The 43,860-nt window shown below is 42.5% G+C and carries 40 protein-coding genes and 1 tRNA gene (1 of these 41 cut by a window edge); 12 read left to right on the forward strand and 29 right to left on the reverse strand.

The window, feature by feature from the left end:
* From ACYVBM_RS13295 to ACYVBM_RS13305, 3 genes are all read right to left on the reverse strand, one after another.
* A protein-coding gene (locus ACYVBM_RS13295; protein WP_460686159.1) for a Fic family protein crosses the window boundary here: on the reverse strand, positions 1-220 show its beginning. 569 nt of this gene lie to the left of the window's left edge; 220 of the gene's 789 nt are visible here — the first part of the coding sequence; it begins with the start codon at positions 218-220; the stop codon falls past the left edge of the window.
* Between the two features lie 73 nt (positions 221-293).
* Positions 294-860, reverse strand: coding sequence for a hypothetical protein (locus tag ACYVBM_RS13300; protein WP_460686160.1), 567 nt, complete (start codon positions 858-860; stop codon positions 294-296).
* 20 nt (positions 861-880) lie between these two features.
* Complete coding sequence (locus tag ACYVBM_RS13305; RefSeq protein ID WP_460686161.1) at positions 881-1,201, reverse strand: helix-turn-helix transcriptional regulator; 321 nt, start codon at positions 1,199-1,201, stop codon at positions 881-883.
* Positions 1,202-1,602: 401 nt separating this feature from the next.
* Between ACYVBM_RS13305 and ACYVBM_RS13310 the strand changes: the two genes are divergently transcribed.
* Together ACYVBM_RS13310 and ACYVBM_RS13315 are read left to right on the forward strand one after the other, a co-directional pair.
* Positions 1,603-2,046, forward strand: coding sequence for a hypothetical protein (locus ACYVBM_RS13310; protein WP_460686162.1), 444 nt, complete (start codon positions 1,603-1,605; stop codon positions 2,044-2,046).
* 24 nt (positions 2,047-2,070) lie between these two features.
* The gene (locus tag ACYVBM_RS13315) at positions 2,071-2,988 is read left to right on the forward strand and encodes a HEPN domain-containing protein (RefSeq protein WP_460686163.1); all 918 of its coding nucleotides are present in this window, start codon (positions 2,071-2,073) and stop codon (positions 2,986-2,988) included.
* 23 nt (positions 2,989-3,011) lie between these two features.
* Here the strand turns inward: ACYVBM_RS13315 and ACYVBM_RS13320 are convergent.
* A tRNA-Asn gene (locus tag ACYVBM_RS13320) sits at positions 3,012-3,085 on the reverse strand.
* Between the two features lie 72 nt (positions 3,086-3,157).
* On the reverse strand, positions 3,158-4,045 hold the full coding sequence (locus tag ACYVBM_RS13325) for an aldo/keto reductase (RefSeq protein ID WP_460686164.1): 888 nt from the start codon (positions 4,043-4,045) through the stop codon (positions 3,158-3,160).
* A gap of 146 nt (positions 4,046-4,191) precedes the next feature.
* On the opposite strand from ACYVBM_RS13325, the gene ACYVBM_RS13330 reads away from it, so the two are divergent.
* Both ACYVBM_RS13330 and ACYVBM_RS13335 read left to right on the forward strand, forming a co-directional pair.
* Positions 4,192-4,647 carry a MarR family winged helix-turn-helix transcriptional regulator gene (locus ACYVBM_RS13330; protein WP_460686165.1) on the forward strand — a complete coding sequence of 152 codons (456 nt, stop codon included), beginning with the start codon at positions 4,192-4,194 and terminating at the stop codon, positions 4,645-4,647.
* A gap of 32 nt (positions 4,648-4,679) precedes the next feature.
* Entirely contained in the window at positions 4,680-5,906 is a 1,227-nt protein-coding gene (locus ACYVBM_RS13335) for a glycoside hydrolase family 10 protein (protein ID WP_460686166.1), read from the forward strand.
* A gap of 401 nt (positions 5,907-6,307) precedes the next feature.
* On the opposite strand, the gene bshA is transcribed toward ACYVBM_RS13335, so the two are convergent.
* Entirely contained in the window at positions 6,308-7,438 is a 1,131-nt protein-coding gene (gene bshA / locus ACYVBM_RS13340; RefSeq protein WP_460686167.1) for an N-acetyl-alpha-D-glucosaminyl L-malate synthase BshA, read from the reverse strand.
* A 284-nt stretch (positions 7,439-7,722) separates the two neighbouring features.
* Here bshA and ACYVBM_RS13345 point away from each other — a divergent pair, with 284 nt between their 5' ends.
* Positions 7,723-9,090 (forward strand): M20/M25/M40 family metallo-hydrolase, encoded by a 1,368-nt coding sequence (locus tag ACYVBM_RS13345; protein WP_460686168.1) that lies wholly within the window; start codon positions 7,723-7,725, stop codon positions 9,088-9,090.
* Between the two features lie 392 nt (positions 9,091-9,482).
* Here the strand turns inward: ACYVBM_RS13345 and ACYVBM_RS13350 are convergent, their stop codons facing one another.
* From ACYVBM_RS13350 to ACYVBM_RS13375, 6 genes are all read right to left on the reverse strand, one after another.
* Positions 9,483-10,808: a DUF58 domain-containing protein gene (locus tag ACYVBM_RS13350; RefSeq protein WP_460686169.1), complete on the reverse strand. Its 1,326-nt coding sequence runs from the start codon at positions 10,806-10,808 to the stop codon at positions 9,483-9,485.
* Between the two features lie 98 nt (positions 10,809-10,906).
* The gene (locus ACYVBM_RS13355) at positions 10,907-11,884 is read right to left on the reverse strand and encodes an AAA family ATPase (RefSeq protein WP_460686170.1); all 978 of its coding nucleotides are present in this window, start codon (positions 11,882-11,884) and stop codon (positions 10,907-10,909) included.
* Positions 11,885-11,894: 10 nt separating this feature from the next.
* The gene (locus ACYVBM_RS13360; protein ID WP_460686171.1) at positions 11,895-13,112 is read right to left on the reverse strand and encodes a DUF4350 domain-containing protein; all 1,218 of its coding nucleotides are present in this window, start codon (positions 13,110-13,112) and stop codon (positions 11,895-11,897) included.
* A complete protein-coding gene (locus ACYVBM_RS13365; protein WP_460686172.1) occupies positions 13,113-13,940 on the reverse strand; it encodes a DUF4129 domain-containing protein in 828 nt (275 codons plus the stop codon).
* Positions 13,937-14,899 (reverse strand): stage II sporulation protein M, encoded by a 963-nt coding sequence (locus tag ACYVBM_RS13370; RefSeq protein WP_460686173.1) that lies wholly within the window; start codon positions 14,897-14,899, stop codon positions 13,937-13,939. The genes ACYVBM_RS13365 and ACYVBM_RS13370 overlap by 4 nt, the downstream gene beginning before the upstream one ends.
* Before the next feature lie 152 nt (positions 14,900-15,051).
* Positions 15,052-15,927 (reverse strand): DMT family transporter, encoded by an 876-nt coding sequence (locus tag ACYVBM_RS13375; RefSeq protein WP_460686174.1) that lies wholly within the window; start codon positions 15,925-15,927, stop codon positions 15,052-15,054.
* Between the two features lie 263 nt (positions 15,928-16,190).
* On the opposite strand from ACYVBM_RS13375, the gene ACYVBM_RS13380 reads away from it, so the two are divergent.
* From ACYVBM_RS13380 to ACYVBM_RS13395, 4 genes are all read left to right on the forward strand, one after another.
* A complete protein-coding gene (locus ACYVBM_RS13380) occupies positions 16,191-16,337 on the forward strand; it encodes a hypothetical protein (protein ID WP_460686175.1) in 147 nt (48 codons plus the stop codon).
* A gap of 90 nt (positions 16,338-16,427) precedes the next feature.
* The gene (locus ACYVBM_RS13385) at positions 16,428-16,985 is read left to right on the forward strand and encodes an AAA family ATPase (RefSeq protein ID WP_460686176.1); all 558 of its coding nucleotides are present in this window, start codon (positions 16,428-16,430) and stop codon (positions 16,983-16,985) included.
* A gap of 285 nt (positions 16,986-17,270) precedes the next feature.
* Complete coding sequence (locus tag ACYVBM_RS13390) at positions 17,271-18,686, forward strand: aminotransferase-like domain-containing protein (protein WP_460686177.1); 1,416 nt, start codon at positions 17,271-17,273, stop codon at positions 18,684-18,686.
* A 157-nt stretch (positions 18,687-18,843) separates the two neighbouring features.
* Positions 18,844-19,680: a sugar phosphate isomerase/epimerase family protein gene (locus tag ACYVBM_RS13395; protein WP_460686178.1), complete on the forward strand. Its 837-nt coding sequence runs from the start codon at positions 18,844-18,846 to the stop codon at positions 19,678-19,680.
* A 55-nt stretch (positions 19,681-19,735) separates the two neighbouring features.
* Here ACYVBM_RS13395 and ACYVBM_RS13400 read toward each other — a convergent pair whose 3' ends face one another.
* From ACYVBM_RS13400 to ACYVBM_RS13430, 7 genes are all read right to left on the reverse strand, one after another.
* On the reverse strand, positions 19,736-20,701 hold the full coding sequence (locus tag ACYVBM_RS13400) for an NAD-dependent epimerase/dehydratase family protein (RefSeq protein WP_460686179.1): 966 nt from the start codon (positions 20,699-20,701) through the stop codon (positions 19,736-19,738).
* Entirely contained in the window at positions 20,698-21,489 is a 792-nt protein-coding gene (locus ACYVBM_RS13405) for an SDR family NAD(P)-dependent oxidoreductase (RefSeq protein ID WP_460686180.1), read from the reverse strand. Before ACYVBM_RS13405 ends, ACYVBM_RS13400 begins: the two co-directional genes overlap by 4 nt.
* Positions 21,490-21,647: 158 nt before the next feature.
* Positions 21,648-22,358, reverse strand: coding sequence for a head GIN domain-containing protein (locus ACYVBM_RS13410; RefSeq protein ID WP_460686181.1), 711 nt, complete (start codon positions 22,356-22,358; stop codon positions 21,648-21,650).
* Positions 22,359-22,389: 31 nt separating this feature from the next.
* Positions 22,390-23,403 (reverse strand): hypothetical protein, encoded by a 1,014-nt coding sequence (locus ACYVBM_RS13415; protein WP_460686182.1) that lies wholly within the window; start codon positions 23,401-23,403, stop codon positions 22,390-22,392.
* A gap of 54 nt (positions 23,404-23,457) precedes the next feature.
* Positions 23,458-25,194 (reverse strand): STN and carboxypeptidase regulatory-like domain-containing protein, encoded by a 1,737-nt coding sequence (locus ACYVBM_RS13420; protein ID WP_460686183.1) that lies wholly within the window; start codon positions 25,192-25,194, stop codon positions 23,458-23,460.
* A gap of 7 nt (positions 25,195-25,201) precedes the next feature.
* The gene (locus tag ACYVBM_RS13425) at positions 25,202-26,158 is read right to left on the reverse strand and encodes a FecR domain-containing protein (protein WP_460686184.1); all 957 of its coding nucleotides are present in this window, start codon (positions 26,156-26,158) and stop codon (positions 25,202-25,204) included.
* A 3-nt stretch (positions 26,159-26,161) separates the two neighbouring features.
* The gene (locus ACYVBM_RS13430; RefSeq protein WP_460686185.1) at positions 26,162-26,707 is read right to left on the reverse strand and encodes an RNA polymerase sigma-70 factor; all 546 of its coding nucleotides are present in this window, start codon (positions 26,705-26,707) and stop codon (positions 26,162-26,164) included.
* 128 nt (positions 26,708-26,835) lie between these two features.
* On the opposite strand from ACYVBM_RS13430, the gene ACYVBM_RS13435 reads away from it, so the two are divergent.
* Entirely contained in the window at positions 26,836-27,627 is a 792-nt protein-coding gene (locus ACYVBM_RS13435) for an RDD family protein (protein WP_460686186.1), read from the forward strand.
* Positions 27,628-27,631: 4 nt separating this feature from the next.
* On the opposite strand, the gene ACYVBM_RS13440 is transcribed toward ACYVBM_RS13435, so the two are convergent.
* The 5 genes from ACYVBM_RS13440 to ACYVBM_RS13460 all read right to left on the reverse strand — a co-directional run bounded on the left by ACYVBM_RS13440 (position 27,632) and on the right by ACYVBM_RS13460 (position 30,799).
* Positions 27,632-28,087, reverse strand: coding sequence for a hypothetical protein (locus tag ACYVBM_RS13440; protein WP_460686187.1), 456 nt, complete (start codon positions 28,085-28,087; stop codon positions 27,632-27,634).
* Positions 28,087-28,521, reverse strand: a complete 435-nt coding sequence (locus ACYVBM_RS13445) for a hypothetical protein (protein WP_460686188.1) — start codon at positions 28,519-28,521, stop codon at positions 28,087-28,089. Before ACYVBM_RS13445 ends, ACYVBM_RS13440 begins: the two co-directional genes overlap by 1 nt.
* A gap of 40 nt (positions 28,522-28,561) precedes the next feature.
* Complete coding sequence (miaA, locus tag ACYVBM_RS13450; protein WP_460686199.1) at positions 28,562-29,461, reverse strand: tRNA (adenosine(37)-N6)-dimethylallyltransferase MiaA; 900 nt, start codon at positions 29,459-29,461, stop codon at positions 28,562-28,564.
* 40 nt (positions 29,462-29,501) lie between these two features.
* A complete protein-coding gene (locus ACYVBM_RS13455; RefSeq protein WP_460686189.1) occupies positions 29,502-30,062 on the reverse strand; it encodes an IS1096 element passenger TnpR family protein in 561 nt (186 codons plus the stop codon).
* A 383-nt stretch (positions 30,063-30,445) separates the two neighbouring features.
* Complete coding sequence (locus ACYVBM_RS13460; RefSeq protein WP_460686190.1) at positions 30,446-30,799, reverse strand: single-stranded DNA-binding protein; 354 nt, start codon at positions 30,797-30,799, stop codon at positions 30,446-30,448.
* A gap of 246 nt (positions 30,800-31,045) precedes the next feature.
* Between ACYVBM_RS13460 and ACYVBM_RS13465 the strand changes: the two genes are divergently transcribed.
* Positions 31,046-31,435, forward strand: a complete 390-nt coding sequence (locus tag ACYVBM_RS13465) for a hypothetical protein (RefSeq protein WP_460686191.1) — start codon at positions 31,046-31,048, stop codon at positions 31,433-31,435.
* A 117-nt stretch (positions 31,436-31,552) separates the two neighbouring features.
* On the opposite strand, the gene ACYVBM_RS13470 is transcribed toward ACYVBM_RS13465, so the two are convergent.
* Positions 31,553-33,013, reverse strand: a complete 1,461-nt coding sequence (locus ACYVBM_RS13470; RefSeq protein ID WP_460686192.1) for an NHL repeat-containing protein — start codon at positions 33,011-33,013, stop codon at positions 31,553-31,555.
* A gap of 120 nt (positions 33,014-33,133) precedes the next feature.
* Positions 33,134-34,618 carry a PAS domain S-box protein gene (locus tag ACYVBM_RS13475; RefSeq protein ID WP_460686193.1) on the reverse strand — a complete coding sequence of 495 codons (1,485 nt, stop codon included), beginning with the start codon at positions 34,616-34,618 and terminating at the stop codon, positions 33,134-33,136.
* 373 nt (positions 34,619-34,991) lie between these two features.
* On the opposite strand from ACYVBM_RS13475, the gene ACYVBM_RS13480 reads away from it, so the two are divergent.
* Positions 34,992-35,921, forward strand: a complete 930-nt coding sequence (locus tag ACYVBM_RS13480; protein ID WP_460686194.1) for a M20/M25/M40 family metallo-hydrolase — start codon at positions 34,992-34,994, stop codon at positions 35,919-35,921.
* A 77-nt stretch (positions 35,922-35,998) separates the two neighbouring features.
* Here ACYVBM_RS13480 and ACYVBM_RS13485 read toward each other — a convergent pair whose 3' ends face one another.
* The 3 genes from ACYVBM_RS13485 to ACYVBM_RS13495 all read right to left on the reverse strand — a co-directional run bounded on the left by ACYVBM_RS13485 (position 35,999) and on the right by ACYVBM_RS13495 (position 43,600).
* Positions 35,999-39,151, reverse strand: coding sequence for a glycoside hydrolase family 2 TIM barrel-domain containing protein (locus ACYVBM_RS13485; protein ID WP_460686195.1), 3,153 nt, complete (start codon positions 39,149-39,151; stop codon positions 35,999-36,001).
* Positions 39,152-39,626: 475 nt separating this feature from the next.
* Positions 39,627-41,630: a DUF2264 domain-containing protein gene (locus tag ACYVBM_RS13490; RefSeq protein WP_460686196.1), complete on the reverse strand. Its 2,004-nt coding sequence runs from the start codon at positions 41,628-41,630 to the stop codon at positions 39,627-39,629.
* A 26-nt stretch (positions 41,631-41,656) separates the two neighbouring features.
* Positions 41,657-43,600 (reverse strand): glycoside hydrolase family 127 protein, encoded by a 1,944-nt coding sequence (locus tag ACYVBM_RS13495; protein ID WP_460686197.1) that lies wholly within the window; start codon positions 43,598-43,600, stop codon positions 41,657-41,659.
* Positions 43,601-43,860: the final 260 nt, after the last annotated feature.

The following is a 43,860-nucleotide window of genomic DNA, read 5'->3' on the forward strand; positions in this document are numbered from 1 at the left end:
TGCTGTTTTTGTTATTAGCCTTGCTTACAAAGAAGCTATTTAAGTCCAGTGTGCTGCCCTCTATTTGTGAAGATGCCACTGCGCCGGCCAGCATATAATGTTTAAAATCCTGTATAGTAAAATCGCTTTCTTCCAAATCTTTAAAACATTTGCTAACAGATGCTTTCACCTGTTTTTCAAACGGTTTTAATAAGTTGGGTTGAAGTAGTTGTAATTCCATTTTTAATTTCAATTGAAGCAGTAGCTTATGTTAGATTCAAAAATGTTAAAAAGCAAAAGAATGAATTTAAAAGTTATTTTTTATTCCCTGATTCAGATTGTAATATTCGCTGCATTGTATTATAATGATTTTCTATTTTCGAATATTCGATTTTTATATCTTGAATAATTATAGAATGTTGGTTACCGTCATATATTTCAGATAAGAAGTGCAAATTTTTATTTGCCCGAGACAGGCAATGTTTTAAATCATGCAATTCATTAAATAGTATGTCCGGCAAAATGAATTTGTTCTCGAAAAGCAAGTTTTCCAATGTTGTATAATATTTGTTGAACTTTGTGCGTAAAGATTTGGAGACATTTAAATGAGTTTCATTTTCCAACTGCCAGGCAAGATCTTTATAACTATTTCTAACTTTGTAGATTAAAGAGTTCAATATTTTGTATAGCGTATAACGATCGTCAAATAATTGTCTTTCTCTTCGTTTAACCTCCTCCAAATCTATTTTATGCTGATTTTCAGCTTTCTTAAACTTCGTTTCAATACTCTTTTCAAGAATTTTTTTTGTTAGAAAAATGATCACAGATGCAATCACGCCAGAAGATATAATTGATGTAATCACTGTTCCCCAATTCGACATTTCAAAAAATTTAAAAGCAATTATGGTTTACCCTTCCCCGTCCTCTTTCCCTTTTCAGCAATTACCGCCAGTTCCTTCAGCAGCTTTTTCTTCTCTTCCCCATCAATGTCTTTAGACGAAATAAAAAAATCCTTCAGGTCACGGTTGATGGTGAGTGCGATGCGGAAGAAGGTAGCAAGTGGGGGTTGTATGGTATTCGTTGCCCATTTAGAAATAGTCGTTTCTTCATACCCTAACTCCGCCGCCAGTGCTTTATTGCTTACACCTTCTTCTTTCAGCACTGCCGCCAGCCTGTTAATAATAATTTTATCCGTCTTCCGTTTTAACTTTAATTTGCTCATTAATAATAACAATTTGCTCTTGTAGACAAATTTATTGTTTACCTAAAACATTAATTTTGACCTAAACCTGCTTTACATGAAATAAAATTTGGTTCACAAGAAAGATTTATATATCTTTAGGAGCAGTTTTAAATTAAATAAAAAAATATTGCAATGACATAATTCAATTTTATTTTGCAGTCGCTTTCCTAAAATATTAAGCGTTTGCTTTAATTCCTGTCTTGAAACTACGACAATTCAAACTCCGGGAAATAAGGTAAATCGCTCACGTTATGGCGTGGGCGTTCTTATTGGAGTAAGGGTGTCGTAGCCCTCAAGACGGTAAGGACCAACCCACGTCTTTTTTTATGCGCCGCTGATTGGTCTGTTTGCACATTCTTCACCTTTAAAAGCTTTCCGCCATGCAAAAGAAACCCACCCACAAACACCCCCAACGCAAGCCCAAGCCGGAGCTAAAGTGGCAAACCGGGGCCTACGAGCGCTTTGCTGATTTTAATTTCATTCTTCCGTATCAATTCCTGCTGCTCTGCCGTCTTATGGATGTAACGCCTCAGGAGGCACTAACCGATTTTATGGATAACCTGTCCTGCTCCAGTTGGAACCGTAACGGCCGGGACGCTGCCAAAGAACACCTCATCAACTATTTTATTGCTCATGGTTACGGGCAGGAGCATTATACAGAAGCCGACATCAGGCAAATTTTTAAGGAAATGGATGCTGTTGGTCTACTGTTTCCGCGCGAAGGCAACGACAAAATGGTAGACCGGTACGTCAAATGGCGGGATAAACACCAAACCTGGTGGTTTAAAAAATGGTTCCGCAAAACCAGGCGTCAACATTTATAACAACCAATCTGAAAAATGCTAATCATGAACATAGCACCAACCGTTGCTAACCCTAAAGCGCTTTATCTTACAGCAGAAGATAAAGCCATTGCCACAAAGGTGGTGGCCACCATCAACAAAATTGTACAGGCGGACACCATCTTTGTTTTAGGCAAAAAAGTAACTACAGCTCAAAATATATTTACAACAGCATGCGCCGCCAGCGGGCATACCACGGCCTTTTGGTTGCTGATATTGATTACTGGCGATGATAAGCGGCACAAAATGTACCAGGACGAGATGGAGCAAAAGTGCAGCCTTTACCATACTGTTTGCTGTATTGTAATGCAGACCCATACTTTTGTACGTTGGTTCAATGAAGCAAATCCGTTTGCTTTAACTGTTATCTATAACGCCCCGTTTATCTATAATACCAATCCGGAATTGGAACAATGGGGTAGGAGTGTTGTGGTTAAAAGCGTTCCGGAAACAAATAAAAACTCGTTCCAAAAATGCTTTGATCTGTTTAATGAATACATTGCCGGAGCAGAACTTTTTACCGTAAGAAAACAATACCAGCTGGCCCTTTTTATGTATCACCAGGCTACGGAGTTATTGCTAACCGCCTATATAAAATCCCAAACAGGGCTGGAGCTGCACATTCATAATATCAATTACCTCAATCATTATTTGAGTTTTTTAATTCCGGGTGTCGCGGAAAATTTTGGGGGTACAACACTGGTGGAACAGGAAGCATTTAGGCTACTTCAAAAGTCGTATTGCGCGGCAAGGTATGATGATTGCTTTGCGGTTAAGCATCAACAGTTGGAAATTGTACGGCAAAAGATCTTAGAATTAATGCAAACACTTCGACGAACTTTTGAGTCTCATCTTTTTACAAAATCCTCAAAAGGCTTTGCATCTGAATTAGCGCCTGAAATGAAAAAAGCAGCTACATTTTAATATGTAACTGCTTACTTTTCTCGCTCCCCCTGCTGGACTTGAACCAGCGACCCTCTGATTAACAGTCAGATGCTCTAACCAACTGAGCTAAGGAGGAATATTGCCTTCCCTTTCGGGGCAGCAAAAATAAGGGATTTTGCTTTACTAAAACATTCTTTAGAAAAAATTTTTACCGGTGATCTGTGTATTCCTTTGGTACTATTGACTGCTTAAGACCTTCTAATACTTCAACATCTGGCCTGGTGCTGTATGCCGCTAAAACCTCTTCCAGTTGCTGTACGGTTCTGAAACCTGTAACTACGCTGGCAACGGCAGGGTTCCTTAGTACATAATGGATGGCGAGGGCTGCGGCACTGCTGTTTTCACGCGACAAAGCCTGCTGTAACTGTAAAACCTCACCGGAGCTGTAACCCTGGTAATCTTTTGCCGGCTTATTGATCAATAGTCCTTGCGTAAGCGCTCCTCTTGCCAATACACTGATGCCGTGCTGTTGCAGGTACCCGAGCATTTCTTCCTCGGGGCGGCGGTCTAAAAGACTGTATTGCATCATTACACTCTGAATATTGGAAAGCTCAACGTATTTGCGGATCACATTGGGCCTTATGCTGGATATACCGTAGTATCTTATTTTTCCCTGCCGTACCAGTTGTTCAAAAGCTTCAATGGTTTCTTCAATAGGGTCTTCAAAAGTACCCCCATGCAGCTGGTACAGGTCTATATAGTCTGTTTGTAACCTTTTAAGGCTTTTATCCACAGCTTCCAGGATGTAGGCTTTTCGCGGGTTCCAGTCCCAGCCGCTGCCATCTGCACGCCATTGATTGCCCACTTTGGTAGCTAATAGCATTTTCTGTCTGACTGGTTTCAGCAGCTTACCTACCAGTATTTCGTTTTCGCCTTTGTCATAAAGGTCGGCCGTGTCAAAATAATTGATGCCCGCTTCTACAGCCCGTTGTATTAACGCCTCGGCCTCTTGTTCCGGCCCTTTTAATAAAGACATGCTCCCTAATCCGATCTCCGATGCCTTCAGGTTTGATTGGCCTATAATATTATATTCCATCAGGTAAATTTATGGCATCTGCTTTTGCTTTGCGATAATGCTTTTTAAAATATGGGTATCTGCATGAATAAGGTATGAAATTGTACTATATTTATTTCGGCTTTATTGATTTTTGTACCTGTAAAATTTTTTGAAACGTAGTGCCTATGACCATTGAAGAAGAAATGCAGCAAAGCAGATTTACCAGCGCTTATGAAAAATTAGCTTTTAACCTCATTTACAGCAACCGTTGGCTGGAAAATTTTTTAAAAAAACATTTTGGCGAACAGGGGCTTACCATGCAGCAGTATAATATTCTGCGTATACTCAGAGGCAGCCGGCCGGCCCCTCTTTCCACCCTCCAGATACGGGAACGCATGATTGATAAGATGAGCGATACCAGCCGTATTGTAGACCGGCTGCTTATTAAGGAGCTGGTTACCAAACAAACCAGTAAGATCGACAGTCGCCTGGTGGAAGTACGTATTACACGGAAGGGCCTGGGCCTGCTGACAAAACTGGATGAAATAGACCGCCAGATAGCCGATCATCTTGGCAATATTACAGAAGAGGAAGCCGCGCTGGTAAGCACCCTTTTGGATAAAATGCACTCAAAATCCTGACCTATTAGTGCAACTTGGCTATTTTTGCGGCTATGCAAAAAATAAAAGCCCTATTGTCTGTTTTCTGCTTTTTAAGTATTGCCGGTTTTGCCTATGCACAGCCTCATTACGAGTTTCGCGGTGTTTGGATCGCTACGGTGATGAATATTGACTGGCCTCCGCAGAACGCCAGTGTGGAAGCCCAAAAAGCTGACTATATCCGCCAGCTTGATCTGCACCAGCGTAATGGTATGAATGCTGTAATAGTACAGGTTCGCCCCAGTGGCGATGCTTTTTATCCATCGCCCTACGAGCCCTGGAGCCAGTGGCTGACAGGTGTGCAGGGCAAGGCGCCCGTTCCCTTTTACGACCCCCTGGCTTTTATGATACAGGAAGCGCATAAGCGCGGCATGGAATTTCATGCCTGGCTCAATCCCTACAGGGCAGAGTTCACGGTAGGAAAGTCTTCCATTTCTCCGGATAATAATCTGAGGAAAAACCCGGACTGGTACGTTACCTATGGAACGCAGCGCTATTTTAATCCCTCTAATGTACAGGGGCAGCAGTTTGTGATTGATGTCATAAAGGATATTGTAAGGCGCTATGATGTAGATGCCATACATATGGACGATTATTTTTATCCTTACCCGGTAGGCGGAAAGGCTTTCCCCGACGATTATGCCTATCAGCGTTCGGGCACTACATTGAGTAAGGGAGACTGGCGCCGCAGCAATGTAGATTCTATTATTAAGAATATCAATATTGCCATCAAGCAAATCAAGCCTTATGTTAAGTTGGGGATCAGCCCCTTTAGCGTATGGCGCAATTTAAAAGATGATAGCCAGGGAAGCGATACCCGTGCAGGAATTACCAACTATGATGATTTATATGCCGATATTTTGCTCTGGATGCGCAAAGGCTGGATAGATTATGTAACGCCGCAGCTATACAGGGAGATAAACGATCCGCTGATTGCCTACGAAAAAATGGTGAACTGGTGGGCTGCTCACAGCTTTGGAAGGCATGTTTACATTGGTCACGGCATTTACAGGGCATTAGAAAACAACGCGAACTGGAAAAAGGCCTCCCAGCTTCCAGACCAGATAAAGATTGCCAGGCTTACACCGGGTATAGAAGGTAGTGTATATTACAGCAGTAAAATATTTAAAAGCAATCCCAATGGCTGGAACGATTCTTTAAGAAATAACTATTATCGCATTCCGGCCAAAGTTCCGGTAATGCCCTGGCTGCCTGCACGCCCGCAATGGAATGTTGAATAGTCAATGGTCATAGACCATGGTCTGTAGTCGGGGATGTCAACAGCAGAACGGCATAAGGCTTAAAGCTGGTTACAGGTTACTAGATACTTGTCTTACATCATACATTATGCGGGTTGCTGTTTAATGTCTTAAACCTGATCAAATACATGATATAGAAATTCTATACTCCTGGTTACTGGATGCTTCGTACACCGTATACCGTACATCGTGCGTTTTTGAACTGGATACTGGATGTTGAATATTATTGAAGGTGGTTGAGCTGTAGTTGAAAGGTAGTACACTGTATATCCTACATTATATTGAATACTGGTTCATAGTTCATTGCCATCATCCCTGTAAACTTTTAAACCTTTCAACGACCCTCCTCTCATCCGTCAACGGCCCTCTGTCCACTGCTCTTCCTACCAGCAATCGCTGCAAAACCTCCTGTATATGGCTTCGTATTGGGGAATGATCGCATCCATATTGTATTGCTGGGCATGTTCAAAAGCCCGTTGCCTGAAGCCTTGCAGTGTGGCATCATCGCGCAAAATTTCCAGCGCCTTTTCGCTCATCGTTTTTATATCGCCTACGTCAGCGGTATATCCTGTAACACCGTCTATATTTACTTCTTTCAATCCGCCTGCGTTAGATGATATTACCGGCACTTTGGAAGCCATCGCTTCCAGGGCAGCCAAACCGAAGCTTTCATATTCAGAAGGCAACAGGAACAGATCGCCGATGGCAAAAACATCCTCTATCTGCTCCTGCTTACCTACAAAAAGCATTTTATCAAAAATCCCCAGGCTCTGGCCCTGTGCCTCAGCAGTCTGCCTTTCGGGGCCGTCACCTATAAATAATAATTTGGAAGGAATTTGCTTATTCACTTCGTAAAAAATCTGTACCACATCCTGTACCCGCTTTACCTGCCTGAAGTTGGAAGCATGCAGTAATATCCTTTCACCGTTAGGGGCCAGTACTTTTTTAAAAGCATCGATAGGCCTGCGGTTAAAACGTGTAACATCAATAAAATTATACACTACTTCAATATCCTTCCTGATGTCGAAAGTAGCGTAGGTTTCTTCCTTCAGGTTTTGGGAAACCGCGGTGATCACATCGCTTTTATTGATAGAAAAAGATACTACGGGAGCATACATTTTATCTTTTCCCACCAACGTAATGTCTGTACCATGCAGCGTGGTAATAACGGGTATTTCATACCCCTGGTCATACAGGATCTGCTTGGCCATATAGGCTGCCGAAGCATGCGGGATAGCGTAGTGCACATGCAGCAGGTCGAGATGATAGTTCTTTATTACATTTACCATCGTGCTGGCCAATGCTGTCTCATAAGGCGGAAAATCAAATAACGGGTAAGTAGGTACCTGCACCTCGTGGTAATAAATATTCGGGATAAAAGCGCTCAGCCTAACGGGTTGCTGGTAAGTTATAAAATGCACTTCGTGCCCTTTCTGCGCCAGGGCCTTGCCCAGCTCTGTAGCTAATACACCACTACCGCCAAATGTTGGATAGCAAACAATTCCAATACGCATTCCTAAGTTATTTTTGAGGATTTACAGGCAAAGTAGCACAAATTGGCGTATTTCCTGCATCCCCTTTGTTTTAATAATGGCGTGCCCCTTACTTTACTACACGTCAAAGGCAAATGCGCTTAAAGCAAGGGTCAGGCTGCTGCGGGGTTCCGTACGCCACGGCGTACCGGCGCTTTCATCGCCGCCCTGCGCATCCTTCACGCGTTCCCGCGCTTCACAGGCCGTTCTATTTACTTTTTACCTTTACCGGCCTTGCGCTATCTTTACCGGAAACTGATAACAAGATGAAAAAGAAATTGTTTTTTGCGTGTATATTATTTTTTCATCACTTTTCCTTTGCCCAAACAGCCGATGAAGCTTTTATCAGGCGCATTGCAGATGAAATACTCACCAACAGCCAGGCTTACGATAACCTGCGCACCTTAACCAAAAGCATTGGCGCCAGGCTTGCAGGCTCCCCGCAAATGTATAAGGCCGAAGCCTGGGGTTACCAGCTGTTACAGCGCTCGGGGAGCAGCCATACTTTTAAACAACCGGTAATGGTACCTCATTGGGTGCGCGGTGGTAAAGATGAAGCTATAGCAGTCCTGCCCGATAATAAGAAAAGGCAACTGAGCATTATTGCGCTTGGTAATTCTATTGGTACAAAAGGAGCGCCTGTTTCGGCACCGGTAATACTGATAAAAGATTTTGATGAGCTCGAGCAAAAGAAAAATGAGCTGCGGGGTAAGATCGTTTTTTATAACTATGCATTCAATCCCCGGTTCATCAGGACTTTTGAGGCTTATGGCGATGCGGTAAAATACCGCAGCCAGGGGCCTTCACGCGCTGCAAAATATGGCGCGGTTGGTGTAATAGTCCGCAGTATGAGCCACAGTACAGATAATACGCCTCACACAGGAGGATTGCATTACGACACCCTGTATGCAAAAATACCAGCTGCTGCCATCGGATTAAAAGATGCTGACTGGCTGGCCGCTGAATTAGCAAAGGGCGCGCCTGTAAAAGTGCAGCTCACAACCAACGGGTATTTTTTACCCGATGCAGAAGGACATAATCTTATCGGGGAATTAAAAGGTGAACATGCTGATGAGTATATTACCATAGGCGGCCACCTCGATAGCTGGGACAATTGCGAAGGAGCGCATGACGATGGAGCAGGTATTGTACAAACCATTGAAGTGCTGAGGGCCCTGGCGGCCCTGGGCTACCGGCCCAAACACACCATCCGTTTTGTGCTGTTTGCGAATGAAGAGAACGGGCTGAGAGGGGGAGTGAAATATGCTGAACTTGCCAAAGAAAAAAATGAAAAGCACCTGTTTGCTTTAGAAAGTGATGCGGGAGGCTTTACACCAAGGGCTTTCAGCTTTGATTGCAGCGATGCGCAGTTTGAAAAAGTAAAAGCCTGGCTGCCGCTTATTGCTCCTTATGGCTGCAATGAATTCATAAGAGGCAGGGAAGGCGTTGATATCGGGCCTTTAAAAGAAACATCCGGCACGCCGTTGTGTGGCTTCCTGCCCGATTCGCAGCGCTATTTCGATATTCATCATGCAAGCACCGACACCTTTGAATCGGTAAATAAAAGGGAGCTGGAGCTGGGCGCCGTGAATATGGCAGCGCTGATATACCTGGTGGACCAGTATGGATTGTAATACTATTTGTACATTAAAAATGTTTTCATCTTGTTCAGGTCTTTCCAAGGGAGTCCTCTGAACCTTCGGACCAGATCTGGACATGCCCGTTACTTGATTGTTTTAGCAACCAACTCTTTTTACGGGCCAATGAAATTTGTGCTAAGTAACCTCAACGCACGGGCCCTGAGCCCAGCGCGAGATGATTAAAAATGCTTTCTGGACATCCCCATTACTTTTCCGGTAGAATTAATAAGTACAACAAAGCACAGGTCGGCCCAACATATTGCTATGCTACAGACCTGCGCAAGAAAGTCAGTATCTAAATCTTAGAATACGATAAAATATAAATGTGAAGCGTGGACGCTTCACATAGCGTATTTACTACCAGTTTCATTTACCGGGTTTGCAAACTATATATAATTCCTGTTCTTCAGCTCCAGGTATTTATTAATAGTATTTACGGTTAGCTGCTCCGGTGCTGTAAGAATACTGAGGATGCCGTTCTGCTGTAATTCTTTTATCATTTGTTTTTTCTCGAACGCAAACTTTTCGGCAATAGTTTTAATGTATACCTGCTCCAGGTCTTCTGCCTCCGAATGTATCAGCTCTTTAATAGCTGTGTTTTCGAAAAACACAATCAGCAGCAGATGATAGTGAGCGATTTTTTTAAAAGCGGGCATTTCTCTTTTTAAACCTTCCAGCGACTCGAAGTTGGTAAATAATACTACCAGGCCCCGGTTGGTGATCCTGCTGCGGATAACGGCATACAGCTTTTCGTAATCGGCCTCTAAAAAGTCGGTTTGCTGTTTGTATAAAGATTCTAGTATCAGGTTCATCTGGCCGGGTTTTTTATCAGCAGGTATAAAACTGTCCAGCTTTTCTGCAAAGGTTATCAGGCCGGCTTTATCCTGCTTTATCATTGCAACATTCGATAATACCAGAGCTGCATTGATGGCGTGATCCATCAGTGTCATGCCTCCGAAAGGCATTTTCATTACCCGGCCTTTATGGATCACGCAATAGATCTGCTGACTTTTTTCGTCAGAGTAGTTATTGATCATCAGGCCTCCGCCGCGGCGGGCAGTGGCTTTCCAGTTGATGGTTCTGTAATCATCCCCCCGTACATATTCTTTGATCTGTTCAAACTCGGTACTGTGGCCCAGCCTGCGCATACGCTTGATCCCCGCTTCCTGCAGGCGGTTGGTAACGGCCAGCAATTGGAAACGCCGCATCTGTATAAATGACGGGTACACTTTCACCGTATGCCTGGCATTAATGGAATACCTCCTCCTGGTAAGCCGAAGCGGCCCTTTTATGATTACATTGATGTTGTCAAAAATATATTCGCCTCTGGTAAACGGCTTTACCTGGTAGGCAATGGTAGCTGATGAAGTGGCAGGTATGGTAAGCTCCCGCTTCCAATCCCGTATTTGCAGCTGAACAGGCAGTTCATCAATGACCTGTATCACTGCGGGAAACCGGTACCTGTTGGAAATGAAAAGTGATACAGGATTTTCGTCGCTGATGCTCAACCTCTCGGGCAACTGACGCATAGCGACAATACCGCCTTTTTTGGAATATAATAACAGCAAATCTGCCATTACTGTAAGCAGCAGCAATACTAGCACCAGCGATGCTATATTATATAACGGAGGAAAAAAATACCCCGCCATGTAGAGCACCGCACAGCCACCGCCAACGTAGTAAACGATCTTATTTAGATAGAAAGATTTCAAATCATTGAGTGATGAGTAATGGGTTATGAATAAACATTTAAAATTCTACATTTAATACCTGCCCGTCCGGCAGGCGGTTTTGCATTCTACATTTTACATTACCTCGGTATCTCCAGGCCGTTGATGATCTGCTTAATGACTTCATTTTCGTTCACGCCTTCCATCTCCTTTTCAGGGGAAAGAATAATGCGGTGCCGTAGTACCGGTGCTGCCACGGCAATGATATCATCAGGTGTAACAAAGTCCCTGCCCTGTATGGCAGCAGTTGCTTTGGAGGCATTCATGATGGCTAACGAAGCCCGTGGCGAAGCTCCCAGGTAAATAGATTTATGGTTGCGGGTGTGGTGCACCAGCTTTGCAATAAAAGCCAGCAGTTCCTCCTCTATCAGAATTTCTTTTACCTGCTGCCTTAGCTGGTTTACCTGCACGGCGGTTAAAGCCGGGCCGATACTTTCAAGAGCACTGTTATTGCCCATGTTGTGAAACAGCGACAGGATCTGCAGCTCTTCCGCTTCAGTGGGATAGGGCACTTCTATTTTAAAGAGAAAGCGGTCCAGCTGCGCTTCGGGCAGGCGGTAAGTACCTTCCTGCTCTACCGGGTTTTGCGTGGCCAGTACCATAAAAGGAGGTTCCATTTTATAAGTAACACCATCAATAGAAATCTGCCTTTCTTCCATTACCTCCAGCAAGGCGGCCTGTGTTTTTGCCGGCGCACGGTTGATCTCATCCACCAATATGATATTACCAAATACCGGTCCCTTTTTAAATTCAAACTGCGCATCGCCTGGATTGAACACCGGGGTGCCGATTACATCAGAGGGCATCAGGTCGGGTGTGAACTGAACCCTCATAAATGATGCCGCTACCGCCCTTGCAACCAGTTTTGCGGTAAGCGTTTTAGCTACGCCGGGCACGCCTTCTATCAGCACATGGCCATCGGCAAGCAATGCTGTAATGATCAGCTTTATCATTTCGTCCTGGCCTACAATTACTTTCTTTATTGCTCCGCTGATGCTTAGTATCGCTTCATTCAGCCGGCTAAGGTCAGTGCGGTTTTCAAAAACAGGGTCCTGCATATAGTTGTTTTTATTCTTTATTATAAAATGCTTCTATGTTATTTTGAAAGGCGATTAATTCCGTGTCGGTAAATACGCCCTCGCTATTGATACGGCTGATCTGGGTTACAATATCTTTAACCAGGCTTACACTAACGCCACTCTTATAGCTAAGCGCTTCTATAAAATTTTTATCGAGGTCTTTGGCAAATATTTTATAGCGGTTGCGCACATGTTCCATAAAGTAGGTGCTTAGTTTATGAGCCAGGTTGGTATGATCGCCCCGTTCATAATAAAGCAGCCCGATGGTTTTTACAAACTCAAGAGAATCATTCTTTGGTTTTTCTATAACAGGTATCACCCGCTGACGACGGCGCATTTCCGTAAGCACATACATCAGTATCAACAATAAAGCCGTTAAAATACCTGCCCTGAAATAAGGGTTTTGCATAATGGCATTAAACCAGCTCCTGTTCCGGCGCTGCGATTGGTGCGAATTAAAGTATTCGTCCCATATTACCAGCGGGGTACGGGCCGGGAACAGTGAGGCTATTTTTTCAAAGTACTGTATATTGTTGCCGTATAGTAAAAAGTAATTGGTAAGAGCCATGGGAGAAAGGTGAATGTACAAGTTCCCGTTACCTTTTTTAAGGTGAATAAAGTTGGGCGCGTCATTATCAGCGCTTCCTATCACTTTTGAGATAGTGCTGTCTGTTTTATTAAAAGAACCTTCTATCAACGTACCCGGGTAGGTATAGATAGAAGTACCTGTAAAAGGAGGTGTTGCCAAACGGGCCTGCATAGTGTTGCTATCATAATTGCCAAACGGGTATAACGTGTAATTTTTTGTCTGCGATGATGCTTTTACAAAGCGGGATAGCTGCTGGTTAATATTAAAAGTGCTGATAAAGACATTATTTCCCCTGTCAATAAAAGTAATGAGATCGTCTACCTCATCGCTACTGGGATTGAATGCTGGCTGCAGGATAATGTATAGCTGGTCAGAAGCATAATCGCCAAAAATTCTACTGTCGCCGGGGTGGCTATAATTGATCTTAAATGTTGCTTTAGGGAAAAACTGTTTCAGGCTTTCGTGGAATACATAAGCGCCGTACGGATTCCTGTCTCTTTTATCAAGAGAGATATAGGTGCTTATAGATTTTTTTTTATGCATACGCATACCGGAGAGATAAATAGCGACAACTACTACCAGCAACATGCCCAAAATATATGGTAAAGCCTTTTTCAATCAGGCTTTTATCTTTTGATGAAAATGACTGAATGCGCCTTCTATCTCCCGGTACCGGGCCTCATCAATGGGGAACAATCCATACCAGCTATATTCGTAATTACGCGTAGCGCTGAAAAAATCATGGTAATGTGCTGTTGATCTTACCTGCAGCAAATAGTCAAAATTTGTTTTGTCCGGCTGATAGCTGATGATCCCTTTTTCTGATAAGGTTTTTAACAGCTGCAGGTAATGCAGCCTAACCGCCAGCCTGTAGTTTTTGCTTTGCGCCGCCTCTTTTATTGCTTCGGGAAAAGGAACCGATAAAGGATCTTCTTCCCTGTCAGCTACTATGGCAGTGGCACCGGAGGCCGCTTTCTTCCTGAAAAGGAACAGGTCATTCTCTATAACATACCAGGCAAGTATGATAACAAAAACCGCAATGGCTATATACAGCCATACCTTATTCATATCAAAGCTTTGCTCCTTTGGTATTTCAGTTTTAGGTTTGGGTATGCCGGTTTTAACATAATTGAAGTCGGGACTGTTTTTTAAACGCTGCACATAACCGTTGTTTAATTTTCGCCAGGACAGGGCATCTCCGGAATGATTGCCAATCGTGTCAAAAGCATTGGCCCTGGCCTTCCTCTCCGAATCTTCATAGCTCTGCCCATTGTCATAATATTCCTCATCATCGTACTTTTCATCATACACACTGTCAATCACTGGAGGTGGCCCGGCAGACAGGGTATCCGTATATTCAGTCTGTGCGATTGCTGTAACGCAAGCTGCAGATACAGCCAAAGCCAGGTGTACAAAGTATAGTAAAAAGTCTCGTTTCCTAATCATATTTTATTAAGCACCTCTTTTGCCTGCTTCCTGAGCTTTAAAGGATATAAAATAAAGTACCCAACCACAAAAATGGCTGACGCTGCTGTAACCAGTGTGGTGAACCAGGGAGCATCGTTATACAGCCGGGTAATAAGCCCTTCAAAAAAAGCAGCAACAATAAATACAGGCACAATTCCGATCATAATCTTCACACCGTCTTTAGCTCCATCCCTGAATGCTTCCATCCTATTTTTCGTACCGGGGAACAAATAGCTTTTGCCTAAAACAAAACCCGCTGCCCCCGCTACAATAACAGCCGTGATTTCTAAAGTACCATGTACAAATACGACCAGCCAGAACTGCAACCCGTATCCGTGAGAGGCGAACAGCTCATCGAATATACCTACCATAGCCCCGGTTTCGGCCAGCTTATACATAGTGGGAATGCCTGCAAAAATACCTGATATAAAAAACAGGAAAGCTACCTTAATATTATTCACCATAATACCCAACCACATCAGGAGAGGGTTGCCTCCCTCATAAATACCAAAGGGGTTTTCTTTTTCTATGTTCTCAATAGTTTGGTTTACATATCTGTCTCCAAAGAAATCCCGCGCTACATTTACATCCTGTTGCGACACAAAAAAGCCCAGCAAAAAGAAAACGGCAAAGAGCACAAAAGAGAAGAGCAATGTTTTATGGTGCCTTTGAATGGTCAGTGGCAGCTCATATTTCCAGAAGGTTTTCAGACGGCTGGTTTCTTCCTTGCGGTTGCGGTATATATCAAGGTATATTTTGGCAGCCTGTTTATTAAGATACTGAACCGTTTTACTGTTGCCGTAAAAGGTTTTGGCATAAGCCAGGTCATCAACTATTTGCGTGAAGCTGCCTGCCATTTCATCGGGCGATGTAGGCGGCTCAGTCTCGTTCTTCAGCCATCTTTCCTTATTCTTCTTAATAAAAAGCGCTTCTCTCAATTAAAATTTGTTTAAAATCTAAAATACAAAATTTTAATGGGGTAGTATGCCCCGAAGTCAATTTTTATTATCTTATAAATACCTCACGTCACCAGCTTAAGAAAAGTATAAAGCCCCAAAAAGGTATTAAGACAACCGGTGAATCCACTGTATCAGCCGGCAAATCTTTTCGTGCCGGCTACACACAGTATTACGCCTGCCGTAACGGCTAACATACCAATGTATACTTTCTCGTGAAGTAAGTAAGCAGCCAATGCCAAACCTAAAAATGGCTGCAACAACTGTAACTGGCCTACAGTTGCAGTACCGCCCTGCGCCAGGCCTCTGTACCAGAAAATAAAACCGATAAACATGCTGAACAATGACACGTAAGCCAGGCCAGCCCAGGCTCCTGTACTAACGTCTCCAAAAGATGAAGGGATGTAAACAAAAGCAAGGGGCAGCATTACAGGCAGCGAAAGTATTAGCGCCCAGGAGATAACCTGCCAGCCGCCTAATGTTTTTGTTAATTTTGCCCCCTCTGCATAACCCAATCCGCAAAGAATGACTGCTCCAAGCATTAAAATATCACCTAAAGGCGAAGCGGTAAGACCTTGCGCTGCAGCATAACCTGCTACTAAAAGACTACCTGCAACAGAGAAGGCCCAAAATACAGGCCGTGGGCGTTCACCTCCACGAATAATACCGAATATAGCAGTTGCTATAGGTAATATACCTATAAAAATAATGGAATGAGCCGAGGTAATGTATTGCAATGCCAATGCACTTAATAAGGGGAAGCCCACCACTACACCAATAGCCACAATAGCCAATGGAAAAACTTGATTTCGGGCCGGACGCTTTTCTTTAAAGACGAACAAAGTCATAAGGGCCAGTATTCCTGCAATAGAAGCCCGGACTGCTGTAAGAAACAGGGGGTTAAATTCTAAAACTGCTATTCTTGTTGCTGGTAATGAGCCGCTAAAAAGTATCACACCAATAAGGCCGTTTAACCAGCCTTGTGCCGCATTTTCTTTTACTTTATTCATATTCAATTCTAATAATACCTTGATGCAAAATTCGGCAACACCTATCAATAAACACAGCCACAGTTTTTGATATTTTAATGGACACAGTTGAAAGCAGCATTAAGAATGTAAAGAATATTTTTAAAAAAGCTGAAATAAAGAGAAAACAACAATAAATGAAAGCGCTTTTACTTTGATTGAAAACAAACCCTAAAAATCACGAACTTTATCCCCCGGCCGGCCATCTCAATCCTCGTCACATCGAACAGTAAAAATTTTAAATAATGAAAGAATTTGCGTTAACGGGCGGACCATATGCCGAAATCAAAGAATTTGTCAGCGGTTACATGGTGGTAAATTCGGATACCATGATGAAGCGAGTAGCAATGACAAAAGCCCACCTGTTTTTGACCAGGTGGTGGAAGTATTGAAATGCAGGAAGTTTTAAAACCAGGTTAACAGGTACCTTTTAAAAATATGCCTGCTGAAAGATTTATATAATTTTATATTACTAATAAAGAGTGAAAACGAATAAAAAAGCCTTTTGTGTAATAACAGGTGGGCCCGGTGTAGGAAAAACATCGTTGATTAATGAACTAAATAGTTACGGTTTTCAAACTATACCGGAAGATGCAAGAAGAATAATAAAGGAGCAGATCGAGATCAACAGCGAAGGGTTGCCCTGGAAAAATAAAGAACTTTATGCAAGGCTGATGTTGGAAGCATCTTTAAGACGCTATGATGAAGTAAATACCAGAGCCTTTTCAAATTTCATTTTTTTTGACAGAGGAATTTTAGATACTATTTGCTATATGAAAATGGAGCATATCCCGGTGTCAAATGAAATAATAGAAGTAGCGGCACGCCGTCCATATAATAGCAATGTTTTTATACTCCCGCCCTGGCAGGAAATCTACGAAACAGACAATGAAAGAAAACAAAGTTGGGGAGAAGCCGTATTTACATTTAAGAAAATGAAAGAAACATATCTTGACTTTGGTTATAACTTTATTGAAGTTCCAAAGACAACTGTAAAACAAAGGGCAGAATTTATCATTCAAAACGCAGATAAATTATAGACTAAGCTTATAATAACATTGCCCTAAATTATCATAGCTTGTTAGGTGATCTGTATTCATGACCAGGCATCGACCAAGCAATCAATCATTACGAAAGCTGTTCACATCACTAAAGTCCAGGACAGAAAATCAAACAGATGAAAGAGCAAATACCAGGTGGCAGATAGGTATATTCTCTTGCAATAAGACAAAAAAATTCCCTTCTCTAAACTGGTGTAAACTTTAGCAACCGACACCAACAAATACCGTTATAATTTTAGCTTCAACGATCGCCGTTAAATTTGCATGGTGAAGAAAGATTTTTTATATAACGAGATAGCCGGTAACATTGCCAATAAAATCAAAACAGGCGTATTGAAAGCCGGTGAGCGGTTGCCTTCCGTAAGAATGCTGAGCAAAGAACAGGGCATAAGTGCAAATACTGTAAAGAGGGTATTTCTTGAATTAGAAGCCCAATCACTTATACAGGCAAAACCCCGATCAGGTTATTTTGTAAGCCCGTTAAATTATTTAAAACTGCCTTTGCCTGAAGTAAGTCAACCCTTACCTGTTGCCAGTAATACCGAACCCGATCAATTAATCAGTAGTGTTTATTCCACTATGGGGCGTAATGACCTAACACTTTTTTCTATCGGTATACCCTCTGGTAACCTGTTACCATTGGCAAAACTGAAAAAAGAAATTGTATTAGCTACAAGGCAACTGGAAGATGGAGGAACAGAATATGAACCTTTGCAGGGTAATGTAAAACTGCGAAGAATGATAGCGGCCCGTTCATTAGCCTGGAAAGGGCACTTAAACGAAAGCGACGTGATCACAACTAACGGATGTATGAACGCTTTGGCCCTATGCCTGATGGCGTTAACCAAACCCGGTGATACTTTGGCATTAGAAAGCCCCTGCTATCCGGGTATTTTGCAGCTTACCGTTAGTTTGGGGTTAAAAGTGCTGGAAGTGGCTACACACCCGGTAACCGGGATAGATATTCATGCATTTAAAAAATTATTACCTAAGATAAAGGTTTGTCTGTTAGTGCCTAATTTCAATACGCCTTTGGGTTATTGCATGCCTGATGACAACAAAAAAGAGATCATATCTCTTTTGGCAAAATATAATATTCCGCTTATTGAAGATGATACTTATGGGGATATTCATTTTGGTGCTGAACGTCCGAAATGCTGTAAGTCTTTTGACAAGGAGGGTAATGTTTTATGGTGTGGCTCTGTATCTAAAACACTTGCTCCCGGTTATCGGGTAGGGTGGGTTGCTCCCGGGAAGTACAAAGAACAGGTATTAAAATTGAAACTCGTGCATTCTATATCTGCGACTTCTGTAATTCACGAGGCTGTTGGCAATTTCCTGATGACAGGCCGGTATGAAAATCATCTCCGCTATCTTCGAAAAACGCTACAGGAAAACTATCAGCGTTATGCTTTGGCCATTGCAGAACATTTCCCCTGCGGAACTAAAATAAGCCGGCCACAGGGTGGGCTTGCCCTATGGGTAGAACTTCCAAAAGAAATTAATACCACAGAGCTATACAACCATGCCCTGAAAAAGCGTATAAGTATTGCGCCGGGCAGGATGTTTACTTTACAAAATCAATTTAAAAACTGTATGCGCCTGTGTATCGGTTTACCCTGGTCTGATAATTTAGGTCTGAAATTAAAGCAGCTTGGAAACCTTGCGAAGATGATGTAATGAAGAGATGGGCATGCATTGGCAGAGGTAAGCGCAAGCTACAGACCTGCACGAATTAATAGAAGATCAGCCCGAGTTCGTCTTTTATTAGCAATAACAATAGTTTAGCATTACAGGTAGCTTTTTATTACATTCGTAGCCTTAATAGCTCATAATTATGAAACGATTATTTTTTGCATTACCGCCTGTGCTTTTTGTTTCCCTTTTTTTAAATGCGCAGCCAGCTGTAAAACCAGATCCGCAGCCACCTGCAGATACCTACGAAAAATTTAAAGTAGGTATGGCTGGGTATACATTTGCAAAATTTGACCTGGATAAAACACTGGAGACCCTGCAAAGAGCAGATGTACATTATCTATGTATTAAGGATTTTCATTTACCGCTCAACAGCAATCCAGCGCAAATTGCAGCCTTTCACGAAAAACTGAAATCGAAGGGGGTAACCGGCTATGCCGTGGGCCCTATTTATATGAGAACTAAAGGCGCTGTGGATACCGCTTTCGAGTATGCAAAAAGAGTAGGAGTAAAACTGATCGTTGGCGTACCCAATTATGAGCTGCTTCCTTACGTAAATGAAAAAGTGAAAGCATACGATATGAAATATGCTATACATCTGCACGGCCCTGATATGCCTTTATATCCCGATGCCGATGATGTGTGGAAGAATGTAAAAGACCTTGATCCCCGTATGGGTATGTGCCTCGATATAGGCCATGATACGCGCAACGGGAAAGACCCGGTAAAGGATCTGAAGAAATATCATAGCCGGGTATTTGATATGCACTTAAAAGATGTAACAGGAAGTACAAAGCTTGGCTACTCTGTAGAAGTGGGCCGCGGCATCATCGACTTTCCCGCGTTAGTAAAAATGCTTCGTAAAACAGGCTATTCAGGTGTTGTAAGTCTTGAGCACGAACGAAACATGGATAATCCTTTTATGGGTATTGCGGAATCTATCGGCTATTTTCGCGGGGTAATCAGAGCTACGAAATAATTTGTTATAATAGCTTTCCTGTATAATATTCCTTTGATTTTAAAACCCTGGCAAATTAATGATGCCCCTTAAAATAGCGGATGGTTTCCGTAATGGCTTCATTAATGTTTTGGCATTGGCCCTGTAACTCTTTAACAGAACTGCTGTTGCTGTAAAAATTATTGATGCAAAGTATGCCCATATTATTACTGCTAAGGCTGGTCTGTATGTTACAATAACGAAGCCCATCGCCCATATAGCCCATTACGTTTAGTATAATACGGGGAAGTGGGATGATCCATTGCATTTTATGTGTCTGCTGCCTGATCTTTTTAAAAAAATCAGCGTAGCTTATGTTTTCTCCAGTAACCAGGTAACGTTTTCCGTTTTGGCCTGCATGTATACATTGCTCAATAACCATAGCCACATCAGATACGGCTACAAAATTTTTACCTCCCGGCGGACAGAAAAGTAGCCGGCGCTTCATCCCCATTAAAATGATCTTTCCACTGCTGGGTTTGCTGTCGTATGCACCGATCATAAAAGTAGGGTTTATAATAATTACATCTATTTTATTACACTGCTGAAGCACATATTGCTCTGCTGCGGCTTTGCTTCTAGCATAGAATGACCGTGTAAATGGTTCTTTCATTGGCTTATGTTCCGGGGCGATTATCGTATCGGCTGATCCGTAACCTATGGTATTAGCGGAACTGACATAAATAAATTTTTTAACGTTCATCTTAATGGCGGTCTGCATCAGCTGCACAGTTGCCGTATGGTTTATTTTGTAGTAGTCGGAATAGCGGGTAAGGTTTTGCCGGGTAACAGCAGCGGCATGTATAACGACATCCACATCTTTCAAATGGGGGGAAAGATCGTCCTGTAATTCACCCTGCACCAGGTGCAGGTGTTCATTCCGGATCTGCCTGAATGTTTTTTTGTTCCTTACCAATCCCTTAACCGTATGGCCTTTCTTTAATAAAAGTAACGTGAGATTGGTACCCAATAAACCACTGATGCCTGTAACAAATATGGTCATCGTATTTCCTTTTTTATATTATAGGTAAGCAATGGCAGTTTTATCCAGATAGGAAGCAATGCCATAATCAGCCAGCTCCAGGGGTTTACCATGATTACCTTATCTTTTTTGAATAGCTGCCTGATACAGCGCCCGGCTACTTTTTCGGGCTGTAGCAAAGTAAGCCGCCCTATATAGCCCAGTTTTTTAATGCGCCTACACACCTCCTCGTTGGTTGCCATTGCACCCGGATTCACAACGCTGACCACTACTCCCGTATTTTTTAATTCTTCGCTCAGCCCTCTCGAAAAGGAATGAATAAATGTTTTAGATGCAGGATATACGGTTTTATAACCAATAGGAGAAAAGGCTGCCATACTGGAAACATTTAGAATATAAGCCTGCGGCTGCCTTAGCAGGTTGGGCAGTAGCTGGTGTGTCAGCAGGGAGGTAGCCAGCACATTTACCTGTATAATGCTGTTGATATATTGTACAGAGGCGTCAGTGAATTTTTGGGTACCGCCCAACCCAGCATTATTAATGAGCACATAAATATTGAAATTTCTATTCAGCCATTCGCAAAGACTTATTACATTTTCCTTTACAGAAAGATCGGTTTCGTAGTAACTTACCTTTATATTATATGCGCCGGAAAGATGCAAAGCCAGCCTGCAAAGATTCTGGCCTGGCAGGCTTATTAGCACCAGGTTGAGCTTTTGGGCCGCCAGCTCTTTAGCAAAGGCACAGCCAAGACCCTGGCTGGCTCCGGTAATTACCGCATATTTTTCTTTCATAACAATCATACTCATACTTTAAAAGGGTTTCAGGTTGTTTTAGTACTTAAAGAAATTTTAGCCACCCGCGACGATAGTTGTATGAGCGACTTTCTTTTTCTGTACTTCCTGATGAAGTATAGAATGATACTTGCAATAAGCATAGCAGGAGTTTTACAGAATTTTACAGAATCTTACATTTTTCTTACTTTTCCTGAACCGGATATAGAAGTGCTAACAGTTGGAGTACCTGTATACCATACATCACCACTCCCTGTGATAGTAGCTTCCAGCCGGTTTTCGGTCCACAACCTCGCATCACCCGACCCGGTAAGCGTTACTTTAGCTTCTTCACTACGCATAGAGCTGGCGTTATAATCTCCATTGCCGGTAATAGTAAGCTCCTGCTTTTGAACGCCGCCCCCCTGTAGGCTAAGATTGCCACTTCCTGTAAGAACCGCCTTCAGGGATGTTGCGGTTAACCGGGGAATAGAAATACTACCACTCCCGCTGATCTTCAGGTCTAAAGCCGGTGTGGTAACATCACTTTGAACAACAATATTTCCAGAGCCAGTAAGTGCAGCGCCGGTAAGCGTTGGGTTAGATACATAGATGGTAACGCTGCCGTGTTTGATTGTAACGTTAGGTTTTGTTCTTAACACCAGCTTATTAGCTATTACCTCGGTAAGAACATAGTCCTGGATATTATGTGCCGTTTCTACTTCTACTTTTTTAGCCGGGCCCTGTACAAATTCCACGTTGCCGCTAAAAGTGGCTTCTACCCTGTCGAAATCGGCCACAGATCTTGTTTCTCTTATTGCCGGGCCTTCAGGAAATATTTTTTTACAACCTGCCATAATGGAAATGAATGCTAATGCAGATACTGCTACTACTAATGATTTCATGTGTGTATTTTTAATTAGATGTTTTAATTGATTATAAACTGATATTAATAGCGCCGGTAAGCGCTCCGGTGAAGTAAAGGGATGATGCTCTTTTAGTGAACTTCCACATATAATTGCTGCCAAAAATCTTAGAATCGGAATAATCATAGGTATTCAGTGCCGGCCCCGCGGTAATTTCAATAGCCGGGCTTACTTTATATCCCAGCAATGCTCTTAATGACTGGGTATGTTTCCAGAAAATAAAATCGGTCTTACTTATGGCAACAACCTCTGTATTTATTCTCAGCCTGTAGCTAAGAGGTATCCTGTAGCCGACGCCTGCTTCCATTTGAAGTACCGTCTTTTTTTGCTCATTACCAGCTCCGGCTCCTATGATCCCATATGTTTTACGCCCTCCGGTGCGAAGCAATACATTAGCAGAAGCATCGTCGTAAACCTGGATGCCGATTTGTTGCTCCCCGTTCTTTATAAAGTTTAAAATGCCGATCGGGTAATCTGAACTATCTGCAATATTGACCAGGCCTGCAACCTGTACTCCTTTCACTGACCGGGCGATGTTAATAAGTCCGGCTACCTGGTAATGGGCGTATTGTGAACTATTGACGATTCCCCCGATTTGTAATACTTCGTAACGGCTGTAGTTACTTAAGCCTGCAATTTGAATAAGGCCGTTACCCGCTTTTTGGTTATGAAGCCCTGCTACCTGTACACCCCGTCCGTTTGCGGCCCCATTGTATAACCCGGCAACAGAAAGCCCTTTATCTGAGCCGCTAACCTGGTTGGCCAACCCGCTAACCAGCAAGCCGCGATTACTGCCATAAAGCCTGGTGTATAAGCCAGCAATAGCTACCCCTTTGTTATTGAGATTTAATCCCTGTAATGCCTGCAAAGAAAAGACGGGGCTGATCTTCTTTGCAAGCCTGCCTTGTGTGCTTACAGGTGTAACAAAACCCAGGTGAACACTGTTAGCTACGGGTTCCTGGGCCTTGCTATAAAAGCCGGTAATAACTAAGGCAGTAAATAAAAATGTTTTTTTGATGTGCATATATTTAATGTATATCCCTGATACACATTAAATGCCTGTTACCCCTATGCCGGCTTAAAAAATATTTATACCCAGGGAAAAGCCCAGGTGAAAAGCATCGTTTTTCCCCTGGCCTAAAGAGAGAGAATTTTTATGAAAACCTTTATAATAGCTGCTTTCCTGGTCATAAACGGGCAAACGGTACTGCAGTCTTGGTCCCACAAATAGCTGTATATTTTTATACAGCTGACAGATCAGCAAAGGCTGCAGTGATATATTGCTGTAATCGGTATTAAAATGATCAGCAGGCGTATAATAAAGATGGATCAGCTCCGCCGCCATTTTTAGTTTTCTTTTCAAAGCCCATTCGCTGCCCAGGCCATAGCCAAATATATAATGCCGTCCTGTAGCGCCTGTGTTAATAATGCCTGCCTGTAATATATTATACAAAGCATAGCTGCCAGACTTATAGCTTATATTCAGCTGGTTGTTTTCCTGTACAGAAACGGATAAGGAATGTTTACCGTTCCTGCTGTAATTAAAGGGCCCTACAGCAACGCCGTTCAGCGTATCAGCAATATTAAATACGCCTAACTGGAATCCATTGATCTTTTTCGCAATATTAAGTAATCCCGTTACCTGTGCGCCGTTTATATTTCCTGTTCCATTAACCAAACCCGATAGCTGAAATCCTTTTTTAAAAGCTGCGGTACGGTTAACCAGCCCGCTTAGCTGCATTCCCTTATCAATATTCCCGGAGTTATTGATCAACCCGGCGATCTGTAACCCTGTAAATTCCTGGTTCTTGTTATAGAGTCCTCCTATTTGCAATCCCCTGGTGCTGCTTTTATTTATATTGGCTAATCCCCCTATCTGCAGGCCGGTCATTGTATCTCCTACATCATTATAAAGCCCCCCTATCTGTACGCCGTTCACAGTGCCTCCTACAATATTGAACAGCCCTCCTATCTGCACAGAGCGCACGTGCTTCTGTACTATATTGAACAGTCCTCCTATTTCCAGTGCGTCTACCTGTGCTGCATATCCTCCGAATACATTAAAGGAAAGCTTGTTTTCCTGTTGCCCTTTCAGTGCACTTTTGGTACCTATACCCGGCCAGAAGCCTAACTGAAACTTACGCTGATAGAAATAACTTTTCAGGTTGAGGCTATTGAATTTTTGCCTGGTGCTGATGAGGCTTTTTGCCAGCCAGTGCCTTTCTACAGACCGGATGGTAATGGCTTCTTCTGTGGTGACACGGGGCGTCAGACCGATCTGCAAAGGGTGATTGCCCTTGCTATCCACCATAAATGTAGTGTCGTAATACGAAATACGATTGGCTACCAGTTTAATGGTGTTGCTGATAGGTATGGGTACTTTAATAGAAAAATGCCCCTGCTCGTTCGACATGGTACCTATTTTTAGCTCTGGCTCATATACCGTTACATATTCAATCGGCTTCTGGTCGGTATTATCCGTAAATAGCCCCTGCACTACCATATATTCCTGCTCTTTTTTCCTGATAACGATCTTATTGTTGTTAACGATATACTGATATTCATTGTCCAGGATCATATCCAGCACTTCTTTCACAGTTTTATTACTGGCCGAGAAAGAGATCCTCTTTTGATTTTTGATGAACTGGTTATCATAAGAGAAATATACGGCTGCCCTGTTTTCTATCTGTGTCAAAGCATCATACATGGTTATATTTCTGAAGTCTACAGAAACCACTCTCTGAAGCAATGCGTTTTGTGCCGGCAATAAATAACTGATAATAAGCAGCGGCAAAAGAATACAATATTTTTTCAAGCAGGATTTATTTAGTAATGATATATTGATTGCCCTCTTTACTCCAGGAAGCATTAATGGTGAGCGCGATATTTTCCATGATCTGTTCAGGCGTTTCTGACCCCATAAAATACGTACTTGTTATTTTCCGGCTATTTATAGTGGCGTCTGGCTTTACTTCAATATTATACAGGTCTTCCAGCAGGTGCGCCAGGCTATCAATACGCATATCTCTCACTTTTATGGTTTGGGTTTGCAGTATCTCATCAATATCGGCAGTGATATTCACCAGTTTCAGCTGGTTGGTTTTATTGTCCCTCACAATTTTTTGCCTGGCAACAGCGATAATAGATTGTTCCTGTAAACTGGCCTTTACTTTACCGCTGTGCACAAATACAGTATTGAAGTCTTTACCCTGCTGTATGGTAAACGAAGTGCCCAGTACCGCTACCTCCATATCATTGTTATGAATAATAAAAGGCTTATCAGGGTTTTTGGCAATATCAAAGCGGGCATTGCCTTTCAGGGTTACGGTTCTCATGCGTTTATTAAAATCTGGGGAAACCAGCAGTACTGCATGAGGAAATAATGTAACAAGGCTATGGTCGTCCAGGGAGACTTTCAGATGTTCCTGCTGTGCTGTAAATTGCCCGGGCCGGGGTTTATTAATAAATACAAACACCAGGAGCACCGCTGCCACAGAAGCGGCTGCGGCACTGAATTTCCACCAGCTAAAAGTAACCAGCCCGCCTTTCTTTGGGGGTATTTCAGAAAGATTATTGTTAAGCTGTTGCTGTAACCGCTCCCATGCCTGCTCTTTATTATAAAGTGAATATGAATGGCGTGATTTGGATTTTTTCCAGATCGTAACCGTATCATCGTATATTTTTTTATGGGCAGGGTCAGCCTCAAGCCATTGCTCCACTTCTTTTTGTTCCGAAGCATCCAGCGCATGTTCATAAAAAGCTATCAACTTATGCTCCATATATTATAAATTGATAAGTTTAAGAATAAATAAAGGCACCACGCTCACCAGGTACGCTGCTAATCCGCTTCGTAAAAATTTCAGCGCTTTCGACACCTGGTTTTCTACTGTTTTAACCGAAATCCCCAGCGCTTCTGCCACTTCTTTGTAGCTCATACCCAGCTGACGGCACATGTAAAAGACGGTAGCACATTTTTCCGGAAGCTGGTTAAGCAGGTATTGTATCTTCTCATGTAACTCTTTTTGTTCTGCAGGATTGCTATTATTATTGTCGATCTCGCTGCTGGTAACCAGCGTATTTTTTGTATGCACCGCCTGAACACCTTTATGCTTCAAATGATTCAGGCATTCGTTCCTGACGGAAGTGTATAAATAAGCTTTTACCGTATCGGGCTTTACCGAATGGCGGTTTTGCCAAAGCCTGATAAAAACGTTTTGTACAATATCATCTACATAGGTCTCTGCCATCAAAATAGAACAGGCGTACCCATATAACGCTTCATAATGAAGGTCAAAAACCTTTTTGTATTGAACACTGTCCAGGGCCATTTAGCTCCGCAAAAATAACATTACTATCTACAATACAACTCAACAGCTTTTTACCCCTATCTTTCTTTCAAGATTTTTCTGGTTTTGACATTTTAAGCAAAAACATTATTTTCCGGTAAAGATTTTATATGCCCGTTGTAAGTGTGCCTACCAGCTTTAACATCAGTCTGGAGTTTGATGCCCCCGGACTGGGAAGGCGTGCCCTGTCGCTTTTTATTGATATACTGGTGCAATACCTTTATATAATGCTCGTTAGTTATATAATGAGCCTGCTCTACTGGGGCCGGGATGAATGGTCCCTGTGGCTGGTACTGATGTCGCCGGTGTTTGTGTATCATATCATCTGGGAGCTAACCTCCAACGGGCAGAGTATCGGCAAAAAAATGACAAAGCTGCGGGTAGTAAGTATGAATGGCGGGCGGCCATCAGTAAGCCAGTTGCTGATACGCTGGCTGCTGCGTATATCAGACCTGTGGATTGTGATTCTGCTATACCTGCTTATTTACTTCATGGCAGGTGGGGGCGGAGTGGAAAGTGTCATAACCTTTTTATTTGGAATGGGCTTTTTAGTAGCTGATATTATACTGGTGGCTAATTCAAAAAGGGCGCAACGTATCGGCGATATACTGGCGCAAACCATTGTTATTAAAACCTCGGTTAAAGAAAGCCTGCATAACACTATATTCAGGGAGGTGGAAGCAGGCTATACACCCCGGTTTCCTGAAGTGATGCGGATCAGCGACCGGGACCTGAATATTATTAAGAATCTGCTCAGCGATGCAGGAAAATCAGGAAAGCAGGAGCAGCTTGCCGTAGCCGCCGAAAAGGTAAAAACCTACCTGAAGATACAAACGGATATGTACCCTCATGAGTTTTTGGAAAATTTGCTAAAGGATTATAACTATCTGTCGGCGAAGTAGAAGCCTATCCTCCCATAGCACCGCCGAATATGCCCCCTATCAGCGAAAGCACAAATAACGCGATGATCAGGAACATAATTACCGCCCATATCCTGAAATAACCCGCCAGACTCTGCAGAGCCGTGCCCAGCTTGCTGCTATCGCCATTATTGATGGCCGCTTTAGCCAACCTGGAAAAGCGAAACAGGAAATAAAAGGCCAGTGCACTAATAGCCAGGGATATAAAAACGGATATATATGTGCTGCTTTGTACCAGTTGCTGCATAGTTTGCTCATCAAAACCTTCGCGGGCCGGAGTGGCAACTGCAGGAGCTGGGCCTGATAGCGTAGCGGTAACCCCGGCCAAACTCCCCGCCAGTGAAATAATAGCTGCTATACCGGCAATTTTAGCTGCTGACAAAACAGTACGGTGTACCGGATTGGCAGGCATAATTGTATACTGTTGCTGAAAGGGTTCCATTAGTTCAATAAATTAGAAAGATTAACAACCAGCTGAAGGGCTGCAAAAACAATAACCACAATAAAAAAGTTCTTGATGTGCGTAAAAGCCTGAGATAATAATGCACTGTTTTTTTGCTGCACTCCCCGCAACAGTAGCTGTGATGCCTTATAAAGATAAAACAATACCAATGCTGCCAGGAAAAACAGGATAAAAAATGACACTACCAGTATTGGATATATACCGGCAAAAGTTACCGGCAATGCAGCGCCGATGGTTTTTAATATCTGGGCACCGCTGAACAGCATTACCACAACTATAAAAGAGCCGATAGCAAAACCAATTACAGCAATCTGTCTTGTCCATTTACTTATTTGCAGCAGGGCTCCCTCGCTGCCATCCAAAGGGTCGTTATTAAAAGCAGGTTCCTGCTGGGTTTCTTCATCCTGAATCATCTGGCAAAGATACTGCTATTGCCTGATGCGGCTACTATAATCAGCCCAGCAAATGTGTAATTTCTGGAATAATATTTTGTTCTGACTGCGGGTTGATCCAGTGCATAGCCGCCTGCCGCTTAAACCAGGTCATTTGTCTTTTGGCATAGCGGCGGGTATTTTGCTTTATAAGTTCTATAGCAGACTGTAAAGAAATCATTCCGTCAAAATAATCAAACAGCTCTTTATAACCCACGGTTTGCAGGGCATTGAGGTGCCTGTAAGGCAAAAGGCTGCGCACCTCTGTTTCCAGTCCCGCCTTTATCATCAGGTCTGCCCGGGAGTTGATTCTTTCATATAATATTTCCCGGGGAAGTTCCAGGCCCACCTGTATAATATTGAAGGAGCGGGGCATTTTTTCCCGTTTTCTGAAGCTTAAAATAGATTGCCCTGTAGCCAGCACTACTTCCAGCGCACGCATCATACGTTGCGGATTTTGCATTTCGCCTTTGGCAGAAAATAAGCGGTCATGGAGCTGCAATTGCTGTTGCAGCCAGGGAAGCCCCTGGGCTTTATAATGCTGTATAATGTGCTGCCTGGTGCTTTCATCTACCGTTGGAATAACATCCAGCCCTTCGGTTAATGCCTTAATATACAGACCTGTTCCACCTGTAACTACTACCACATCGTGTACCCTGAACAATTGCTGTAACAAACCTAGAGCGTAGGTCTCGTACCATGCAGCGGTGATATTTTCATATATGCTATGTGAAGCAATAAAATAATGAGGAACCTGGTGCAGTTCTTCTGCCGGGGGTCTTGCCACACCAATATTCAGCTCTCTGAAACATTGCCGGCTGTCGGCCGAAAGAATAACGGAGCCAAAGTGCCGTGCTACCTCGATAGCATAGGCGGTTTTACCTACGGCAGTAGGGCCTGCAATAACAATTAACGATTTGATATCTGAAAATTGAGATTTTGAATTTAGACGCTATCAGGACTTAATCTTCTTCATCCTGGTATTCATCTGCCGCTTCTACACTCATATCTTGCCCATCCTCGCCTTTTTCATTAAAACCTTCTGCTCCACGGGTGAGATCATATTTTTCCTCAATATCGGCAAATTTGTCGCCCAGCAGTCCTTTTGTACCGTATTGTTTAGGACCAATACCTTCTGAGCGCACAATAGATGGGTACTCTGTCCGGCTGTCGGCGTCTTTTGAAACATTGATCAACTCAATTAAAAAATTCCATTGCTTATGAAAATCGTAAGTATAGGTAAAGCGCTGGTTGGTATTTTTAATTTCAGATCCTATAGTGGTTTCGGCCATTATCAGCGGCTCTACCCTGTATTTTTTATCGTACTTCTCTAATGTAATTTCACGCCCCTGCTGCCAGTTATCATTACTACGGTAAAAAGTGGCCTGGTGTTTATTATCGAACTCGTATGCTTTTAAAATAGTTTCGTGCAATTGCTGAAAGGTTTGCGTATGCTTAATCACCACATCGCGGTAAATACTGTCGTCCTCTTCAAAATATATCCTGAATTTAAAGATTGCCATAAGGCGAATTTACGAAAATGTGTGGAGATGGCGATAAGACGGTACCGGGTATGTATAAACTTTTTCGATAACAACTAAAAACAGCGGTATAATTTATTTCACAGCAAAGAAAAGTGAAAAACCCCATTCCGCGCATACTGGGATATATTCACATTTCCGCTCCCCCCAAAGCAGGAAATAATTACAACGGAGCTATCTAAAGAGGTCCCATTCAGGCCGAAACGAGATGTAGTTGAAAAAATCTGGCAGGGATAAGAGCCTGTTTAAAATTTATTCATCCCGCTACGCCCGAGGTAAATATACCAGTGGATACTTTAGACAGCCCCGCGGCAATTAATAACAGGAACTGTTATTTTGAGTACTTCTGTGAGCAGGTATTGCAGTTAATCATCCAAAGCATTGTCGCTCCTGCCCATTAGCAACAGCTCATTGATATGCACTTCGGTAATATATTTCCTAACGCCAGCTTTATCTACATAATTGCGGTTGACCAGTTTGCCTTCAATAGCTACTTCTTTGCCTTTATGCAGGTATTTATCCGCAATTTCGGCTATCTGTCCCCAGGCTACTATATTATGCCAATGGGTTTCTTTTACCCGTTCTCCTTTGGCATTTTTATAGATTTCATTGGTGGCGATAGTGAAGCGGGCCATTTTTTTACCGTTTTCCATAGTCCTGATTTCGGGAGTATTACCTAAATTTCCTATTAACTGAACTTTGTTTTTAAGTGCGTACATAGTTGTAAATTTTGTGCCCCGCCCAAGCGGGACGGTTTTAATAATTTTTTATTTCAACCGGCCGGTAGCGCTCCCCGCCGGCAACACAAAGATGGGATGACACCAGGCCCGTAATCGTATTTTAAAGGTTTACTTACGATAATAAACGTTTATAAACGGTTACACCCTACAATCAATTGAGAATCACTGTACTTATATTTTTTATTAAAAATATTTTCTGTAATTTCCCGTTATTAAATGCTACATATGGAAATGCTACCTAAAAAATGCCTGGCCTGTGGTAAGCCCGTAAAGGGCCGGAGCGACAAGAAGTTTTGTGATGACTATTGCCGGAATGTGTATAATAACCAGGTAAAGGGCACCGACAGCAGCCACTTCCGTAATATCAATAATATTTTAAAAAAGAACCGGAACCTGCTTGTTTCTTTACTTATACCCGGACAGGAAACCACCAAAGTGAACCGGAAAAAGCTTTCGGATCTGGGATTTCAATTCAGGTATTTTACGCATCAGTACACCACTAAAAAAGGGGCTACTTATTTTTTTTGTTACGACCATGGTTACCTGCCAATGGAAAAGGACTGGTTGCTGGTGGTTAAAGAAAAGGAGCCGCACGATAAAGAGTTAAAACAGTAGCAAAACGGCTCTATTAACAGGATACCTGCAGCGTTTACGGCCGAAATGAAACGCCCGGATCAAAAAAGCTTTGCCCGAAAAGTAGCTACTATTGATGTACTTTTACCTTCTTTGTAATTACCGGCTGTTATTTATAACGATTATTTTACTGTAGCTTTTTGTACCATCCTTATCTACCTGGGCGATACGTACGTAAGCTTTTTTCATCCCGGAGATTGCCGCTGTGCCCGTTTTTGTACAGCTGCTCCATACGGCAACACCTATGACAAACGAAGCCGCAATACTCATCCATTTTCTCCTTTTACCGGGAACCGCGAGGGCCAGTAACGACAGTACACCCAATCCTGATAAGGCAGCAGAAGCCCCTAAGCTAAACGACAGGTTATATTCGAGCAAACTATCAGAGTTACCATTGGGAGCCTTCGATGCAAGCGTATTAACGATAGTAAAATTTTTGCCATCTTCAGATACCTGTACTTCAAAATGGTCGTTATTGGTTTCAGAAAGGGTTTGCCAGTTAATGTTAAGTTCACTGCCGTTAAAGCTGGCAGAGATGCTGCCAAAAGTAACCGGTAATGTGCTGCTTAACGCCATTTTCCTGATCTCTGAATTGAATATATCGGAAAGGTATAAATTGCCGGCGCCATCTAATGTTATTGATTCTGCCGCATTATCCAAATTTCCGTTATCTCCCTCTACGGTGGTTACCGCATTATTGTTATTCAAGTCGATCCTGCGAATGCGTCCATTATAGAAGTCTGCTACAAAAAGAATATTATTACCAAATAAGGCCAGGCCGGTTGGATAATAAAAACGGGCCTGAGATCCGTTCCCGTCCATGCTGCCTGTTGTCTCTGCCAAGCCCGCCACAGTAGTTACGGTATTATTGTTATTCAGCTCAATTTTCCGGATAGTATTATTTTGAGCATCTGCTACGTAAAGATTACCGTTGCCATCAAGCGCCAGGCTGGTGGGCAAGTTGAACCTGGCCTGAGACCCCTGGCCATCGGCGTTGCCGCTTGTATTAGCCTGGCCCGCAATGGTAGTAACCGTGTTATTATTATTTAATTCAATCTTGCGGATAACATGGGTATGCTGGTCAGAAATATAGAGATTGCCGTTGGCGGCATCAAGCGCAATCCCATATGGGTAATAGTGCTGGGCGCCTGTGCCCTGGCCATCAGCGCTGCCCGCAGTTCCGTTACCGGAAATAACTGTAATGGAATTATCGGTCAGGTCTATTCTTTTAACAGTATTACTATTAGAAATAGTAGTATATAAATACCTGGATCCATCGTAAGCCAGGTTTGCCACCCCATTAAGCTCCGCTTTATCCAGCGGAAGCTGTGTAACCGAATTATTGCTTAGGTCTATTTTGAAAATCACGTGCTCACTCCAGTCTGCAGCATAGAGATTACCAATACCATCAACAGTCAGTCCTGTCGGATATACAAATCCTTTAGAATTATCTGCAATCAGAGATACTATTTGTGCACGGGCATCAGAAAAAAATAACGAAAAAAAATAGAAAAACAGAGCAGACAGCATACACTGCTTGAAAGCGCTTGTAGCGTTCATAAAAAATTGGTTTTGAGGGTCCGTATAAGCTGTGAAAATAAAGAAAATGTATTTATGGCCGTGTACTTGAGTAAGTTTTTTTAATAAGCAGCGTTTGCCTTACCAATACTGTTATAAAGATTATACTTCATTGCCGCAGGGCAGGGTAAAACTAAATATGGAGCCTTTTCCGGCTTTGCTTTCTACATGGATAGCTCCGTTATGTCGGCTGATGATTTCTTTGCTGATATACAGGCCCATACCCAATCCCGGAATATTAGAGGAATTACTTACTGCACGGTAGAACCGGGTAAACATTTTATCCAGGCTTTCTTTATCTATGCCTATACCGTCATCCTTAACTGATACAGAAACAGTACCGGCCTGTTCTTTTACTATAACTTCTACTACCCCCCCGTCAGGAGAATACTTCACCGCGTTACCCAAAAGATTAACCAGTACCTGTTCTATACGAAGGCGGTCTGCTTTTAACCAAACAGCCTTGATACAATCGAGTTTAAACGTATGATTTGTTTCATCTTTAAAAAAGTCAATACTCTCTTTAATCAATTCAGCCAGGTCAAACGGCTCCATCCGCAGCTGCAGCAACCCTGCCTGGGCCCTGGAAAAATCGAGCAGATCATTAATAAGCATACACACTTTGTCTACCTGTTTCAGGCAGCGCTCTACAATTAAAAGGCCTTTGTCGTCAAGTGGAATATATCTTTTTAAGATCTGTAAAGACCCGCTTAATGCGGTAACAGGTGTTTTTAGCTCATGAGTTACCGCAGCAATAAATTCGTCTTTTTTATTGCTTAATATTTTAACCTCGTTGTATAAATGATCTTTTTCCTGCTGTATCTTTATTTTTTCTGAAATATCCCGGGCGATTTTTGAAGCGCCAATGACCTCCCCCTTATCGTTCAATACTGGCGATATGGTTAGAGATATGGGAATCAGCTTTCCCGATTTTGAAACCCTGAATGTTTCAAAATGCGACACATTGTTGCCCTTACAGATCTCATTAATAATATGCGTTTCCTCTTCGTACCTGTCCGGCGGAATGATCAGTGAAATATGTTTGCCAACAGCTTCGCTTTCGGTATATTCAAAAAATATCTCGGCTGCTTTGTTCCAGCTTGTAATAATGCCCTGCAGGGTTTTGCTGATAATTGCATCATCAGAATTATTGACAATAGCTGCCAAAATATTCTGTTTTTCTTCCGCTTTTTTTTGTGCTGTAATATCCCGGGCGATTTTTGAAGCACCAATAATCACTCCCCTGCTATTTCTGATCGGGGAAATAGACAGCGAAATGGGGATCAGCCGGTTTTCTTTGGTTTTTCTAATGGTTTCGAAATGTTGAATTTTTTCCCCTTTGGTTATTTTCCCTATAATGAAATCTTCTTCGGGAAGCCGCTCTTCAGGAATGATCAGCGAAATATGCTTGCCCAGCACCTCATAGCCGGTATAGCCAAATATCCGCTCTGCCGAAGCATTCCAGCTTGTAATAACCCCCTTTAATGTTTTACTGATTATAGCATCATCGGAAGAATTGACTATGGCTGCAAATAACGCCTGTTTCTCTTCCTCTTGAAATAAGTTAGTATTTATTGGTTCAGGCATAAGAATGCGAAATAGAAAGCAAATAAATTTTTAGAGTATCTATTGGAGGACTATCTTTTAAAGGTATGATTTTTTTTAGACAGTAATCTGAAAAATATCCGACATTTTTATTTACTCGTGCCGCATTGAACGTTCTCCCTGTGCAGAAAACATCTTTACTAAAGCAGAAGCCTGCACACACTTTTTATGATACAAAGCAGTGGCTTATTAACTGGCAGGGAAAAATGTCAGGCATCTCTAAAAAGTTCATCTTAAAGATTTATTTTTAAATGATAAAGCAGCTATTTTGTATTATTCTTAATTTTCTTACAGCATCACAAAGCCTTTTCCGGTATTATAATGCTGTTAGGCGATTTTGTAAAACCAGGTTTTTATGAATCCATATTTCTTACTTATTTTTTTACTGGCATTCTCCGTTGCAAATGCCCAAATCTCCGAACAAAAACTAAAAAAACATATCTATTATCTGGCTTCTGATAAAATGAAAGGACGCCAGACAGGTAGTAGGGAAGCTGAAAAGGCTGCAACGTATATCGAAAAACAATTCAAAAAATACGGGCTTACTCCAATGGGAGCAAATGGATTTCGCCAGGATTTTGAAGCTAAAGTCCGAAGAGTGACAGTTCCGGATAGCATCCGGAAAGCAGCTAATATTATCGGCTTTTTAGATAATGGCGCTGCATATACTATTGTTGTCGGGTCTCATTATGACCATATTGGGTATGGAGATTTAGGAAACAGCAAGGACTCTCTGAATATTGGGAAAATTCATAATGGAGCAGATGATAACGCCTCGGGAGTAGCGGGACTACTGGAGCTTGCAAAACATTACGCTAAAAACAACATTAAAGAACCTTTTAATTTACTGTTTATTGCTTTTGGAGCAGAAGAATTAGGACTTATTGGTTCAAAATATTTTGTAGAAAATCCTACTGTGCCTTTGGGAAAAATACACTGGATGCTCAATATGGATATGATCGGTAGATACAACCCCCATAATGGCTTAGCGATAATAGGATATGGTACCAGCTCTTATTTTCCTGAAGTTTTTAAAGGAATCACATCCGATATAAAATTTTATACAAGCAAAGATGGAAATGGAGGTTCGGACCAAACCTCTTTTTACAAAAAAAATATTCCTGTTTTGTTTTTTCATACAGGAGGACATCCCGACTACCACAAAACAGGAGATGATGCTCATAAAATAGATTTTAAGGCGTTAAAGTCTATTCTAAAATTAGAAATTCATGTTATTGACAAATCGATGCACGTTCCGAAAATGGATTTCACCTGGACGAATTAAGCCCGCTAAAGCTTTCCTGAAAAACAAAACTCCAAAAGACACTGCTATAGCCTCTTTTGGAGTTTTTTCAGGTTTTCTTATGGTATAATGCTGATCGTATATTTATAGCTATACTCCATTCCGGTAAACCTATACCGATCCAATGGTTTAGCCCCCCAGGAGTTCAGTCCGGCTACGCCACGCTGGAACAGATCCACATTCAATATCACCCTGTCCGCAGGTAACACATCCGAAGCATGCTGCTGCTTTTTAGTGGTACCTGGATCCCAGTCTTCAGTACGGTAATGAGTAGCGCTGACAGACAAGGGCTGCGCGCCGGTTACACGTATTCCTTTTCCATCCTTATCGGTAAGTGTGAACCAGCGCACATCTGTTTTGTTGCCGGCTTCCTGCGGACGGAAATAAGGATATGCCTGGTCTTTTACGTTACCACTCCAGGTACCCATAAATGCATCTTCTTTCCTGTCTACATAATTTTCCCAGGGTCCGCGGCCATACCAGGTAAAATTGTTGAAGCGCTTCGACAGCTCCATGTTCATACCAAAACGCATCATTTCGGGAAGGTTATCAGAAAGCGCTTTATAATCTGCTTCTATTGTCAGGCTTCCGTCTTTGTTTACAGTATAAGAAACATTGACCTCGGCATCAATGCCCGCCGGCTTAACAACATAGTTTAATGTAATCGTACCTTCTTTTTCTTCTATACGCTTAAAGCTCACATTTTGTGTATAGGAAGCAGCATCCCAAAGCCTCAGCCTGTACTGTGCCTGTTCTCCAAAATCATTATCAGTTGGAGCGCGCCAGAAATTAACCTTCGGAAGCTTACCAAACAGCCAGCCTACAGGCGCGTTGACGGAGGTAAGTCCACGTCCATTCTTATAGAACTCATAAGAGATCCCGTTGGCTGAAAGCGTTAGCTTCTCACCTTCTTCTTTTTTCTCAACATCCGAACCGTTGTGTCCGGACTGAACAAAGTAGTTGTTACCAGACAGTGCAAACTCGCCTTTGGCGCTTTCAAATCCTGCCGGTAAGAGCTGCGTAGCATTTTTAGTATAAGCATATACCTGTAAATAATATTCTGCGCCACGTGCCGCGTTTATTTTTGGAATATCCAGCTTTACCTCCTTCTTTGAATCGGCGGCAACGGTAACATCAAAGTTCCCGGTAGCAAAGGTTTCCCCATTCTTCAGCAGTACCCATTTGAAAGTATAATCATTAGGAGTAACCGGAATAAATTTAAAATCATTAATAACAGTTATGATACCATTGTTTACATCTTTTGCTTCAAATAATATATTCTGATACACTTTTTTTACGATATGCGTATGGGGCAGGTATTGCTGATCGGGCGAAATAATACCATCCATACAGAAATTGCCATCATTAGGTTTGTTATATCCCTGCAGATCGCCACCATAAGCCCAATACTCGCGTCCCTGCTCATCTTTGGTCTTATATCCATGATTGTACCATTCCCATATAAAGCCGCCCTGCATATTTTTGCTGGTGCGCATCAGGTCCCAATAGTCCTGGAAGTTGCCCATGCTGTTGCCCATGGCGTGGGCGTACTCACACATGATATAAGGGCGCCCCAGGTCTTTCTTTGCATCGCGCTGCATATCTCCCCATGAGGGATACATATGACAGATAATATCGGTGTTCCTGTCTCTTTGGTAAGCCTGCTCATATTGTACCGGGCGGCTTTTATCACGTGCCTTCGCCCAATCATACATGGTAAAAAAGGCTTTGCCATTACTGGCCTCGTTACCTAAAGACCAGAAGATGACTGAAGCGTGGTTTTTATCTCTTTCGATCAGCCGTTTTATACGATCCAAATGCGCCGCCTGCCATTCGGGGAAATTGGAAACATTATCAGGACCATATCCCAGTCCATGCGATTCAAGGTTGGTTTCATCAACCAGGTAAATGCCGTATTCGTCACATAATTTATACCACAAAGGCTGCTGCGGATAGTGAGAAGTGCGCACCGCATTGATGTTAAGCTCTTTGAACAATTGAATATTACGCAGCATTACCGTACTGTCTACTACCTGCCCGGTATGGGTATTAAATTCATGCAGGTTTACTCCTTTAAAATACACTTTCTTCCCATTGATGAATACCTGCCCGTCTTTAATCTCCACTTTCCTGAATCCAATGCGGTGTGATGTCGCTTCAATAATGTTATTGTTACCGTCTTTTAAACTGATCAGCATATGGTACAGGTTGGGTGTTTCGGCAGTCCATTGCAATGGTGATTTTACCGTGCCTTCAAACCATAAAGAGTCGGTACTGTTTGGAGCAACATTGATTTTTTTTGTTTGTGTAAATACTTTTTTGCCCGCTTTATCCAGGATACTTACTTCAACAGTTTGTGCAGCGGTATTATTGTTATAGTTTTTAATTTTTACATCAGTACTGAACAGTCCGTTTTTATACTTTGCATCTAAATCAGCATGAGAGAAAAAATCCAGGATGCGTGTTTGCGCCGTGCTGTACAGGTATACATTCCTGTTGATGCCGCCCAGGCGCCACATATCCTGGTCTTCCAAATACGTGCCATCGCTGAACTTATGTACTTCGCAGGCCAATAAGTTTTTTCCGGGGCGTATATAGGGAGTGATATCAAATTCAGCAGGGCTTTTGGCATTCTCTGTATAACCCACTTTTTTACCATTCACCCATACATACATAGAGTTGGTACCACCTTCAAAATGAAGAAATACCCTCCTGCCACCCCAGCTTTGGGGAATATCAAACTCATGCCGGTAAGCGCCGGTTGGAGAATCATCCCTGTTGATGAAAGGCGGGTTTTTCGGAAAGCCAAAGCCGGTGTTAACATACATCGGGATACCGTAGCCATTAAATTCCCAGTTGCCGGGCACCGGCATCAGCGTCCAGCCGGATTGGCCTGAGATCTGGTTGGCCGTTCCTTTTTGCCGCTGTAAAATATTGCCTGTGCTGTAGCGCTCTTCAAAAAAACCGGCAGGCACATCGGCTACTTTATCTACCCAGTAAAACGGCCAGCTACCGTTTAATGATTGATAATAAGGCGATCCTTTATAGTCGTTTTTAAGCGCCTGGGGCTCCGTTGCATAAGGCAATGCTGTGGCCCGCGTATCTTCTTTATTAATGGCAAATACTTCGGGGTTTTCCCAATCGGGACGGGATTGGGCATAAACACCTGAAATGCCAATACATGCTAACAATACAGCTAAAAGGTTCTTCATCTGACAAAATTTATTTTTAGTTCAACATTTTATTATTTCACCGACCCCGACCCAGAGGGCCGAATATCTATAGCATTGATTATCCGTCCAAATGTACGACTCCTGCGGAGTCAAATAATTTCAATTGCCGTTTTATTCTATAAATATATGAACCCTTCAGGTTCATGCCTGTATGCCTTTGCCATGTTACGTATATAGTCTATAACACATTTCCCGTACTGGTCTCAGTGCCTCTTCGTTATTTACTACACCGCATTCATGCGCTTTATAATGCTTGCAACAGGCAGTAGCTACCCATTCTTCCATTTTATTCCCAATTGTGTCTCACTGTTGGCATCGTGTGTTGGCCGTGTACCTAGCGTTAGAAAACGGCGAGTCCTGTGCTTACGCTCATGGTCCAAGGCAGAGACTCGCCTATGAAAAAAGCCTTTGCGCCTTATCTCCTTCGTGGCAAATTATTCTTTGCCTCCACTCGTTAGTGCATAGCATTCATGCTCTTTATAATATCTGCAACCGGCAGTAACTCATCATCCCTCCATTTTTGCCCGCTCTTCTTCCAAAGCATGAGTGTGATAAAAGTTTTTTCTTTACCGGCTTCCGTTTTACCCGAAACATTTACTACACGGCTATGCTCGCTTTGCGGATGTACATTCCTTGTATCAACATCGTATATCTTATCCCAGCCTTCATAATTGATCATGGCTAACTGATATATCCCGTTATCTATAATAACAACTTCCCTCCCTTTCACTTTTTTCTTTATTGTTTTAATAGCTTCTTTCAACTCAGGTAAGGCATAATGGCCCAGTCTCAATTCTGTTGACACATCAGCGCTTATTTTATCTATTCTTAATATCCCGTTGGGAAGAGGGATATCTGCCAGCTTCAGTTTTATATGGGGATTTGTTTCCAATACCGCATTCCTGTAATAAATGCCATTATCAAAGTTTTTGAAATCATACAAACGTAAAGGTTCCCATTCATTCTTTGCATTCTTAATAATATAATTCATAGAAACCACACCTTCCACACTATCTGCCTGCCAGGGGAAAGCGCTGTTATAAGAAAGCCTGTTGTAATTTTCGCTGGCGCGAAAGGTTTCCCAGGCCCCAATCAGCTTTACTTTGCACCAGGCACGTATTTCCGAAGCACCGATATTGGGATAATCAGTAATCAATATATTGGCCGTATCAGCAAAATGGTTATATACCCGGCCTTTCTTCATTTCTGCATCCCAGGCCCCGTCATTCTCTGTTGCTGTCCAGAATGGACTGTCTTTCGGTAACATTAGCGCAAAAAAAGCCTTACCCATCCAGTACACACTTCCACGACAACTATAAGGCTGCACTGCCGGCTCAAAAGAACCATACACGCCAAGCGTGGGAACATTATCTTTTAAAAAACCAGGATGGGTTAAAAACTGCTTCATTACGCCGGACGCAATCCTCCGCATCCAGCCATAATTCACTTTGGGATCATTTTGCAGTCCCATCAAAGCAAAAGGCACAACCGAGCCGATCCTGTAGGTCATGCTTCTTCCCCATACAATCATTTCCCCTTCTTTGCTGAACATATAGGGATAGGTGGCTTTCAGATCATCAAAGTTTTTGAGGAACTTCTCAGCATATACAGGATAATATTTCTTTCCAAAATATGCTGCCCATAACGGACCATACATCTGGAAAGCCCACATGCTGTAATAATCATAAGCCGGCGCATCGTTGTACCAGCCGCTGCCACGGTAATGCTCCAATGATTTATCCAGGTATTCAACCAGCAGCTGTTCGTTAACAGCATAGCCTTTCATTTTAAAAAAGCTTAAAACAAAAATGTTAAAGAATTTCCAGTTGGAACCTACGGTTTTGCCATCGCCATAGCTCAGCATGGTATGTGCCAAAAGATCTTTTTGTTCTTTGGTCAATGGGTCAAACAGCACTTCAGGAACATAGAACAGGGAAACCGCCAAAGCGCCAAACTCAACTAATATCTGGCTGGGACCGCCTCCTTTTTCCTGCGGCTTTATATATGATTTGCTTTTAAGGTTCAGCAGGCTCAATATCTGGTGGCGGTAATAATCGGCCACACGGATATTATTTAATACCAGGTTGGAATCTTCCTTCAGCAATGGCGCGGCAATAAATAAAGTGCGGCTCAGCCCTTCCAGCTTTTCTGTTGGTACCTGTGCTACCGACCTGGGGTAGCTTTTGCCTGGTTCTTTGGGAAACTGCATCGGGTCATCTATATTGTTAATATAGCTGAATGCGCCCCGCAGCAGGTACAGGCCCATTTGCTTCCAGTGCTCGCGGGTAATACCAGTTTTAGGGCTCAATTTATAATCCGGGTTATCTATCTTAAATAAAGGCTGACTGGACACACGCTTTTGCTGTAATGCACCAGCCAAATCATCAGGCGTGTTCTGACCAGGTACAGATATACTATAACAGGTAAAGCTGATAAATAAAATAAAAAGTTTTTTCATTTTGGAATTGTTGTATTAGTCCGCTTCTACTCACTTTTCAGCCATACTTTCATTTTTCCCACACTCCGGTTCGACCAGGAATAGTAGGGAATAAAATTCCAGGTTTGCTGCGCTCCGTCTTTAGCAATAATTTCGTTGATACCACCCAGTTTATTTGCATTGTAACGTACTTCAAAGCTGGATGGAGTAAAGGTTTTATCAAGCATACCGTTATTATCAATACCTTCCACGCAATATACCAGCGGGCCGCACTGTACCGCAGTTTTTCCTTTATTTTCAGCAACAAGCAGGTTGGATGAAATATTTCTTACTCCAAACGGGAACCGGACCTCTACCTTGTCACTCTTCTTCCATTTTCTATTAATTACGATATAGCCATTCTGAACCTGGCAGTTTTGCTTTTTTGAATTCAGGTATAACGTAATAGTATTTGCTACCGGGTTTTGATAAGTGTACAGTTGCGATACCGCCTTATTAGTAGCCCAGTCCGGAACGCGGATCTTAAGGGAAAAAGTTGTTTTCTTAACTGGGTTTATATTCAATTCCACGCCGGGCCCGTAGGGGTATTGCGTATTTTGTATAATATTTACATCCGTATTATTGAAGCTTATTTTAGCCTTGTTGGCCGCAAAGAGGTTTACATAAATTCCATCTTTATCTGTGTCATAAATCAATGCCGGTATAGATGGCAGAAATCGGATCAGGTTGGTTGGGCAACAGGGACAATCAAACCAGCCCGCACGGGTAAGGTTTCCCTGGTTGAATTTATACACACCATCTGATTCTAAAGGATTAGGATAGAAGAAAGCTTTGCCATCGAGCGAAATGCCCGGCAATACACCGTTGTAAAGCATACGCTCCAGCACATTATAGTAATCCGCATCTCCAAAAGTGCGGAACATCCTGTCGGCCCACATTACACCACCTATGGCCGCACAGGTTTCATTATAAGCAGAAAGATTAGGTAATTCATAATTTTTACCAAAGGCTTCGCCATCGTGTTTGGCGCCAATGCCGCCTGTCACATACATTTTCTGATGCACCATATTGTGCCATAAATTCTTAATGGTGGTTTTATATTTTTCATCACCTGTTATGGCCGCTACATCCGTTATGCCTGCATAAAAATATACTGCACGAACGGCGTGTCCTACTACCTCATCCTGTTCCAGAACAGGTTTGGCATCCTGCCAATATTCACCACGTGGCTTCCGGTGCTCAGATGTACCGCGCAGATCAATGAATTTCTTTGCCAGGCTGAAATAATCTTTATTTCCTGTTATTAAATATAGTTTTATAAGGCCGGTCTCTACAATTTCATGACCGGGAATATCATAGTTGTCAGGGGCGCTGAATACTTTAACCAGCAGATCTGCATTTTTAAGGGCAATGTTCAGAAAGTTTTTCTTGCCGGTGGCATAATAATGCGTTGCGGCCGCTTCAAAAAGATGACCGCTGTTGTACAACTCATGGCTCATTTCAAGATTGTCCCACCTTTGTTTGCATTTACCTACCCAACTGGCAGGAGCTGCTGCGGGATTAATGGTACGCCAGGTAGTAAGATACCCATCCGGTTCCTGCCCCCGCGCTATAATAGCAATATATTTATCAAGCAGTGCATCCAGTTCTTTATCGGGAGATGAAACTAATGTAAGAGAAGCTCCTTCTATGATCTTATAAGGATCCGTATCATCAAAAGGCATTTTACCCAATACTTTGCCGGTACCGCCTTTTATTACTTTTTCTGCCGTTACAAAATTTTCAAAACGTCCATTCTCTTCACATTTTTGCAAAGCAAACGGGATGGTGACCTGCTGGATCTGGCTAATTTTAGGCAGCCAGAAATGATCAGTTAACTGTACCTGTCGCAGGTCTATTTTTTGTATAGCATAGTTACTTATTTCCAGCGACTGTGCCAATAGCAGCGTGGCTGAAAGCAACTGTGCACAAGCGAATAACATTTTCTTCATTGTAAAAAATATTATTTTAGAGATTATTCCAGTGCCATGTTAAGCATCCCTTTTCGTAACGAATGTCAGGCTGTCCAAGGGACTCCTTCGGAGAGCCTGCCGAAGCCCACTCCCAATACACCCTTCGTCAGGCTCGTCCGACCGGTCATCCGGGCGGGCTGTTAATGACAAGTGAAGCAACTGTCTAAATACCAATGACTTGCAATTCATGCTTTTTAGCAAGTCTTTGAAGTAAGGATAGTTCTTTCGCTTTAAGTTGT

The organism is Niabella aquatica, assembly GCF_054779315.1.

Bases quoted from the DNA above. Each gene is read 5' to 3' on its own strand.
- ACYVBM_RS13480 (WP_460686194.1), top strand. From the start codon at position 34,992: ATGAATCCATATTTCTTACTTATTTTTTTACTGGCATTCTCCGTTGCA.
- ACYVBM_RS13435 (WP_460686186.1), top strand. From the start codon at position 26,836: ATGCCCGTTGTAAGTGTGCCTACCAGCTTTAACATCAGTCTGGAGTTT.
- ACYVBM_RS13460 (WP_460686190.1), bottom strand. From the start codon at position 30,799: ATGTACGCACTTAAAAACAAAGTTCAGTTAATAGGAAATTTAGGTAAT.
- ACYVBM_RS13485 (WP_460686195.1), bottom strand. From the start codon at position 39,151: ATGAAGAACCTTTTAGCTGTATTGTTAGCATGTATTGGCATTTCAGGT.
- ACYVBM_RS13380 (WP_460686175.1), top strand. From the start codon at position 16,191: ATGAAAGAATTTGCGTTAACGGGCGGACCATATGCCGAAATCAAAGAA.
- ACYVBM_RS13405 (WP_460686180.1), bottom strand. From the start codon at position 21,489: ATGAGTATGATTGTTATGAAAGAAAAATATGCGGTAATTACCGGAGCC.
- ACYVBM_RS13410 (WP_460686181.1), bottom strand. From the start codon at position 22,358: ATGAAATCATTAGTAGTAGCAGTATCTGCATTAGCATTCATTTCCATT.
- ACYVBM_RS13335 (WP_460686166.1), top strand. From the start codon at position 4,680: ATGCAAAAAATAAAAGCCCTATTGTCTGTTTTCTGCTTTTTAAGTATT.
- ACYVBM_RS13445 (WP_460686188.1), bottom strand. From the start codon at position 28,521: ATGATTCAGGATGAAGAAACCCAGCAGGAACCTGCTTTTAATAACGAC.
- ACYVBM_RS13365 (WP_460686172.1), bottom strand. From the start codon at position 13,940: ATGATTAGGAAACGAGACTTTTTACTATACTTTGTACACCTGGCTTTG.
- ACYVBM_RS13375 (WP_460686174.1), bottom strand. From the start codon at position 15,927: ATGAATAAAGTAAAAGAAAATGCGGCACAAGGCTGGTTAAACGGCCTT.
- ACYVBM_RS13495 (WP_460686197.1), bottom strand. From the start codon at position 43,600: ATGAAGAAAATGTTATTCGCTTGTGCACAGTTGCTTTCAGCCACGCTG.
- ACYVBM_RS13330 (WP_460686165.1), top strand. From the start codon at position 4,192: ATGACCATTGAAGAAGAAATGCAGCAAAGCAGATTTACCAGCGCTTAT.
- bshA (WP_460686167.1), bottom strand. From the start codon at position 7,438: ATGCGTATTGGAATTGTTTGCTATCCAACATTTGGCGGTAGTGGTGTA.
- ACYVBM_RS13355 (WP_460686170.1), bottom strand. From the start codon at position 11,884: ATGCAGGACCCTGTTTTTGAAAACCGCACTGACCTTAGCCGGCTGAAT.
- ACYVBM_RS13425 (WP_460686184.1), bottom strand. From the start codon at position 26,158: ATGGAGCATAAGTTGATAGCTTTTTATGAACATGCGCTGGATGCTTCG.
- ACYVBM_RS13455 (WP_460686189.1), bottom strand. From the start codon at position 30,062: ATGGCAATCTTTAAATTCAGGATATATTTTGAAGAGGACGACAGTATT.
- ACYVBM_RS13490 (WP_460686196.1), bottom strand. From the start codon at position 41,630: ATGAAAAAACTTTTTATTTTATTTATCAGCTTTACCTGTTATAGTATA.
- ACYVBM_RS13300 (WP_460686160.1), bottom strand. From the start codon at position 860: ATGTCGAATTGGGGAACAGTGATTACATCAATTATATCTTCTGGCGTG.
- ACYVBM_RS13395 (WP_460686178.1), top strand. From the start codon at position 18,844: ATGAAACGATTATTTTTTGCATTACCGCCTGTGCTTTTTGTTTCCCTT.
- ACYVBM_RS13315 (WP_460686163.1), top strand. From the start codon at position 2,071: ATGAACATAGCACCAACCGTTGCTAACCCTAAAGCGCTTTATCTTACA.
- ACYVBM_RS13305 (WP_460686161.1), bottom strand. From the start codon at position 1,201: ATGAGCAAATTAAAGTTAAAACGGAAGACGGATAAAATTATTATTAAC.
- ACYVBM_RS13465 (WP_460686191.1), top strand. From the start codon at position 31,046: ATGGAAATGCTACCTAAAAAATGCCTGGCCTGTGGTAAGCCCGTAAAG.
- ACYVBM_RS13310 (WP_460686162.1), top strand. From the start codon at position 1,603: ATGCAAAAGAAACCCACCCACAAACACCCCCAACGCAAGCCCAAGCCG.
- ACYVBM_RS13475 (WP_460686193.1), bottom strand. From the start codon at position 34,618: ATGCCTGAACCAATAAATACTAACTTATTTCAAGAGGAAGAGAAACAG.
- ACYVBM_RS13400 (WP_460686179.1), bottom strand. From the start codon at position 20,701: ATGACCATATTTGTTACAGGCATCAGTGGTTTATTGGGTACCAATCTC.
- ACYVBM_RS13390 (WP_460686177.1), top strand. From the start codon at position 17,271: ATGGTGAAGAAAGATTTTTTATATAACGAGATAGCCGGTAACATTGCC.
- ACYVBM_RS13415 (WP_460686182.1), bottom strand. From the start codon at position 23,403: ATGCACATCAAAAAAACATTTTTATTTACTGCCTTAGTTATTACCGGC.
- ACYVBM_RS13470 (WP_460686192.1), bottom strand. From the start codon at position 33,013: ATGAACGCTACAAGCGCTTTCAAGCAGTGTATGCTGTCTGCTCTGTTT.
- ACYVBM_RS13325 (WP_460686164.1), bottom strand. From the start codon at position 4,045: ATGGAATATAATATTATAGGCCAATCAAACCTGAAGGCATCGGAGATC.
- ACYVBM_RS13430 (WP_460686185.1), bottom strand. From the start codon at position 26,707: ATGGCCCTGGACAGTGTTCAATACAAAAAGGTTTTTGACCTTCATTAT.
- ACYVBM_RS13345 (WP_460686168.1), top strand. From the start codon at position 7,723: ATGAAAAAGAAATTGTTTTTTGCGTGTATATTATTTTTTCATCACTTT.
- ACYVBM_RS13440 (WP_460686187.1), bottom strand. From the start codon at position 28,087: ATGGAACCCTTTCAGCAACAGTATACAATTATGCCTGCCAATCCGGTA.